The organism is Neobacillus niacini, from assembly GCF_019749295.1.
Classification (GTDB): Bacteria; Bacillota; Bacilli; order Bacillales; family Cytobacillaceae; genus Neobacillus; species Neobacillus niacini_D.
Map to the genome: position 1 here is coordinate 1 of NZ_JACWFG010000004.1, position 57,671 is coordinate 57,671.

At 38.2% G+C, this 57,671-nt stretch carries 49 protein-coding genes (1 of these 49 running past the window's edge); 35 read left to right on the forward strand and 14 right to left on the reverse strand.

The window, feature by feature from the left end:
- Positions 1-250: 250 nt before the first annotated feature.
- Positions 251-3,784 carry a bifunctional 2',3'-cyclic-nucleotide 2'-phosphodiesterase/3'-nucleotidase gene (locus H0184_RS07620; protein WP_260631490.1) on the reverse strand — a complete coding sequence of 1,178 codons (3,534 nt, stop codon included), beginning with the start codon at positions 3,782-3,784 and terminating at the stop codon, positions 251-253.
- Between the two features lie 509 nt (positions 3,785-4,293).
- Between H0184_RS07620 and H0184_RS07625 the strand changes: the two genes are divergently transcribed.
- From H0184_RS07625 to menC, 4 genes are read left to right on the forward strand one after another with little or no spacing between them, the layout of a single operon-like run.
- Complete coding sequence (locus H0184_RS07625) at positions 4,294-5,148, forward strand: MurR/RpiR family transcriptional regulator (protein ID WP_221823126.1); 855 nt, start codon at positions 4,294-4,296, stop codon at positions 5,146-5,148.
- A gap of 40 nt (positions 5,149-5,188) precedes the next feature.
- On the forward strand, positions 5,189-6,571 hold the full coding sequence (locus tag H0184_RS07630; protein WP_221823127.1) for a YjiH family protein: 1,383 nt from the start codon (positions 5,189-5,191) through the stop codon (positions 6,569-6,571).
- A gap of 16 nt (positions 6,572-6,587) precedes the next feature.
- Entirely contained in the window at positions 6,588-7,397 is an 810-nt protein-coding gene (locus H0184_RS07635; RefSeq protein WP_221823128.1) for a GNAT family N-acetyltransferase, read from the forward strand.
- 15 nt (positions 7,398-7,412) lie between these two features.
- Positions 7,413-8,522: an o-succinylbenzoate synthase gene (gene menC, locus H0184_RS07640; RefSeq protein WP_221823129.1), complete on the forward strand. Its 1,110-nt coding sequence runs from the start codon at positions 7,413-7,415 to the stop codon at positions 8,520-8,522.
- Positions 8,523-8,596: 74 nt separating this feature from the next.
- Here menC and H0184_RS07645 read toward each other — a convergent pair whose 3' ends face one another.
- On the reverse strand, positions 8,597-9,274 hold the full coding sequence (locus H0184_RS07645) for a YesL family protein (RefSeq protein WP_221823130.1): 678 nt from the start codon (positions 9,272-9,274) through the stop codon (positions 8,597-8,599).
- Positions 9,275-9,542: 268 nt separating this feature from the next.
- Between H0184_RS07645 and H0184_RS07650 the strand changes: the two genes are divergently transcribed.
- From H0184_RS07650 to yicI, 9 genes are all read left to right on the forward strand, one after another.
- Positions 9,543-12,386, forward strand: a complete 2,844-nt coding sequence (locus tag H0184_RS07650) for a glycoside hydrolase family 3 protein (RefSeq protein WP_221823131.1) — start codon at positions 9,543-9,545, stop codon at positions 12,384-12,386.
- An 80-nt stretch (positions 12,387-12,466) separates the two neighbouring features.
- Entirely contained in the window at positions 12,467-14,803 is a 2,337-nt protein-coding gene (locus H0184_RS07655) for a glycoside hydrolase family 95 protein (protein WP_313771731.1), read from the forward strand.
- Positions 14,804-14,842: 39 nt separating this feature from the next.
- Positions 14,843-16,873 carry a beta-galactosidase gene (locus H0184_RS07660; RefSeq protein WP_221823133.1) on the forward strand — a complete coding sequence of 677 codons (2,031 nt, stop codon included), beginning with the start codon at positions 14,843-14,845 and terminating at the stop codon, positions 16,871-16,873.
- Positions 16,874-17,034: 161 nt separating this feature from the next.
- Positions 17,035-18,822, forward strand: coding sequence for a cache domain-containing sensor histidine kinase (locus H0184_RS07665; RefSeq protein ID WP_221823134.1), 1,788 nt, complete (start codon positions 17,035-17,037; stop codon positions 18,820-18,822).
- Positions 18,815-20,362, forward strand: coding sequence for a response regulator transcription factor (locus H0184_RS07670; RefSeq protein WP_221823135.1), 1,548 nt, complete (start codon positions 18,815-18,817; stop codon positions 20,360-20,362). Before H0184_RS07665 ends, H0184_RS07670 begins: the two co-directional genes overlap by 8 nt.
- A 152-nt stretch (positions 20,363-20,514) precedes the next feature.
- Positions 20,515-21,480: an ABC transporter permease gene (locus tag H0184_RS07675; RefSeq protein WP_313771732.1), complete on the forward strand. Its 966-nt coding sequence runs from the start codon at positions 20,515-20,517 to the stop codon at positions 21,478-21,480.
- A 45-nt stretch (positions 21,481-21,525) separates the two neighbouring features.
- Complete coding sequence (locus H0184_RS07680; protein ID WP_221823491.1) at positions 21,526-22,407, forward strand: carbohydrate ABC transporter permease; 882 nt, start codon at positions 21,526-21,528, stop codon at positions 22,405-22,407.
- Between the two features lie 130 nt (positions 22,408-22,537).
- Positions 22,538-24,199, forward strand: a complete 1,662-nt coding sequence (locus H0184_RS07685; protein ID WP_221823136.1) for an ABC transporter substrate-binding protein — start codon at positions 22,538-22,540, stop codon at positions 24,197-24,199.
- Positions 24,200-24,314: 115 nt separating this feature from the next.
- Positions 24,315-26,642 carry an alpha-xylosidase gene (gene yicI, locus H0184_RS07690; protein ID WP_221823137.1) on the forward strand — a complete coding sequence of 776 codons (2,328 nt, stop codon included), beginning with the start codon at positions 24,315-24,317 and terminating at the stop codon, positions 26,640-26,642.
- Positions 26,643-26,709: 67 nt separating this feature from the next.
- Here the strand turns inward: yicI and H0184_RS07695 are convergent, their stop codons facing one another.
- Entirely contained in the window at positions 26,710-27,387 is a 678-nt protein-coding gene (locus H0184_RS07695) for a spore coat protein (protein WP_396953582.1), read from the reverse strand.
- Between the two features lie 160 nt (positions 27,388-27,547).
- Here H0184_RS07695 and H0184_RS07700 point away from each other — a divergent pair, with 160 nt between their 5' ends.
- The 3 genes from H0184_RS07700 to H0184_RS07710 are packed head-to-tail and all read left to right on the forward strand — an operon-like array spanning position 27,548 to position 29,337.
- A complete protein-coding gene (locus H0184_RS07700) occupies positions 27,548-28,117 on the forward strand; it encodes an IMEF encapsulin system ferritin-like cargo protein (protein WP_221823138.1) in 570 nt (189 codons plus the stop codon).
- A 21-nt stretch (positions 28,118-28,138) separates the two neighbouring features.
- Positions 28,139-28,990, forward strand: coding sequence for a family 1 encapsulin nanocompartment shell protein (locus H0184_RS07705; protein ID WP_221823139.1), 852 nt, complete (start codon positions 28,139-28,141; stop codon positions 28,988-28,990).
- Positions 28,987-29,337: a 2Fe-2S iron-sulfur cluster-binding protein gene (locus H0184_RS07710; RefSeq protein ID WP_221823141.1), complete on the forward strand. Its 351-nt coding sequence runs from the start codon at positions 28,987-28,989 to the stop codon at positions 29,335-29,337. Before H0184_RS07705 ends, H0184_RS07710 begins: the two co-directional genes overlap by 4 nt.
- A 33-nt stretch (positions 29,338-29,370) precedes the next feature.
- On the opposite strand, the gene H0184_RS07715 is transcribed toward H0184_RS07710, so the two are convergent.
- From H0184_RS07715 to H0184_RS07725, 3 genes are all read right to left on the reverse strand, one after another.
- Positions 29,371-29,835: a hypothetical protein gene (locus tag H0184_RS07715; protein WP_221823143.1), complete on the reverse strand. Its 465-nt coding sequence runs from the start codon at positions 29,833-29,835 to the stop codon at positions 29,371-29,373.
- A gap of 140 nt (positions 29,836-29,975) precedes the next feature.
- Positions 29,976-30,617 (reverse strand): DUF2085 domain-containing protein, encoded by a 642-nt coding sequence (locus H0184_RS07720; protein WP_221823145.1) that lies wholly within the window; start codon positions 30,615-30,617, stop codon positions 29,976-29,978.
- A gap of 60 nt (positions 30,618-30,677) precedes the next feature.
- Complete coding sequence (locus H0184_RS07725) at positions 30,678-30,896, reverse strand: hypothetical protein (protein ID WP_221823148.1); 219 nt, start codon at positions 30,894-30,896, stop codon at positions 30,678-30,680.
- Positions 30,897-31,142: 246 nt separating this feature from the next.
- Here H0184_RS07725 and H0184_RS07730 point away from each other — a divergent pair, with 246 nt between their 5' ends.
- Both H0184_RS07730 and H0184_RS07735 read left to right on the forward strand, forming a co-directional pair.
- Entirely contained in the window at positions 31,143-32,144 is a 1,002-nt protein-coding gene (locus H0184_RS07730; RefSeq protein ID WP_221823150.1) for an AI-2E family transporter, read from the forward strand.
- A gap of 89 nt (positions 32,145-32,233) precedes the next feature.
- Positions 32,234-32,467 (forward strand): group-specific protein, encoded by a 234-nt coding sequence (locus H0184_RS07735; RefSeq protein ID WP_221823151.1) that lies wholly within the window; start codon positions 32,234-32,236, stop codon positions 32,465-32,467.
- A gap of 35 nt (positions 32,468-32,502) precedes the next feature.
- Here H0184_RS07735 and H0184_RS07740 read toward each other — a convergent pair whose 3' ends face one another.
- Entirely contained in the window at positions 32,503-33,210 is a 708-nt protein-coding gene (locus tag H0184_RS07740) for a DNA alkylation repair protein (RefSeq protein ID WP_221823152.1), read from the reverse strand.
- Positions 33,211-33,373: 163 nt separating this feature from the next.
- On the opposite strand from H0184_RS07740, the gene H0184_RS07745 reads away from it, so the two are divergent.
- A complete protein-coding gene (locus H0184_RS07745) occupies positions 33,374-34,345 on the forward strand; it encodes a cation diffusion facilitator family transporter (protein WP_221823153.1) in 972 nt (323 codons plus the stop codon).
- 30 nt (positions 34,346-34,375) lie between these two features.
- Here H0184_RS07745 and H0184_RS07750 read toward each other — a convergent pair whose 3' ends face one another.
- The gene (locus H0184_RS07750) at positions 34,376-34,888 is read right to left on the reverse strand and encodes an acyl-CoA thioesterase (protein WP_221823154.1); all 513 of its coding nucleotides are present in this window, start codon (positions 34,886-34,888) and stop codon (positions 34,376-34,378) included.
- Positions 34,889-35,047: 159 nt separating this feature from the next.
- Here H0184_RS07750 and nadE point away from each other — a divergent pair, with 159 nt between their 5' ends.
- From nadE to H0184_RS07800, 10 genes are all read left to right on the forward strand, one after another.
- The gene (gene nadE, locus H0184_RS07755) at positions 35,048-35,863 is read left to right on the forward strand and encodes an ammonia-dependent NAD(+) synthetase (RefSeq protein WP_313771733.1); all 816 of its coding nucleotides are present in this window, start codon (positions 35,048-35,050) and stop codon (positions 35,861-35,863) included.
- 131 nt (positions 35,864-35,994) lie between these two features.
- Positions 35,995-37,194 (forward strand): MASE3 domain-containing protein, encoded by a 1,200-nt coding sequence (locus tag H0184_RS07760; protein WP_221823156.1) that lies wholly within the window; start codon positions 35,995-35,997, stop codon positions 37,192-37,194.
- Between the two features lie 164 nt (positions 37,195-37,358).
- A complete protein-coding gene (locus H0184_RS07765; RefSeq protein WP_221823157.1) occupies positions 37,359-38,786 on the forward strand; it encodes an amino acid permease in 1,428 nt (475 codons plus the stop codon).
- Between the two features lie 120 nt (positions 38,787-38,906).
- Positions 38,907-39,740, forward strand: coding sequence for an amino acid ABC transporter substrate-binding protein (locus H0184_RS07770; RefSeq protein WP_221823158.1), 834 nt, complete (start codon positions 38,907-38,909; stop codon positions 39,738-39,740).
- The gene (locus H0184_RS07775) at positions 39,727-40,422 is read left to right on the forward strand and encodes an amino acid ABC transporter permease (protein WP_221823160.1); all 696 of its coding nucleotides are present in this window, start codon (positions 39,727-39,729) and stop codon (positions 40,420-40,422) included. Before H0184_RS07770 ends, H0184_RS07775 begins: the two co-directional genes overlap by 14 nt.
- A 20-nt stretch (positions 40,423-40,442) precedes the next feature.
- The gene (locus tag H0184_RS07780; protein WP_221823162.1) at positions 40,443-41,177 is read left to right on the forward strand and encodes an amino acid ABC transporter ATP-binding protein; all 735 of its coding nucleotides are present in this window, start codon (positions 40,443-40,445) and stop codon (positions 41,175-41,177) included.
- 121 nt (positions 41,178-41,298) lie between these two features.
- On the forward strand, positions 41,299-41,832 hold the full coding sequence (locus H0184_RS07785) for a hypothetical protein (RefSeq protein ID WP_221823164.1): 534 nt from the start codon (positions 41,299-41,301) through the stop codon (positions 41,830-41,832).
- A 13-nt stretch (positions 41,833-41,845) separates the two neighbouring features.
- Positions 41,846-43,360: a flotillin family protein gene (locus H0184_RS07790; RefSeq protein WP_221823166.1), complete on the forward strand. Its 1,515-nt coding sequence runs from the start codon at positions 41,846-41,848 to the stop codon at positions 43,358-43,360.
- A gap of 927 nt (positions 43,361-44,287) precedes the next feature.
- The gene (locus tag H0184_RS07795) at positions 44,288-44,998 is read left to right on the forward strand and encodes a response regulator transcription factor (RefSeq protein WP_221823168.1); all 711 of its coding nucleotides are present in this window, start codon (positions 44,288-44,290) and stop codon (positions 44,996-44,998) included.
- Positions 44,976-46,352 (forward strand): HAMP domain-containing sensor histidine kinase, encoded by a 1,377-nt coding sequence (locus tag H0184_RS07800; protein ID WP_221823169.1) that lies wholly within the window; start codon positions 44,976-44,978, stop codon positions 46,350-46,352. The genes H0184_RS07795 and H0184_RS07800 overlap by 23 nt, the downstream gene beginning before the upstream one ends.
- Before the next feature lie 12 nt (positions 46,353-46,364).
- Here H0184_RS07800 and H0184_RS07805 read toward each other — a convergent pair whose 3' ends face one another.
- From H0184_RS07805 to H0184_RS07820, 4 genes are read right to left on the reverse strand one after another with little or no spacing between them, the layout of a single operon-like run.
- Positions 46,365-47,138 (reverse strand): ABC transporter ATP-binding protein, encoded by a 774-nt coding sequence (locus H0184_RS07805; protein WP_221823170.1) that lies wholly within the window; start codon positions 47,136-47,138, stop codon positions 46,365-46,367.
- On the reverse strand, positions 47,135-47,833 hold the full coding sequence (locus H0184_RS07810) for an ABC transporter permease (protein WP_221823171.1): 699 nt from the start codon (positions 47,831-47,833) through the stop codon (positions 47,135-47,137). Before H0184_RS07810 ends, H0184_RS07805 begins: the two co-directional genes overlap by 4 nt.
- Before the next feature lie 23 nt (positions 47,834-47,856).
- On the reverse strand, positions 47,857-48,711 hold the full coding sequence (locus H0184_RS07815; protein ID WP_221823172.1) for an ABC transporter substrate-binding protein: 855 nt from the start codon (positions 48,709-48,711) through the stop codon (positions 47,857-47,859).
- Positions 48,705-49,643, reverse strand: a complete 939-nt coding sequence (locus tag H0184_RS07820; protein ID WP_221823173.1) for a substrate-binding domain-containing protein — start codon at positions 49,641-49,643, stop codon at positions 48,705-48,707. Before H0184_RS07820 ends, H0184_RS07815 begins: the two co-directional genes overlap by 7 nt.
- A 239-nt stretch (positions 49,644-49,882) precedes the next feature.
- On the opposite strand from H0184_RS07820, the gene H0184_RS07825 reads away from it, so the two are divergent.
- The gene (locus H0184_RS07825; protein WP_221823175.1) at positions 49,883-50,545 is read left to right on the forward strand and encodes an FMN-dependent NADH-azoreductase; all 663 of its coding nucleotides are present in this window, start codon (positions 49,883-49,885) and stop codon (positions 50,543-50,545) included.
- Positions 50,546-50,588: 43 nt separating this feature from the next.
- Here H0184_RS07825 and H0184_RS07830 read toward each other — a convergent pair whose 3' ends face one another.
- Positions 50,589-51,371: an undecaprenyl-diphosphate phosphatase gene (locus H0184_RS07830; RefSeq protein ID WP_221823177.1), complete on the reverse strand. Its 783-nt coding sequence runs from the start codon at positions 51,369-51,371 to the stop codon at positions 50,589-50,591.
- A 166-nt stretch (positions 51,372-51,537) separates the two neighbouring features.
- Between H0184_RS07830 and H0184_RS07835 the strand changes: the two genes are divergently transcribed.
- Complete coding sequence (locus tag H0184_RS07835) at positions 51,538-52,311, forward strand: DUF4931 domain-containing protein (RefSeq protein WP_221823179.1); 774 nt, start codon at positions 51,538-51,540, stop codon at positions 52,309-52,311.
- 136 nt (positions 52,312-52,447) lie between these two features.
- Positions 52,448-53,617, forward strand: a complete 1,170-nt coding sequence (locus H0184_RS07840; protein ID WP_221823181.1) for an FtsW/RodA/SpoVE family cell cycle protein — start codon at positions 52,448-52,450, stop codon at positions 53,615-53,617.
- 44 nt (positions 53,618-53,661) lie between these two features.
- Here H0184_RS07840 and H0184_RS07845 read toward each other — a convergent pair whose 3' ends face one another.
- Entirely contained in the window at positions 53,662-54,627 is a 966-nt protein-coding gene (locus tag H0184_RS07845; protein WP_221823182.1) for an ABC transporter substrate-binding protein, read from the reverse strand.
- Between the two features lie 257 nt (positions 54,628-54,884).
- On the opposite strand from H0184_RS07845, the gene H0184_RS07850 reads away from it, so the two are divergent.
- The 3 genes in view from H0184_RS07850 to H0184_RS07860 are tightly spaced (at most 13 nt apart) and all read left to right on the forward strand, a layout consistent with a single transcriptional unit that may run on beyond the window.
- Positions 54,885-55,889 carry a FecCD family ABC transporter permease gene (locus H0184_RS07850; protein WP_221823183.1) on the forward strand — a complete coding sequence of 335 codons (1,005 nt, stop codon included), beginning with the start codon at positions 54,885-54,887 and terminating at the stop codon, positions 55,887-55,889.
- The gene (locus tag H0184_RS07855) at positions 55,886-56,941 is read left to right on the forward strand and encodes a FecCD family ABC transporter permease (protein ID WP_221823184.1); all 1,056 of its coding nucleotides are present in this window, start codon (positions 55,886-55,888) and stop codon (positions 56,939-56,941) included. The genes H0184_RS07850 and H0184_RS07855 overlap by 4 nt, the downstream gene beginning before the upstream one ends.
- 13 nt (positions 56,942-56,954) lie before the next feature.
- On the forward strand, positions 56,955-57,671 hold the 5' portion of the coding sequence (locus H0184_RS07860; RefSeq protein ID WP_221823185.1) for an ABC transporter ATP-binding protein. It continues 105 nt past the right edge of the window; the window shows 717 of its 822 coding nt (coding positions 1-717); the start codon lies at positions 56,955-56,957; the stop codon falls past the right edge of the window.

The window sequence follows — 57,671 nt, forward strand, 5'->3', positions numbered from 1 at the left end:
CATATCAGCGGAGATATTCCGCTTAACTGCTTCAAATAAGACAAATTACAAGGATTTAGAAACAATAAGCGGAAAAACTCCGCTTATTATTAAGGAAATATAGGTATTTCCCAATTTAAACGGAAAAACTCCGCTTATTTTTCAAACACAGTAAAATCAAAGCAGAGCCTATTATTAAAAAAGTAGCCAGCAAATAAAAAAAGCCTAACAAAGAGAATTTTCCGCTTTGTTAGGCTGCTTTTAATAACTATTAAGGTGTTACTTTTTTTATACGTCCTTCTGCTTTGTATTCAAATGGTGATGGAAGAGTTTTTACATATTCCACCGTTGCTTCTAAGTCTTCAGTACCTACTTCTAAGCCGGATGCCAAAGCACTAATTCCATAGCCGGCATTACCGTACATATAGTTGTTCATTACAACGGAGTATTCTTTAGCAGGATCAATTTTGCTGCCATCTGGCAAGATGATGTCGACAACCTTACCAGTACCTGTAGCAGCATCGTATGTGTAAGTATACTTAAATCCGGCAATATGGAAATCAAGACCGCGTGCTGTAATCTGATTATTTAACACTACTTCTAAATCAGCACCGCTTAGGTATGTCTCATTTAATACATTCCCAAATGGTTGAATAGCGAATAAATCCCCGAAAGTTACTTCACCAGCGTCAAGCTGTGAACGAACGCCGCCGCCATTCATTAGGGCGAAATCTGAGTCCATAGCTGCTTTCATGCCATCAGCAATTAAATTGCCAAGACCATTGTCAGCAAACTCTCCAGCTGTTGACGGATACCCTTTAGCTAAGGTTGTTGCAGAGTTTCCTACTACTTCTGCTTTCTGTGGAGCAACTAAATCCTCGTACTTTTTCATAATCGCTGAAACTACAGGATCGGGAGTGTAATCGGATTGATATACAGTTACTACTTCAGCTTCTTTTTTGACAATATCTCCTGTTTCAGGGTTAATTACTAAATCCACATCAGAGAATGCTGAACCATAAGAATAAGCTTGAACGATTAACTTGTTATCTACTACTTTATCATTGAAAACATGGTTATGAGCAGCAAAGATAACATCTACTTCATCATCTACTGTTTCAGCAATTCTTGAAGCGTCAAATCCATCAGTGTAGCCGTCTTGACTTGCAGGATTATGCGCTAAAACTACGATTGCTTCAATCCCTTGTGCTTTTAACTCTTCTGTCTGCTTATTAATTGCAGCAGCTTCATCAGTAATTAGAAGATTTTCATTTCCTTTTGTTACTATCATTTCTGGAGTTTCTTGTGTAACGACCCCGATAAATCCGATTTTTTGACCAGCAACTTCTTTAATTTCATATGCTTTACCTGTAATTAATTCACCTGTTGATTTATCAAAAGCATTAGCTGCGATAACGGGGAAATTCATTCCGTCATAGTCTTCAGTAGCTTTTCCAGATGAATGCTCACCACCATTGATCATACGTTGTAATTCGGAAATCCCTTCGTCGAATTCATGATTTCCAAGTGTACCGACATCCATGCCGATTGCTTCCAAGACTTCAACCGTAGGCTCATCCTGGAATAATGCTGACACTAGCGGGCTGCCGCCAATCATGTCACCAGCATGAACTACTAATGTGTTCTCGTTTGTAGCTTCACGCTGCTTGATGGCTGCAGCTGTGTATTCCATGCTGCCAGCCAATACATCTAGTCCATCTCTTTTTACTTTTGTATCCGTATCCAACTGACCGTGTAAATCGTTTAATCCAAGAAGCTGGATATTAACAGGTGTAAAACCAATGTCCAATTTGAAAATTCCAAATCCAGAAGCATCTGTTTGCCCAGTATAAGAAATGTTGCTTCCTTCATTAAGGTACTTTTCAGCTGCTGGTGATGTTGTAAAGGTAACGTTCACATCTCCAGGGATTGGAGCAATGGACCAGTTGTTATCAGCTGTTGGAGTGATTTCCTTCATCTCCGTGATATAGTCCATCAAAATTTGACGGTTTTCATCAGCAGAGTCAACCACTAATTCGCTTCCTTTTACTCCAGGGAAGTTACCGCCTCCGCCAGCACGATAGTTATTGGTAACAACAATAAAATCTTGGTTTGGATCCACAGGCTGACCGTTAAAAGTTAAGTTCACTACACGGTTTGAATCTGGGTTAATAATATTTCCAGCTGGGTCGTACTTAGCCGGAGCAGTAACATCAATTTGATATTGAACTCCGTCAATAACGTCAAAGTTATAAACGGCGAAAGCTGGATTTAATAATGCTTGTTCTTCCGTTTTAGAAGGGTCGATTGTGTTGAACTTCCCAGCGGTCATTTCAATCCACTCTTTTACTACAGAGCCTTTCACCTTAATAGCCTTCAATGTGTTGTCATACAGGTATAAGTCCCCGGCACTGCGGATGGTTAAATCACCTGCTTGGATTTCAGTGTATTCTGCCACTCCGTTACGTCCTGCTTTAAAAGGTGCCCCTACAGAAAGGATTGGCAGGTCCTGATATTCAGGCTTACTTTGGGCAATGTATTTTTCTACATACCATTTTTGTGCATTTGTCACCACTTGGATCGAAGGATCATCTTGTACGAGTGAGAAATAGCTGTGTATGTCGTCAGTTGTCTTACCGATAGGAGTATTTACATACTCCACAGTTGCTTCATGATCTGCCTTAACGGCGTCGACGATAGATTGAACAGGTTTCACGGAAGAAATATCACGTGTTTGAGATTTTGAGCTTACTACTGACCATTTCCCTTTTTCCTTTTTCAAAGAAAGGTCAATAATACCTAAAGAACCGCCGCCGTAACCAGCCTGAACTGCTGGAACTCCGTTAATCGTTCCTTTCTCATTGTCTACACCATCTAGTGGCTGACCGTCAGCTCCCTTGAATAAACCGTCAAGTGATTTAATGTCTTTTGCAGGGAACAGTTTGTGAGTATGCGAGAAGGTAATCGCGTCAATACCATTTACTTCACTTAATGCATAAATGACATCTTCTGAACTGTTTTTATTACCGCTAAATCCAGAGTGAGTCATGGCAACAATAACATCTGCTCCTTCTTCTCTCATTTGCGGAATAAATTTCTTTGCACTTTCAACAATGTCTTTGGTAATTACTTTTCCGTCAAGATTGGCCTTGTCCCACTCGTTAATTTGAGGAGGAACGAACCCGATAAAACCAACTTTAATAACATGTTTTTTTCCTTGTTGGTCCACTACTTTTTTGTTAATGATTTTGTAGGGAGTAAATTTATTCTGGTCATTATCTGGATTCATATCATGGTCATCTACATAAACGTTTGCATTGACGTAAGGGAAATTGGCATCATCATATGCTTCTTCAAGATAATCGAGACCATAGTTAAACTCGTGGTTACCTAATGTAGCAATATCATAGTCCATCTGGTTCATTGCTTTAAATACAGGGTGAACTTCTCCGTCTTCAAGCGGATCAATTTTTGCCTTATACGTTCCTAATGGAGTCCCTTGAATTAAGTCGCCATTATCAACCAATACACTGTTTGCTGCTTCAGCACGGGCAGCTTCTACAAGAGCTGCTGTACTAGCTAAGCCAACTTTCAGGTATTCTGCATTTTTGTAATAGTCATAGTTTAATAGATTTGTATGTATATCTGTAGTTTCCATAAGCCGTAGATCTAAGACAGGACTTTTGTCTGTTTTCGGTGCTGCGTTTACTTGTGTTGCTGAAAAGAATGGAGATGCAAGAAGTGTTATAGCTAGAGATGATGATAATATACTTTTTGCATTACGTAATTTACTCTTTTTCAACATGTTCACTCTCCTAGTAATATAGTATTTATAACTGCAAAAAATAACAGAATCCCCTAGCTATATAAAAAAGAACACGAGCGTAGGTGTGCCTAGTCAGGATATTAAGTACAAACCTTCGTTTTAGTATTATTTTTTTTCTATAATTTTGGGACATTCCTTCCTAATAATAAAAAAGTTCTATCTATTACGTAAGGGGAAGAAGTCTTAGGTCTATAGGTGGTATAAAATATGGAGGTATTCTAATTTAATAGTCTAATTTAATAGTCTAATTTTACCAACTAGCAAGAATGTATAAATATAATATTTTTAGGGTAAAAATACAAATTTATCTTGCCTGTGAAGTATTTTATGCTGTATTATTCTATCTATGAAGTTTTTCATTCGGTTTAGCAATGTGGTTGTTCTAGAACTAAAAATAACTTTTAAATGTGTGAGATATATATAAATTAGTTGCGTATGAAGGAGTTATATATGAAGTTTTTCCTTCTTCGGCATTGTGAGGGGAAACTATGGATGATTTATCATTAAATCAATTAATCAAAGAGAACTTTTCATCCTTATCACCTGGTCAAAAAAAGGCAGCTGAATTTTTTGTTCAGCATGTCAATGAAGCGGCACTAATGACGGCCTTCCAGGTTGGCAGAAAAGTTGGTGTTAGTGAAACCACCGTGATTCGGCTTGCATATGCCCTAGGCTTTAGCGGCTTTTCACAAATGCAGGAGAAACTTCGTAAAGATTGGCTTTTGAGTAAGTATCCAAGTAATGAACAAGGAACGTCCTCAATGGAGGAGGTTTCTGAAAACCAGCTATTTTCCAGAGTGGTAGAACAGGAAAAAAGTATATTGGAGCAGATTCTGCAGCAATTGAACACGAAAGAGGTTTGGAAAGCTGCAGATGAAATCATTAAGGGTGATTGCGTCTATATTGGGGGATTTGGCAGCTCCTACAGTGCTGCCTATTGGTTTTATTACACCCTCAAACAAATGAGAGAAAACGTATGTATATCTACACCATCGGGTTTACTGCTTGAGGATATTTCAGACTTAACTGAACAATCAGTTGTAGTGATGTTTTCTTTTCCGCGTTACAGAAAAGAATCTCTTAAGCTAGTAAAATTTGCGCAGCAACAAGGCGCTAAAATTATAGCAATTACCGACCGCCAGTTATCACCAATTGGCCAGATTGCAAAAATCACCTTAACAACAGAAGAACAGATGGATTCTGATTATCACTCGATTGCGTCTGTTATCACCTTATTAGAGATTTTAATCGCGGCCATTCAACATCAGGACATCGTGAGCATTAGCAGACGCCAGAAAAAGTTGGAACAACTCTATGCAGACCAAGGATTATTTTTAGAATAAATTCACGTTGCATAAAACAAACAAATAAGGGGGAAATCAAATGAGTGGCTTTTCTAAGGAGTTAACAGCAGGGAAAGAAGTACCTGCGAAATCATATTCGGATTATTTAAAGTTTATTATTCCTTCATTAATAGGAGTTATATTGTTTATGATTCCGTTTCAAGCGGAAGATGGTATCACTATCCCAGTCGCATACCTGGCAAGCCAAATTAATGCACTATTGGGTGACACCATTCCGCCCATCACAGTTGCAGTTATTGCTTTATCGGTGATTGGTTCTTTTATTGCTGTAGTATTTAAACCAAATTTTATTATTACAAACCATTTTTTAAATAAACTGCTGAATGTTAATAAGTTTTGGCTGACTGCACGATTTTTGGGTCTAATCTTTGCAGCTATTACACTATTTGGAATAGGACCTGAAATGATTTATTCAGAAAATACGGGGGCACTTTTAATCTACGACTTAATGCCGATCCTATTTACCACCTTTTTATTGGCCGGTTTCTTACTGCCGCTTTTATTAAATTTTGGTTTGCTTGAGTTTTTTGGGGCGTTATTAATAAAAATAATGAGACCTGTATTCAATTTACCAGGCCGTTCATCATTAGACTGTTTAGCTTCATGGGTAGGGGACGGAACAATCGGAGTACTGCTGACAACTAAGCAATATGAAGATGGCTATTACACAAAGCGGGAAGCAGCAGTCGTTGCAACCACTTTCTCTGTTGTATCGATCACGTTTACAATTGTTGTAGCCCAATATTTAAACCTTGGTGAATATTTCATTCATTATTACGCAACGGTTGTCTTTGCAGGGTTAGTGGCAGCAGTAATTATGCCGCGCATCCCGCCGCTTTCTAGAAAATCAGATACTGGATACGATGGTGTAGAATTTAAAGTTGAACAGGCTATTCCTTCTGAATTTTCTCCTGCTCGCTGGGGATTAAACCAAGCTGTAAAGAAAGCACAAACAAACACAAGTGTCTCCCAGGTAATTAAAGAGGGAATTGGCAATGTATTGGATATGTGGATGGGAGTTCTGCCAATCGTTATGGCGATTGGAACAACCGCATTGGTGATTGCGGAATATACACCAGTGTTCACGATTATTGGAAAGCCATTTGAGCCTATTTTAGCATTCATGCAGGTTCCAGAAGCGGCAGAAGCGGCTCAAACAATGGTTGTCGGTTTTGCAGATATGTTCTTGCCTGCTGTAATCGGCAGTGGAATTGAAAGTGAAATGACTCGATTTATTATTGCCTGTGTTTCTGTAACACAGCTCGTTTATATGTCTGAAATGGGCGGCTTGCTTCTTGGTTCTAAGCTTCCGATTTCGTTCAAAGATTTAGTGCTTATTTTCCTGCTGCGTACCATTATTACATTGCCAATCGTAGTACTTATTGCGCATATTATTTTTTAAAAGAGGAGGCATCTTTTTGAAAAAAGAGGATGTATCGTCAACTATAATTAGTACGATTGAAACCATTGAGGGACTTGAAGCTGTACGGAAGCTAGAGGAACTCATCTGGAGTAAGGAAGAAGCTGTACCTGTGAATCAAACGATGGCCGCTGTGAAAAACGGCGGCTTCGTTCTAGGTGCTTTTTTCGAACAACAACTGATTGGATTCCAATATAGTTTTCCAGGTTATGACGGGGAAAATATCTATCTTTGCTCGCATTCCTTAGGCATTCATCCGGAATTTCGAAAGTACGGAATCGGTGAAAGACTGAAGTGGGCGCAAAAGGAAACCGCAGCGGAAATAGGCTACAATCTAATCACATGGACATATGACCCACTTGAAACCGTGAATGGGTATTTAAATTTACATAAGCTTGGTGCGGTCTGTTCTACTTACTTGGAAAATGTTTATGGGGAAATGGATGACAAGCTAAATGCTGGAATTCCGTCTGACCGCTTTTTAGTAGAATGGGTGCTAAACGATTCGAAAAAAAGAAGTAAGTCTGACATCGAAATGGATTATCCAAGGGCAATTTTAACGAGTATAAGGGATGGCTTTTCAATACCAGAGAAAATGGATTTGAATCACAAGAGCCAAACCCTTCTTGTACCTGTACCGGGTAATTTTCAAGAATTGAAAAAGTACAGCTTGTCCCTTGGGATAGCCTGGAGGGAGTACACTCAAGCTGTTTTTAAACATTATTTCAGCATGGGCTGGAGAGCGGTAGACTTAGTAAAAGATTTGGAAAATCCTAATCTTTACAATTATCTCTTACAGAAAAAGTAATGAGGGGATATCAAAATGGAGATTAAAAGCATTGTGTTAAGACATATAAAAATGGATCTATTGAATCCTTTTACAACAAGTGTGGGGACTGAGTATGACAAAGACTTTATTCTGGTAGAAGTTAAATCAAAGAGCGGCTTATCCGGATGGGGTGAGTCAGTTTCCATTATTGAACCCATATACAATGAAGAAACTGTGAAAACAAATTTGCATATTATGAGTGACTTTCTAATTCCGCTTTTACTAAAAGAGCCAATTCAGCATCCAGATGAAGTCTCAGAAAGATTTAAGCCTATCCGTGGGAACTATAATGCAAAAGCTGCCCTGGAATGTGCCGTCTGGGATCTATACGCAAGAGAACAAAACATTCCACTTGCAAAGGCACTTGGCGGTGTAAAAGATAAAATTGAAGTTGGAGTGAGCGTCGGTATCCAGGAATCGGAATACAAGATGCTCCGCCAAATTGAAGGATATCTAAAAGCGGGATATAAAAGAATAAAAGTAAAGATTAAGCCTGATTGGGATATTCATATCCTAAAATCTATTCGTGCACAGTTTCCAGACGTCCCGCTAATGGCAGATGCCAATTGTGCCTATACGCTTGATGATACTGAACATTTAAAACAATTGGATCAGTTCAATCTAATGATGATTGAACAACCCCTGGCATGTGATGATATTATTGACCATTCAAGACTGCAGGCAAGTATGCAAACTCCCATCTGTCTTGATGAAAGCATTCATACAGCAGAAGATGCGAGAAAAGCTATAGAGCTCGGAAGCTGTAAAATAATGAATCTAAAAATTGGGCGTGTTGGCGGATTAACAGAGTCAAAAAAGATTCATGACTTATGTTTGAAAAACGATATTCCGATGTGGTGTGGCGGCATGCTTGAGGCAGGAATAGGCAGAGCTCACAATATTGCGATCACATCGCTGGCTAACTTTACGCTTCCAGGAGATACGGCTCCATCTTCTCACTACTGGAAACAGGATATTATCAATCCTGAAGTTGTCATGAATGACGGATATATTCACGTACCTGATCTCCCAGGGATTGGTTTTGAACCGGCTATTTCTAAAATTGACGATTTAACATTGTGTTCAAAAACGTTTCGCAGCTAAATCCAATAATGAAATAAAAAGAGAAAGAACTGTAGAGTAACCATCTACAATCTTTCTCTTTTTCAATGAAAATATTATTTCTGTACACTTAAAATAGTTGTAAATACTTTTTGATAGCCATAAAAACCAAGTATGGCAATAGAGGGGCCGATAAAGAGAATGATTAGAAAGGGAAGATAGCTAATACTAACAAAGAGAACAATGATGCAAATTACTACAATCCCGAAAGAGAAAATCGGATTTGCGATGGTAATAATCAGAACGTTTTTTAAGCTCTGTGTAAGTTTTGATTCTGTATGTACTGTATCTGAGAAAAAGTACAAAGTATAAAGAAACAAGAAGGCTAAAATAAATAAAACAATGTAATTTACAAAAGATACATCCGATTTGATGTATAAGTAATCAACTACCCCCACTAACCATAGGAAGGATAGGATAAATCCGCCGAAGAGACTCCGTTTATAATTCTCTTTATAAAACTTCCAGAAGGATGGAACAATTTTAATTTCCTCTTTCATGAACCACTTCCTAACAACTCCAAACATAGCCGCAGTGGCAGGAAATAACAAGAATGGTGATAAGACTACAATACTTAGGATGATCATAAGAACCTGACTTGTGTGTTCAACAAGGACAAGAAGCAAGCTTAAATAAGCTATAGGAAAAATAAAAACTAACCATGTTATATTTAAGGCAGCCAAATTCGTAATCCACTCAAAAACGGGCTGGATTCTCCCAAATACATTATTCAATGATTTCCACTCCTCTTCCATTCATCTTTTTTCAATAAACCACATAAATTTAACTTTGTAAATCTATTAATTTATTGGTCCTATTGACCAAATTATTCTTACCTTCTTTTATCTCTAAATTTCAATGGATTATTTCTATAATAATTAGGGTGTTTAGGTACCATGGAAAGGTGCTAGAGTTAAGATAGCGATTACATTTAATGTTTTCACTTTTGTAACCGTTTCCTACACGACATTATTAAAAATAAATAGCGAGGATGAGAAATAGATGGAAAGAATCGAAGAAAAAAAGATATATGAATTTCCCTTTCAAAATCCCGAAATACCATTGGAAACTAGATTAAATGATCTTCTTTCAAGATTAACATTAGAAGAAAAGGTTAATTTAATGTGTCAATATCAACCAGCAATCGACCGACTTGGAATAAAAGCACATAAACAGGGAACGGAAGCAGCCCACGGTATGGCCTGGTTAGGGAAGGCAACCACGTTTCCTCAGACCATAGGATTAGCATGTACGTGGAACCAAGAATTACTGAAGGAAGTTGGGGATGTCATTAGCAGTGAAGCCAGGGCTTTTCATAAGAAAAATCCAGAAGTCAATGGGTTAACATTATGGGCCCCCACTGTTGATATGGAAAGAGACCCAAGGTGGGGAAGAACAGAAGAGGCATATGGTGAGGATCCATATTTAACAGGAAAACTAACCGCCTCCTTAGTAAAAGGCATTCAAGGCGATCATCCGTTTTTCTTCAAAGCTGTTGCGACGCTAAAACATTTTCTAGCTAACAACAATGAGATTGACCGTGGGAGCTGTTCAGCAAGTATTGATCCTAGAAATATGCACGAATATTATCTGAAAGCCTTTGAACTGCCTTTTAAAGAAGGCGGTGCCTACTCCATGATGACGGCATATAACTCCATTAATGGGACACCGGCCATTCTTCATCCTTATGTCAAAGAAATCGTAAAAGAAAAATGGGGAATGAACGGATTCATAGTCAGTGATGCAGCAGATCTATTAGGGGTGGTAAGAGATCATGGCTATTATGATAATCATGCCCAATCGGCTGCTGATGCGATTAAAAATGGAATTGATAGTATGACAGATGATTTTGACGAAACCACAAAGGCAATATTCGAAGCAGTGGAAAGAAATTTAATCAATGAAAATGACTTAGATTGTGCGTTGAGAAATACGTTCAGGGTCCGTTTTCGGTTGGGAGAATTTGACCCAGCTGAAAATAATCCCTATTCAACCATTACTGAATCCATTATTTGTGATCATAAACACGCTGAAATATCGAATCGTGCCGCTAAGGAATCAGTTGTTCTGTTAAAAAATGAAAATAACATCTTACCATTAAGTAAGAATGCTCTTAAAAAGGTATCCGTCATCGGACCGTTAGGAGACATCGTTTATCGAGATTGGTATTCAGGAGATTTCCCTTATTCCACTACCCCTTACGAAGGAATAAAAAACAAGTTAGAAGGAAAACAAGTAACATTCCATAGCGGAAATGATAAGATCATGCTAAAACAGGGAACTGAGTTTATTGCTATAGGAGCAGAAGAAAACAGTCCGCTAATCATTACGAAGCAAGATAATCATGAAGCAGCAGTGTTTGAGCTATCGGATTGGGGATGGGGTAGATATACAGCCCGTTCCTTGGATAATGGTAAGTACGTAACCAGTGCTGACGATAAAAATATTGCGGCCTCTGCTGATGAAATCTATGGATGGTTTGTAAAAGAGGTTCTCCATTTTATTCCTGAAAGTGAAGGCAAGCTTACACTGTCAACTTGGAATAATCATGCTGTCACAGCAGGTGAAACCGGCAAATTACAGGTTTCTGAGGATAAAGAGAGCAGTAAATCACTATTACTGGAAAAAGAAATAATAGAAAATGGTCTGGAAGAAGCGGTTAAAGCAGCAAAAGAATCTGATGTAGCGATTGTATTTGTCGGAAATAATCCTGTTGTTAATGGCAAGGAAGAAATGGACCGGCCGGATATTACTTTAGCATTAGCACAAGAACGATTAATTAAAGAAGTATATAAAGCGAACCCTAACACCATTGTAGTTGTTGTTGGAAGCTACCCTTTTGCCATAAATTGGGTGGATGAAAATATCCCTGCCATCCTTTACACCTCACATGGCGGTCAAGAATTAGGGAATGCCATAAGCGATGTATTATTTGGTGATTATAATCCAGCAGGACGATTAAATATGACATGGTACCATTCTGTCAGTCAATTACCCAATATTTTAGATTACGACATTATTAAGGGTAAGCGCACATATCAGTACTTCGATGGAGATGTACTCTATCCATTTGGCCATGGAAAATCATATTCAAATTTCGAATATAGTAATCTTAGACTAAATGCCAGCGAAATAAATGAGCACGAAGGAGTAACACTAAGTGTTAACGTGAAAAATCAGGGTACCCTTGATGGTGATGAGGTCGTACAATTATACTTCCGTTCACTAGATTCACGATTCCAAAGGCCGCTTAAACAGCTAATTGGTTTTAAAAGAGTTTCAATCAAAGCTGGAGAATCACAGGAAGTACAATTTACCATAAGTGCAAGCGAACTAAGTGTTTGGGATGTTACAAGGGATAAATATTGTGTGGAATCAGGACTATATGAGTTATTGGTTGGTAAATCATCCTCTGATATACAGCTGCAGGAAGTAGTAAAGGTAAATGGAGAAACCATACCTTTACGAAATCTCTACGTGAATACAAGAGCAGAAAACTATGATGATTATAATGAGACTGTCATCGATGAGTGTAAAGAAGGCGGTCATTCCGTCCAGATGAAACCAGGATCTTGGATTATGTTTTCCGATGTAGATGCTAGCAGAGGCTTACAATCGATTGAGGTTCGTGCTGCCAACCAATCGGAAAAAGCTGAGATTGATATTTATCTAGGATCTCCTGAAGGAGAAAAGATTGGCCAGCTGGCGGTCCATAACACAGGAGGTAGTCAAAGCTGGCATACCGTAACAGGACCAGTTGCATTACCTGAAGATGCCGTAAATACCAAGATTTATTTTGTAAGTAATGGTGAGATATTGATTAGTTATTTCCGTTTCATTGCTTAGTTTAGAGACTAGGACTATAAAGGTGAGAAGGTCAGGCAGGCAGTCATGCCTACTGACCTTTTCAAATTAGAGGTGAAATAGTGGAAACCGCCAAAAATAATGATTTGAAATTATGGTATACAACTCCTGCCTCGAAGTGGGAAGAAGCAGTGCCTATTGGAAATGGACGATTAGGATCCATGGTCTTCGGAGGTGCAAAGTATGAAAGAATTCAGATGAATGAAGATACACTGTGGTCGGGGGAACCAGGAGCAAAGATAAATAAAAATGCCCTTCATACATTAGAGAAGGCAAGAGAGCTTATTTTTAAAGGTGAGTATTCCGAGGCTGAGCAGTTAATAGAAGAGAATATGGTTGGAGAAGATTGTGAAGCGTACCAGCCTCTAGGTGATTTAATCATTGAACATATATGTGAAGGAGCTGTAACAAGCTTTCGGCGTGAATTGGACTTACAGACTGCGGTTGCCTTGACTGAATATCAGAATAAGGAGTATACGTATCGCAGAGAAACATTTGTGAGTTACCCTGATCAGGTTCTTGCTATAAGGGTTAGAGCTGAAGGTCCCAGCGGTCCTGCAATACACCTGAGAGTTCAGCTGGACTCATTACACCCTCATGGAATTACAGAAACCCACAACGAGCTCATTCTGAAAGGAAATAGCCCTATTTCCGTGAAAAACCCTGGTGAGATTTTATACGATGAGCATCGAGGTTTAAGGTTACAAATTCATATGCTGGCAGCTAAAGGGAACATATCATTCGCAGATGGAAAAATGGATATTACCGGTGAGAATGAAGTTATATTACTGCTGACTGCTAAAACAAATTTTACAGCCTTTAATGAAATTCCCAGCCATGATTTAAGCATCATTGAAAATAAGTGTGAGACGATTTTAACCACAGCAGCAACAAGAGATTTTGATGCATTAAAATATCGTCATATTGAGGATCATCAAGCCTTATTTAATCGCGTTTCTCTAGTTCTAAATGGAGAGGAACAATATAAAGAATTGCCTACAAACGAAAGACTGGAACGTTATAAAAGTGACCGGAATGATATTTCGCTGGAGGCGTTGTATTTCCAGTATGGACGATATTTGTTGATTACATGTTCTCGACCCGGTACTCAGGCAGCAAATCTCCAAGGAATATGGAACCCATATATCCAACCGCCTTGGAACAGTGACTATACGACCAATATCAATACGGAGATGAACTATTGGCCAGCAGAAGTATGTAATCTAACAGAATGTCATGAACCACTATTTACTATGATTGAAGATTTATGTTTAACAGGAGAAAAAACAGCAAAAGAACTATATGGAGCAAGGGGTTTTGCGGTTCACCACAATGTTGATTTATGGAGGATGTCTACTCCTACATCGGGGCAAGCTTCATGGGCTTTTTGGCCAATGGCAGGGGCTTGGCTGACAAGTCATTTATGGGAACACTTTTTATTCACTAGAGATGAGAAATTCCTTAAGGAAAAAGCCTACCCCTTGATGAAAGGCGCAGCACAGTTTTGCTTAGATTGGTTAATAGAAAGCCCAAATGGATACTTAGTCACAAATCCATCAACATCACCGGAAAATAAATTTCTATCCCATAATGGTAAGCCAACAGCTGTTTCTTATGCCTCAACAATGGATGTAACGTTAATTAGAGAGTTATTTCAAAATTGTCTAAATGCAGGTCATCGATTAAGCATTCAAGATGATTTCACAAACGAGCTCTCCCATGCATTAGAAAAGCTGGTGCCATTCAAGATTAATTCTAATGGACGTTTGCAGGAATGGGTGGAGGATTTTCCTGAGTATGAACCTGGTCATAGACATGTATCCCATTTATATGGATTATACCCAGGCAGCCAGATTAATCATAAAGAAACCCCGAATTTAGTTGAGGCAGCACAAAAATCCTTAGCCTTCCGCTTAGAGAACGGCGGCGGGCATACCGGCTGGAGTTGTGCTTGGCTTATAAATCTATTTGCTCGTCTTCACGATGATAGAAATGCACATTTATATGTACAAACATTATTAGCACGTTCCACACATCCGAACCTTTTCGATGATCATCCTCCCTTCCAGATTGACGGCAACTTTGGCGGGACTGCAGGAATCGCAGAGATGCTCGTCCAAAGCCATTTGGGGGAAATTGAACTTTTACCTGCATTACCCGATGCATGGAGAAATGGTAAAGTCAGCGGCTTAAGAACAAGAGGTGGGTTTGAGGTAAAGATAGAGTGGGCTGAAGGCAGACTAAAAAGAGCAGAAATAACATCAAGTAGTCAAAACCAGCTAAAAGTTTCATACAAGGGCAAAACAATAAAAATGGAAAAAGAAGATGGTACTGTCGTAACAGCTAATGAGCTGACATTAGGGAAGAATGAAAAAATCAAAGTAATGGCACTGGAGTAAAAAGTGGTGCTTGTAAACCTGTAGATGAGGAGTGAAGGTATGATTAGTACAAAAATCTCAAAAATGATTTATGGCGGAGACTACAACCCAGAACAGTATGACCGAGACACCATGTATGAAGATATAAGGATGTTTAAAAAGGCTAACATTGACTTTGTTCGAGTCAATATATTTGCGTGGGCAGCTTCTCAAAAGGACGAGGTTACCTATGACTTTTCCTGGTTAGATGAAGTGATTGACACGTTATATGACAATGGGATTCAAGTTGGGATTGGAACAGGAACAGCCGCCCATCCAGCCTGGATGGCTAAGAAGTACCCTGATATCCTTAGGACTGAATTTGATGGAAAGAAAAGGAAGTTTGGCGGCAGGCATAACTCATGTCCAAACAGTCTTACCTATCGAAAATATGCATCTCTGTTTGTTGAAAAACTAGTTGCACGTTATCAAGATCATCCGGCTGTACTGCTTTGGAATATATCGAACGAATGGGGCGGCGCCTGCTATTGCGAAAATTGTGAGAAGGAATTTCGTGTTTGGCTAAAAAAGAGATACGAAACATTAGATAACGTCAATAAAGCCTGGAATACCAGCTTTTGGGGACATACGTTTTACGATTGGGATGAAATTGTAACACCAAATCTTTTAAGTGAGCACTTCGGTGAAAGGCAAACGATGTTTCAAGGAATTTCATTAGATTATGTCCGGTTTAATTCTGATAGTATGTTAGAATGCCATAAAATGGAATACGAGATCATAAAAAAAGCTGTACCGGAAACAATTGTAACTACAAATATTATGGGAGCTTATAAACCTTTAGATTACCAGAAATGGGCCCCTTATATGGATGTAATCGCTTGGGATAATTACCCATCAATGGATACACCCGTCAGTTATACACCCATGATGCATGATTTAATGAGAGGGTTAAAGAATGGAGAACCCTTTATGTTAATGGAACAAACACCAAGCCAGCAAAATTGGCAGCCCTATAACTCTTTAAAACGTCCAGGAGTGATGCGCTTATGGAGTTATCAGGCAGTTGCTCATGGGTCTGATTCCGTTCTATTTTTCCAAATGAGACGTTCAAGGGGAGCCTGTGAAAAATTTCATGGCGCTGTGATTGAACATGCTGGACACGAAAATACGAGAGTTTTCCGTGAAGTAGCAGAACTCGGGAATGAACTTGTTCAATTAAGTGATAGGTTATTAGATTCAAGAGTTATTGCTAAAGCAGCGATTGTATTTGACTGGGAAAACTGGTGGGCGGTTGAATATTCAAGTGGTCCGTCCATAGCATTGAAATATGTAGATGAAGTTCATAAATACTACAAAGCATTGTTTGATATGAATATTCAAGTTGATTTGGTAAGTGTAGAAGCAGATTTAACTCCATACAAAGTTGTCATCGCACCCGTTTTGTATATGGTAAAGCATGGTTATGCTAAAAAGATAGAGGAATTTGTAGAAAATGGCGGAGCATTTTTAACAACCTTCTTCAGTGGAATCGTAGACGAAAATGATCTTGTCGTGCTAGGGGGTTACCCTGGTGAACTTCGTAAGGTATTAGGAATATGGTCAGAAGAAATTGATGCACTTCCTCCCGAACATAGTAATAAGATTGTGATGGAGAAGGAATATGGAAATTTAAAGGGGACCTACGCGTGCAATCTGTTATTTGATCTTATTCATTCTGAAGGTGCGGAGATAATAGCTTCGTACGGGGAAGATTTCTATCAGGGCAGACCAGCGGTAACAATGAATAAGTTCGGCAAAGGGCAGGCATGGTATATTGCCTCAAGCCCTGATCAAGCATTTTTAGCAGACTTAATGGATGGAATTGCCGAAGAGAAGGGAATAAAAAATGAAATTGCAGCAAACAAACTTGGGATAGAAATAACAAAACGAAAAAAGGGAGATAAAGTTTTTATTTTTGTATTAAATCATACTAATGATTCTGTAAGTGTTGAACTGCCAGGTATTAGAGGTGTCAATCTATTAACCCAAAGCAATGTAGTGGAATCTATTGAACTAGGTTCATTTGACGCAGCTATTATTGAACAAGAGTAAGGGGAAAAACGGAGGGGCTATTTAACTAGCCTCTTTGGGTAGAGGAGTTTTTTTATCACCAAAATAATTGCTAATCTTATAAACTACTATAGAATAAAAAATATACTTGATAGGTTAAGAATTAAAGCGCTTACGCGTAATTGTTTTGGTGGTGCAATTTTATGAGGAAAATTAAAAACTATTTTAATAATATGAAGCTCCATTCTAAGCTAGTATTTTCATTTATCATCGCTGTTTTCATTCCACTGCTCATTGTTGGTTCTTTTTTAACGCACGAATTAAGATCGAATGCTCTCTCTGAGACAAAAGAACAAGTGTCTTCAGATTTAGAAAGGGTTAAAAAGCGGACGGCTGAGACATTAGAAAAGGCGATTTATGTATCCAACAATTTAACCTTAGATAGTGAGCTAAAGGAATTAGTTAATACACAATATCACACCATTCATGAGGTCGTTTCAGCCTATAATCAGTATCGTAAATTTGAAGAATACCTTAAAACGTATCAAGAAATTTCAAATATACGTGTTTATACAAAGAATGAAACGATGTTAAATAACTGGAGGTTTATGCCGGAATACACGATTAATAGAGAATTTTGGTATCAATCAGCTAAAGAGGCTCATGGATTAATAGGTTGGTATTATATTCCTGATGAGACGAAAAAGAATCGGAAATACTTAAGTTTGGTTCGTAATATAAACTACCACGATTATGATACAAATGCGGTGCTTGTGATCAATGTGAACAATAATCATCTGTCGGATATACTCAGCCAAGAACGAACGCCAGTGATGATTCTAGATGACAATGACTATATTGTAGTATCTAACCGAAATAAATTTATCGGAAAAAAGATTGATGAAGTAGTTAAGATCGATATCCCCCCTAGTGAATGGTCGGGTACATTTACTGGAGAAGTGGATGGAGAAGAATCTGAGGTAATCGTCGATAATTTATTACCAGAGATTAGTTCTAATAAGGTAAGGTTCGTTTCCGTCATACCTAAGAAGATTATTATGGGTGATGCCAATCGATTTCTCCTGTTGGGCTTTGTTGTAATCGGATTCAGTTTAGTTATTGCTGTTATGTTAATCTACTTCTTCTCAAAACTTCTAGCCAACAGGTTCCTAAGACTCGGAGAACAAATCGATACGATTTCAGATGGTAATTTGACCGTTGATATCCATGTGGATGGGGAGGATGAGATAGGGCTATTATCAAATCAGATAAATCATATGGTAGGTAATATTAAAGAGCTAATAGACGAAGTGGAGAAAGCTCATATCAAAAACAACATTTTAGAGAAGCGTCAACAGGAAATTAAACTGAAGATGATGGCAAGTCAAATCAACCCTCACTTCCTTTTCAATGCCCTGGAATCGATTAGGATGAAAGCTCATATGAAAGGTGAAAAGGAAATTGCAGGGGTAGTCAAGCTGCTCGGAAAATTAATGAGAAAAAGCATATCTGTTACAGGTGAAATGGTACCGTTACAAAGTGAAATAGACTTAGTTAAGTGTTACCTGGATATTCAGAAGTTCCGTTATGATGATCGATTATCCTATTCATTAAATATTGACCCCTTAACAGAAAATATTTTAATACATCCTCTTATCATACAGCCTCTTGTAGAGAATGCAGTACTTCACGGTTTAGAAGACCAATCGCATGGGGGAACGGTAGAAATTACAACAACGATGATAGAAGAGGAATTACATGTAATGGTTTCAGATAATGGCAAAGGTATCAGTGATGATCAATTGTTATCAATTAACAAGATACTAGAAAAAACAGAGGATAATAGAGGAAATAGAATTGGCTTAGTGAATGTGCATCAAAGGCTTACACTTACATTTGGAGACAGAAGCGGTCTATCCATTAAGAGCAATCCTAATAGTGGGACGAAGGTGTCATTTGTCTTACCAGTAAGGGGGAATAATCATGTATAACGTGTTAATAGTTGATGACGAGCCGATAATCCGAGAAGGTATGAAAACACTTATACCGTGGGAAGAGTATGGTTTCCAAGTAATCGAAACAGCAAGAGATGGGAAAGAGGCTTTAGAAATATTCAGGGTAAATGAAATACACCTAATCATCGCCGATATACGGATGCCAAGGATGAGCGGTATAGAACTGATTGAAACAATTAGAAAAGAGGATGTAAAGGTACAGATTATTATTTTGAGTGGATATGCCGATTTTGAATATGCCCAAAAGGCTATAAGAGAAAATGTAGCAGGTTATTTATTAAAACCTGTTGAGGAAGAGGATTTGATTGGCTTTATTCAACGAATTAAGCTGAATTTTGACAAAGATCAATCAGAGAAACAGGTAAGGACAGTCAGTTTACAGGAAGTCAGACACACTTTATTACAGACAATTATTGACGGTAATGAACAGGTGCCTATTGAGGAAGTATATGGGGATATCTCTGAACTTGGATTGGATGGAAGATTTTATCAACTGGTGATGATAAGACTGTTTCACAATACGAACTTAGAACTTGAGGATTTTAAGCAGCTATTAGCACAAGAGCTTGAAGAGAATTGGGGCTATTTATTTATTAAAGATCAATATCTTTGTATCTTGCTAAAGAACATGAGACCAAGCCTAAAATCTTATAACGAACTCTATGAAATAGTGATAAGTTATCTTAAAAACTCATCGATTGGGATGTGCCTAAGTGAAGTCTTTAATGAGGTTAGCTCTTTAGGGACAGAGTATAGGAGTACAAAGAATAGACTGGATTTTCAATTTTTTTATAAAGAGACAAAATTTCTTAGAAGTGACTCAGAACTAGTTTTTCAACCTAATAAGGATTACCTGCAAGATATGACGTCAAACGAATTTCCAGTGCATTCCTTTGCAGAAAAGTTATATTTTGCCCTTGATGCGTTAAATGAAAAAGCAATGAAAGATGAAATTATAAATGCTGCTCAAAGTATGATCAATAACAATCATAGTGAAGAGAAAATAAAAATTAATTATGTACGCTTATTATCTCTAGTTTTTAGTAAATGTTCGGTAAATAAGCCCGAGCTTGGCGAGACATTATCTGATGTAAATGCTGAACTGCACAAAATAAATAGACAACCTACCATCAATTCATTACTAGAGTTTATTTATCATTTATTAAATAAAGTGATTGCTAGTCTAAATGTTGGCGATTATGAAGACCAGCTAAAAAAACTTGTGGATTTCATCCATCGTAACTATCAAGAAAATCTAAAGCTTGAAAGTTTAGCTAAGGTATTCGATTATAATAGTGCCTACTTGGGTAAGATTTTCAAAAACCATACCGGGGAATATTTTAATACCTATCTAGATCTAGTTAGAATGGAAAATGCAAAGAAATTATTATCATGTGGTATGAAGGTATATCAGGTAGCAGAAAAGGTTGGTTACTCTAATGTAGATTATTTCCATAATAAATTTAAAAAATATATTGGAATGTCTCCGAGTAATTTTAGAAAGGAAAAGCTGTAACGTACACGTTTCTATCGGTGTACGTTCTTTTTTTATGAATGTTTGGCAGACTTATATCAAAATTTTATATGATTTTTGTTTCAATTTGTTAGGTATTATGACAACTATGAATGCGTTATCATTGGTATATAAGTAAGAAGGAGGTCTAATGGGTGAAAGCGGTTACTAGCAATGAGAGAACAATGACTATTATTCAAAAACCGAAGAAAAAGAGCTTCTGGAAAACATTTGTACAGCAAAAGTATTTATATTTAATGTCTGTCCCTTTTGTCCTTTTAGTTATTGTTTTTAATTATTTTCCTTTGTGGGGCTGGTCAATGGCCTTTCAAAATTATAAGCCAGCTCTATCTCTTTTCCAGCAAGAATGGGTTGGGTTCGAACATTTTATAGAACTGTTTTCAGACGAACGGTTTTATCGGGCACTTAGAAATACACTTGGTATGAGCCTGCTTGGTTTAACGGTTGGTTTTGTAATGCCGATTATCTTTGCGGTCCTGTTAAATGAAGTACGGTTGTCCGTATTTAAACGGACAGTCCAGACCATTACTTATTTGCCTCACTTCGTATCCTGGGTGGTTGTTGCGGGTATCGTGACCAAAATGCTCTCTACGGATGGCGGCGTGATTAATGAAATGTTAATAAGCTTAGGCATTCTCGATAAACCTGCCCAATTTATGGCAGAAGGTACGTATTTTTGGAGTATTGTCGTAGCTTCTGATATTTGGAAAGAGATGGGATGGAATGCGATCATTTTCCTAGCTGCAATCTCAGGAATTGACTCCCAGTTATATGAGGCAGCAAAGGTAGACGGTGCAGGACGGTTGAGACAAATTTGGCATGTAACGCTTCCAGGTATTAGGCCAACGATACTCGTTTTATTAATTCTAAATATCGGCCATTTGACAAGTATTGGGTTTGAGAAACAAATGCTGTTAGGGAATAACTTAGTCGTTGATTATGCAGAAGTACTAGACTTGTATGCATTGAATTATGGAATCGGGTTAGGCCGGTTCTCATATGGGACTGCGATTGGCATATTTAACTCTGTTATCAGTATTATTCTATTATTTGTGGCCAATGGAATTTTCAAGAAATACTCAAACTCCAGTGTAATGTAAGGAGGAACAATATTGAGAAGACATACTACACTTAGCAAAACAGTAATGAAAGATCGTTTGTTTGATAGTTTTATATATATCTATCTGCTCTTTATTTCGGTAATCACTCTATATCCTTTTTTAAACGTATTAGCCATTTCCCTGAATGAGTCACTAGATACTGTTCGAGGCGGTATTCATATATGGCCAAGATCGTTTACATTGGACAATTATAAAGAAATATTCCAATACGATAATTTGATTACAGGATTTATAAACTCAGCTTCTCGTACTATTATTGGGACAATCCTAGGAGTGCTTTCTTCTGCTATGGTTGCATACACACTAAGCCGTGCAGACTTTCAAGGCAGGAAATGGTTCTCAACCATTATTGTCCTGACGATGTATTTCTCAGGCGGGCTGATTCCCGGTTACATGTTAATCAGGGATTTAGGATTAATTAATAGTTATTGGGTTTACATTATCCCTGGTATTGTAAATGCCTTTAATATTATCATAGTTCGGTCCTTTATTGATGGACTTCCCTATGCTTTGCAGGAATCAGCAAAGATTGATGGGGCAAATGACTTTACAATCTTCTGGAAAATTATCATGCCATTGTGTAAGCCTGTTTTGGCAACGGTTGCATTATTCGTTGCAGTTGGGCATTGGAACTCCTGGTTTGATACGTATTTATACAACAGCATGAATGAGAATTTAACTACCTTACAGTACGAATTAATGAAAATCTTACAAAACACGTCAATGGGAAGTACAGATCCGAATTCGATGAAAGGGATGACAGCGGATCAATTAAAAACATTTGTTTCTCCTGAATCAATAAAAATGGCCATTTCCATTGTTACGATTGTACCTATCTTAATCATCTATCCTTTTGTTCAAAAGTATTTTGTGCAAGGAATGACGATTGGCGCAGTAAAAAGTTAGGGTGATAGTAAGGATACCTTGTTACTAAAACGTAACTGCAGGGGGTGATTGGAGAAAGGAAGGTAAGAGTATAGGTGATATAACGATTCGTCGATGTAAAATCCAATAAGAGACTATAGGGGGATATAACATGAAAAAGCGTATGAGCAAAATTACTTTGTTATTAGCTGCTTGCTTTGTACTAATTGTTTCTGGCTGTACAAGTAAGTCTAATAGTGAAGGTGAGAAAAATAAAGAAGGGCTAACAGAGTTCACATTATTCAGTGCTGATCCACATTCCCAATGGGATGATATGGGCAGCCCTGTCAGTAAAGTAGTAAAAGAAAAAACAGGAGTAACATTAAAACCTGAATTTGACGTAAATGGCGGAGACCAAAAAATTGCCTTAATGGTTGCAAGCGGCGAATACCCAGACTTAATCACTCCCAAAGGCGGAGCAGGAACATTAGTTGAAGCAGGTGCACTTATCGATCTTACTGACCTTATAGAAGAGCATGCTCCAAACTTGAAAAAAATCTATGGCGATTACATGAACCGTTTAAAATGGAGCAGTAAAGACGAATCAATCTATATTTTGCCAACCACTCCAGTAGATACACAATATTTTAGTCCAGGCCATGGTGTTGGACTACAGCACTCAGTAGTAAAGGAATTAGGATTTCCTGAGATCAAAACGCTAAAGGATTATGAAAACGCGATTAAACAATATAAAGAAAAGTACCCAGAAGTAAACGGGCAGCCTACAATTGGATTATCATTACTCGCAGATGATTGGCGTATTATGATTTCTACCACTAATCCAGCTTTCTGGACAACAGGAGTATCAGATGATGGTGAATTCTATGTTGATCCTAAAACATATGAAGCCATCTTCCATTACAAACGTCCGGAGGAAAAAGAGTATTTCCGCTGGTTAAACCACATGAATGCTGAAGGATTATTAGACCCTGAAAGCTTTGTTCAAAAATACGATCAATACTTAGCAAAATTATCTTCCGGCCGTGTATTAGGGATCATTGATGATGATTGGCAATTTGCTGAGGCACAGCGCTCATTACGTGAACAGGGGTTACATGACAAAATGTATGGACTATACCCTGCAACGTTAAACGAGGACATGAAACACGCAAATTTCCAAGATGCTGGCTACCTGGCAGGATGGGGTATTGGTATTACTGTTGATTGTAAAGATCCAGTAGCAGCGATTAAGTTCCTTGATTATCTTGCTTCAGAAGAAGGTCAAATGCTTCAAAACTGGGGTATTGAAGGGGAACACTACACAATCGAAGATGGTAAAAGAGTCATTTCTGACGAAGAAATGGATAAAAGAAATAACAATGCTAACTATGTAAAAGAAACGGGAATTGGTGTTCTTAAAGGATTTGCACCGTCATATGGCGATGGAGTTCTTGACTCCAATGGACAGACCTATACTATCGCTTCTCCAGAGCAAGTAAAAGATTCTTATACGGATGTAGAAAAAGAGGTGCTTTCTAACCTTGGCGTTGAAATGTGGAGAGATTTATATCCGCAAAAAGATGAATTCCCTGTAAAACCTTGGGGGGTTGCTTTTAATATCCAAGTTCCAAGTGATTCAGATCTAGCACTAATCGAACAAAAAGTACTAGATATCGTGAAGAAACGTATTCCAGAGGCCATTCTAGCAAAGCCTGCTGACTTTGATAAAATCTATGACAGCTTCTTAAAAGAAATTGATAAGGCTGGTGCAAAAGAAGCAGAAGCAATGCGTACAGAATTAATTAAGGAAAGAGTAGAGCTTTGGAATAACTAAAAACGGACTAGGAAAATAAGAAACAAAATAAGAGACCCGAGTTATTCTGGGTCTCTTTTAAATAAAATGCTTTTTTAATAGCTTGAATGGATTGAATAAATTAAGAGGTGAAATCATGAAATTTACAGATGGTTATTGGTTGATTCGAGAAGGACTCGAGCTGATTTCTGGGGTACAGTTTTTTAAAGCAATTCAAACCGGAAACACATTAAAAGTACTAGTTGCGCCGAAGGATCTCTCCGACCGTGGTTTCCAGCTAGATACAGCATTATTGACAGTTGAATTCTCAGCTCCAATCGAAGATGCAATTCGGGTAAAGATCATCCACCATAAAGGAAAAGTAAAGCGTGGACCAGAATTCAATTTAATTGAAAAGCAAGTTCCTGTTTCAATAGAGGAAAATGAAGACCAAATTCGTTTTACGAGCGGGAAATGTAGTGCAGTTATCAATAAAACAGGACCATGGGAAGTCCAATACTTTTATAATGGCAAAAAAATGACTGCCAGCGGTTACAAGGCAATGACACATGTTACCGAAAGTGCTGATAAAACAACCTATGTAAGAGAAGAATTGAATTTAGGTGTTGGGGAAAATATTTACGGTCTAGGAGAACGATTCACATCTTTTGTAAAAAATGGCCAGGTGGTTGAATTGTGGAATCAGGATGGCGGCACGGCATCACAGCAATCTTATAAAAATATCCCTTTTTATCTATCCAATAAAGGATATGGAGTATTTATTAACCATCCAGAAAATGTTTCCTTAGAAATTGCTTCAGAAAAGGTTTCTAAAGTCCAATTCAGCGTGAAAGGTGAATCATTAGAATACGTTATTTTTGGCGGGGAAACCTTGAAAAGTGTAATATCCAATTACACATCCTTAACAGGGAAACCTGCATTGCCGCCTGCCTGGTCATTTGGACTATGGTTATCTACCTCTTTTACGACAAACTATGATGAAGAAACCGTTAAAAGTTTCGTAGAAGGAATGCGGGAAAGAGATATTCCATTATCTGTTTTCCATTATGATTGTTTCTGGATGGAGGCGTTAAACTGGACCGACTTTGAATGGGATCAGAAAATGTTCCCTGACCCAGATGGAATGTTAAAGCGGATGAAAGAAAAAAATCTAAAAATTTGTGTGTGGATTAACCCTTATATTGCACAAGAATCAAAATTATTCGATGAAGCTGCTGCTAACGGCTACCTTATTAAACGGCCTAATGGAGATGTGTGGCAGTGGGATCGATGGCAGCCAGGCATGGGAATTGTTGATTTCACAAATCCAGCTGCTTGTGAATGGTATGCGGGCCATCTAAGAAGATTAGTAGATATGGGTGTTGACTCTTTTAAGACTGATTTTGGTGAAAGAATACCTGTGGATGTTGTTTACTATGATGGTTCCGACCCTGATAAAATGCACAATTATTATACGTTTTTATATAACAAAGTAGTATTTGATGTGTTAAAAGATAAGCTTGGAGACGGAGAGGTAACCTTATTTGCCAGGTCAGCCACTGCGGGTGGTCAACAGTTCCCTGTCCACTGGGGCGGTGATTGCGATGCTACCTATGAATCGATGGCTGAAAGTATCCGGGGAGGATTGTCACTTGGACTGACAGGCTTTGGATTCTGGAGTCATGATATTGGCGGATTTGAAAGCACGGCACCTGCTGATTTATTTAAGCGCTGGGTAGCTTTTGGTTTATTATCTAGTCATAGCCGATTACACGGAAGTAAGTCATACCGTGTACCTTGGGCATACGATGAAGAAGCAGTAGAAGTAACAAAATTCTTTACGAAATTAAAGGCAAAATTAATGCCGTATATTTTTAATTCAGCGAATGAATCGTCAACATTGGGACTTCCAATGATGAGAGCGATGCTTCTTGAATTCCAAGATGATTTAGCTGCTGAAACACTTGATAGGCAATATATGTTTGGGGATTCCCTGCTTGTTGCGCCAGTTCTAAATGAAGAAGGAGATGCCTCCTTTTATCTTCCGAAAGGAAAATGGACCCATCTATTAACGAATGAAATTGTGGATGGCGGAACATGGTTCCATGAGAATCACGATTATTTAAGCCTTCCATTATATGCACGTCCAAACTCTATCATCGCAATAGGTAATGATGAAAATAATGCTGATTATGATTATGCACAAAATGTAGAACTGCATCTCTTCCAACTTGAAGATGGTAAAACGACAAGTGTTACTGTCCGTAACACAAAATCAGAAGTAGAATTAGCCGTTACAGCCACTCGTTTTGGAAATGAGCTTGTTGTAAATGCTGCTGAAACAACAGGAAAACCATGGAGCCTAATAGTAAGAGGCATTTCAGAAATAAGCAAGGCTGATAATGTAACAGTTGAAGCAACTGAACTGGGTATGAAACTAATACCAGAACTAGGAAGCGAAAGTTTTACCGTTGGTCTAATATAAAGGGAAAACACCCATGAATGTTGTCAATTCAACATTCATGGGTGTTTTTGTTTAACTATTTTTGATATTAATGCGGCATATTGTTGTTCATGTTATTTGGCATTTGACCCATTGGCTGCTGCCCCATCGCTTGTCCTTGTGCAGGAGCGAAGGTATTTCTGTAGTTATTCATATCTGTCTCTGCAAGCTGCGGCACTTGATAGTAATGATGTTTATTTTGGTAAATAGACAGTTCATAACCCATCTCAATACAATTTGGAATCGAATCGGCCAGCACACGGCGAACCACTGGATTGGTTGTTTCAAGTGCTGCCATCGTTTTCATAGAAGCACTCGATTTGCAGGAAGCGAGCATACAGCTTGAAATGTATTCATCATTAATTTCTGTTACCGATTGCCAAGGTTTCTTTGGCTGAGCGGGCTTCATACCGTAGATGAAGTCGTTCCCTTGGTTCATCATATATTTTGAAGTAGGATGAGAAGGATTTTGTCCGGTTTTAAAACATTCCACCGTGATGTTGTATTCATCCTGCATAAATTTATATTGGCGATCTAGAATATCCAGCAATTCAGGATCCTGTACATGCTGGCGTAATAACATGTACGAATTCATAGCTCCAATAGCGGCTCCTAAAACCTCATTTAAGTCAATTACCTCATGGCCTCCATGGTTTAGTTGTGGAGGGACATTCCCTGTATGCATATTTTGGTGCATTTGTCCTTGTTGACCTTGGTTTTGCATCATATTTTTCTCCTCCTAAGTGATGATAATAGCCATAGTTATTATGTATCAATCGACCAGACTTATTCACGTAACTAATTTGTTCAAAAGATTGTAACGTAATGTTTTAGGAAATGAATTCAACGTCAATAATGATTGTTATGAGTAGTAGGAGGTGGAGGCAGTGCAAGAAGAATTAAAGATTTTTTATCATATATTTACCACAACCAAAGATGCGATAGAAAAATTTATGAATATGCTCGATCCAGTTATTCAAAATGCCACTGATGAACATGAAAGATTATATTATCACCATATTTATGAAGAAGAAGAACAGCGTTTATCCCGTCTAGTTGTACTAATCCCGCTTATAAGTAAATTTCAACAAGTAAAGGACGAGAAAGAATTTTCTCCAGCCAACAATGAATTTAATCGACTTTTACAAGAGCTTAATCTTGAAAAGTTCGGATTACATAACTTCGTCGAACACCTTGATTTAGCTCTGTTTCGCTTTACCGACGTCGAGAGAAGCAGTCTATTAAACGGTTTAAGAGAAGTATCGTATAAGGATTATCAGCAGGTAAAACAAATATTGAACGAAATTAATAGTCGTTTTGATACCAATTATGTAGACCCGCATGCCCATCATGACGAAGATCATGACCATTTGGACCGGTCAGCAGCTGCAAAAGCTGTATATCATGCTCCTCAGTCTAAACAGAGAAAGGGCTTTACGGTGGGAAGCCTAATTTAAGGAATAAGAGAGGATAGAACAATGAATAAAACGCAATTATACCCAGAATCACCGTTATCAAACCAAGAATTTACACAATTAGATCAAACTGTCATTGAAGCAGCAAGAAGGCAATTGGTTGGCCGCAGGTTTATTGAATTGTACGGTCCTCTTGGCAGAGGAGTACAAAGTATCTTTAATGACATTTTCTCGGAAAATTTAGAAGCAAAGATGGATTTTCAGGGATCCTTTGATTCTGATATTGAGTCGAGTAAGAGAGTAAACTATACGATTCCATTATTATATAAAGACTTCGTATTATATTGGCGTGATCTTGAGCAGGCAAAGGTATTAGATATTCCGATTGATTTTTCGCCGGCAGCAAACGCAGCTCGTGATGTAGCGATTCTAGAGGACCAGATGATTTTTCATGGTGCCAAGGAATTTGATATCCCTGGTTTAATGAATGTACCCGGAAGAATCACCCATTTGATTGGTGAATGGTATGAGTCTGGAAACGCCTTTCAAGACATTGTTGACGCTAGAAATAAGCTGCTTGAAATGAACCACAATGGACCATTTGCACTTGTATTATCACCACAGCTGTACTCACTTATACATCGAGTTCATCGTGATACAAATGTATTAGAAATTGAACATATTCGTGAATTAGTTACCGACGGGGTTTTCCAATCTCCTGTTTTAAAAGGAAAATCAGGTGTGCTGGTTAATACAGGGCGGAATAATTTAGATTTGGCGGTTTCAGAGGATTTTGAAACGGCGTACTTGGGTGAGGAAGGATTGAACCATCCGTTTCGGGTTTTTGAAACAGTAGTTTTACGAATCAAGCGGCCTTCAGCCATTTGTACATTGGAAGCTATGGGAGACGAATGAATAATCGCATTTTTACAGTCGGTTCTCTCATTCCAGGCAGGCTCATTGTAAAACAACAAGCCCCAGTTCCGACCGAAATCCCTAAACCCAAAACAGAAGAAATGATTATCGAGCAAAACGGCAATAAGATTTTGATCCAGCCTGTAAAAGGAAACCTATTAGACGCAGCACTGAATCAAGGTAAGCCAATCAATTACAAATGCCGCAAAGGAACATGCGGTCAGTGCACAGTTAGAGTAGTAAAATCACCTGGGTTATCAGTCCCAAACACGCTCGAACAGAAAAAGCTAATAAAGGAACAACTGTCAAACGGGTATCGATTGGCTTGTCAGACAGAAATCCTATAAAAAAACGAGGTCCATATTCAGGACCTCGTTTTACTATGCTAATTTAACAATTTTATCTTCAACTGGGAAGGGAAGAGAGACATTGTGTTTCTTTAATTCATTTACACTAATATCCTGAACCAGTCTGAGTGCTTCTTTTTTAAAGGTTTTTGTTACAAACCCAGCATTAACCTCACATAGCTTTTGCAGGTATTGTAAAGTATCCCTGACTAACATTTGTTTAATATATGTGTTATTTAGCTGACAGATTAATTTATGCTCTAATCCTTTTATGACACCGATTTGATCCACATGGGCAATGATATTCTGTCCTTCTTCATCAATAAATCCAATCGATACATACTGTCCTTTTGAGAAATCAACATTCGTAAACACGGGGTTTAAGTAGGTTTCACCAGAAGAGAGAGTGATTGAATCTGCTTCTGCGGCACCGCCAATTTTTCGTTGGTTTGCAATAACCGTGTGAATATCCTTTAACCCAAATAGCATGTTAAACATAATGATGATCCCCCATTTCCGAAGTTGTTTATAAGGATGATTCTATAGATAATGAGAATCATTGTCAATAGAAATTAAGGTTAGTTTTTTGTCCATAATATGAAATCTATTTTTTGGAAAACTCCCATATTATATTGGTTTCAATGGGAGAATGATAGAATCCAACCATGTCCTAATGAGAGAAGTGAAAGGAAGGATAAACTGACAAGAAATGAAAAAGTCAGCCTTAAACCCACTCGACGTATGAAAGGAAATAGCAAGGAGGCCAATAGACTAAACCATCCTATCACTGTAACAATAATTAAACTATCCAGTACTAAATGTGATGGCAGTCCTAAGTAAAATAGAACTCCAATAGAAATAGCTGCCATCAGAGGGATGAATAAATCCCTGCTACTTTTTACAACTGGGTCGCTTTCCCTATCTAAAGAACTCTTAGAAAGTAAAGGATAGATAAAATAAGGCAAAACATAACCAAAGGAAATACCCGTTATTAATCTTCGAGGATTATTCGATTCAAAAAGGTTTGAATAAGATCCTATTCCATCGATAATTAGTGGAACAAGGAACAAAAGAAGTATAAAGCTTTTTTTAATAGAAGGAATTGTAATACTTTTCCCGCTCTTGGAGAAATGTAAATAAATAAGGGTAGAAAATATTCCTATATAAATCCCAGTATCTCTTGCGCACACCGCAAGTGCTTCCCCAGAAACGTGGAGGGATCTTTCTTCTAATTGATGACAAATAGCCCTTCCAAAAAAATGTAAAATTTCATGAAGCAAATAAAATCACTCCTACAAGTAAGAACCCAATTCAACATTATGAACTGGGTTCCCATCAGATTAGTATGTCATAAAGGCAGGGATAATGGAAAGTGCTGAAGCAGCAAACCAGCAAATACAGCTAAGGACAATAGCGACAATACCCACAATTAAACAAGTTTTCCCAATTGCTTTCTTTTCAATATCTTGATCATTCATCCATACAATCCCTAAAATGATTCCAACAACAGGTATGAAAAAAGACAAAATATATAAAAGTGCTCGTTGACCTCCAGACAAATTCATCCCTCCATTTAATATTCATTCTCCATTCATGTAACTACACACTCTTAGAAAATGTATGAGACGGGAAAGGATAATTTGCCTGTCTATCTGCTAGAAATTTCTTTATCGTTTCTTGGGACTTAAGAATGAATCTTTTTATTAAAGAATTCATTCTTAAAAGTAACAATTATCTACTTATTTGTTATAATAAAATTAATACATAGTAAATCAGGACATAAAAATGGGGTTTGGTAAATTAATATGATAAATAATCTAATTAAAAGCAGTGGTTTTAAAAGAATTTCTATTTTTGTCTTACTGGCGTTAGTTCTTTATGGACTAAAAGATATGATCAATTTGATTTTATTTACGTTTATTTTTACCTTTCTAATGGACCGATTAGTAATCTTCTTGAACAGAAAAATACCACTTAACCGAAAAATACTTGTGGTTGCATCCTATTCCACCATTGTAGGTCTACTTACCTACGGTATTGTGAAATACTTACCAATGATTATTGGTGAAATAACCGCATTAATTAAACAAATAACCGCCTTCTACACGCAAGAGCATGACAATATCATCTTAAATTATTTGGTTAGCCGACTTGAGGAAATTCAAATTTCTAATTATTTGGAGAGAGGCTTTACCTTCTTAATCACTTATTTTACGGATATTAGTACCTTTGGTTTGCAAATACTTATTGCTCTTTTGATGAGTTTATTCTACTTATTAGAAAAACCTCGTTTAATTGAATTTACTAAAAAATTTAAAACCAGTAAGATTGCTTCTATTTATGCAGAAATCGAATTCTTCTCATTAAAATTCGTCGGAACCTTTGGAAAGGTAATCGAAGCACAATTAATCATTGCGGTCGTTAACTGTATTCTGACAACCATCGCATTATGGATTTTTGGTTTCCCGCAATTAGGCGGACTTTCCATTATGATTTTATTCTTGGGTTTAATCCCCGTTGCCGGAGTAATTATTTCTCTTATTCCACTCGTCATCATTGGTTATAGTATTGGCGGAATCATGACGGTTCTTTATGTGTTTATTGCGATTATGATTATCCACGCAATCGAAGCGTATATATTAAATCCAAATTTAATGTCTTCCAAAACAAATTTACCTGTTTTCTATACATTCCTAGTTTTAATATTTTCTGAACACTTTTTTGGTGTTTGGGGTTTAATCATTGGTATTCCAGTCTTTGTTTTCATCCTGGATGTCTTAGAAGTAACAGACAATAAAAAAGTGTAACGTGCAGCCCATTCTAATAATAGAATGGGTTTGTTTTTAAATAATGTTCTGATATTCTAAAATTAACAAATCGTGGAAGGTGGATGAGAATGAGCGAATGCAAACTAGACCATATAAAGGAAGATGTAAAAAATAAATATGAATCACAAGCAGCATTTCTTCCGGAAGATATAAAGCCTTTATTTAATCAATTTTTTGCCCAGGAACATACCCAGGACCTATTAAATGAAGTGTTTCATCTTTTGAAAAAATACGATCTAGCCTCAGAAGAAGAAAGAAATGCGAGAAATAACAGATTGCTTTTAGTATTGAAAAACGTATAAATGTCAAAACCCCCACGTCGATGGGGGTTTTCTTTCTAGCAAATTGCCGTTTTCTTCTTTATACCTATTTTATCTCTCTGGGCAATTTTATTAATATATTGTGTTGCTACTGGTACTTTACATGCAGTGTTCCCAACATTGACATGAACCTTACCAATCTTGTCTGCAACGAACATTGCTTCTTCGTGCAACTCTTTCACATAGGCTCCAACACTAATAACAAATGTATTCATAGCATATCGGACTCGGTTTCGCTCCTGATGAATCGTTGATTCTACTTGATTTAGTCTGCTGCGAATTTCTTCGATGTCCAATTCTTCATCTGGCTTAATAGAGAGAAAGTTTGTATATGTATTCCAGCCGCATACAGCGGTCATTTCTTCAGGTGAATCCATCCATTCTCGTGCAAGTTCAAGTGCATATTTACTTTCAGCTGCAACACCTGCAACTGTATATTCAGCGAGCATATACCAATAGGCCTTTTTAACCCAATCCTGCAGAGTTTCTTTTGTAATCAATTTTGGGTCCACAGAAAGTCCAGCTAAGTACATCGCATCATGATTACCCGTATTATAGAGTGCCAATGCAAGTTCATGGTCCTTTTTCACATACTTTACGAGCTTCTTTAAGTCACCTACTTTAACTCCAAAGAAAGGTTCCTTTACCCCGTGGTTCATATAAATTTTTTTCGTTTGCTCTGATCCCAGTTCCTCAAGCTTACTCATAACTTCTTCTAATTTCATTCCCATTCCTCCCAATAATCAGTGAAGCCGTTTATACTCCTTATTCTACCAGCAATTTTACCTATTGGAAAAAATTCACTAAATAGGAAGGGAGCTATTTTCATGAAATGGTCTTTTTTTGAAAATAGTAAAGATATCTATTGCAGGAGAAAGTAGGGGTATAATGGGAGAATTATTTAGATTATTAAGAAAGGGCAATAAGTCTGCCTTAATTGCAGGAATTGTCAACACCATCATTTCCATCGCTAAAGGTGTTGCTTATATGTTTACTGGCAACGTCGCAATGTTTGCAGAAACGATGCATAGTCTAGGGGATGCAGCTAACCAGTTTTTCGTATTTATTGGATCTGCCTTAAGTAAAAAGTCTCCTACTGACCGTTTTCCAAATGGCTTTGGTCGACTGGTCAACCTAGTCTTATTGGGAGCGGTATTAATCGTTGGAATTATGGCGTTTGAGACCATCCAAGAAGGGTATCACCATATTCTGCATCCAGCAAAATCAGAAGGGTTCCTAATTAATGTAGGTGTACTGGCATTTGCCCTTATCCTTGAAATGTACGTTCTTTATAAAGCAATGAAGGAAGTCATGCATGAAGTCGGTGAACCAGCAAGCGGCCCAAGTGTTATTTTCAGAAGTTTTGCCCATCTAGGCAGAGCAAAGCCTGCAACAAAGCTAGTTTTCATGGAGGATTTAGTCGCAACAAGCGGTGGCTTACTGGCAATACTTGCTGTTATTATATCCCACTTTACCGGTGTCCTTTGGATTGAGGGAGCAGCTTCTATTCTCATCGGTTTAATGATGTTCTTCGTCGTCGGCCGAGTCTTTTTGGATAATGCTGCGGGGGTTCTTGGAAGGGCAGATGAGGAGATGGAAGAGAAGATTGGTCAATTAGTGATGTCTGATCCTGATGTGAAAGATATCCAAGATCTTGCGGTAATTAAAGAAGGAGAAGATTTACATGTGGAATTGGAAATCGAGATTGACCCTAGTCTTACAATCGCCGCTGCAGATGATATTAAAGATCGTTTACAGGAGAAAATCATGGCAGAAAAAGGCGTCGTCGATGTCACAATTGAGTTTGATGAAGAAGATGGTGTAATGACTTGGAACGGTGATTCTTTGGTGAAAAAATAAAGATAGGCTAGCTAAAATAGCAGCCTATCTTTATTCCCAAGGTTTTTCTGTTGTGAAATAACTAGCTAGTTCTTTACTGTTTTTACGATGCTCTTTACGTTTTTCAGCTCTCGCTTTTCCTGTTTCAAATAGCTTTTTCTCCTCTGGCGTTTCAGGGATAATTGCAGGTACCTTCGATGGTTTTCCTTCTTCATCCAAAGCAACAAAAGTTAAAAAAGCGGTAGCAGCAATTTTTCGATTACCTGTTAGTAAATTCTCTGCAATTACTTTGACGAAAACTTCCATAGAACTGGTTCCAGTCCAGGTAACGAAAGATTCAATACATACAGAGTCCTGCGGGGTAATCGGACTTAAAAAATCAACAGAGTCTGTTGAGGCTGTAACAACCTCTTTTCTAGCGTGCCGCACAGCCGAAATGGAGGCAATCATGTCCATGTCGCTCATTAACTTGCCTCCAAATAAGGTATTATGATTGTTTACATCATTTGGAAAGATCCTGCCCGTCCTGACTACTCTTGATTCATTACATGTTTTTGGGTTCATTTTAGTCCTCCATCATTTATGATAACCTTATCTTTAGCTGAAAACTAATTCTATAATCATATCATTTGTTGAGGTATGAGATAAGATTTTAGGTAAATGTTAAACAATTATGATAAATTTACAGATAAGCATATATGAAGAATGGAGGTAAATACAAACATGCAAAGTGAAATTATGCAAAACTTACAAGTAAAACCTGAAATTGATCCTAAGGAAGAGATAAGAAACCGGATTAACTTCTTAAAGAACTATTTAATAAAAACAAAAGCAAAAGGATATGTATTAGGAATTAGCGGCGGGCAAGATTCAACACTAGCGGGGCGTCTGGTCCAATTGGCAGTGGAAGAACTTCGTAATGAAGGAAAAGAAGCTTTATTTATTGCGATCCGTCTGCCTTATGGGACTCAGCAGGATGAAGAGGATGCAGTTCGTGCTATGAAGTTCATATCCCCAGACCGTGAGTATACCTTTAATATCCAAGGAGCAGTAGATGCTGTTCAATCAGAGTATAATGCTGTATCCACCTCCGAGCCATTAAGTGATTATCATAAAGGAAATGTGAAGGCGAGACTAAGAATGATTGCTCAGTATGCGTTTGGAGGGATGGAAGGTTTGCTCGTCATTGGCACAGACCATGCAGCCGAAGCGGTTACCGGATTCTATACGAAGTATGGTGACGGCGGAGCGGACGTCCTTCCTTTAAGCGGATTGACGAAACGTCAGGGCAAAGCACTATTAAAAGAACTGGGAGCAGAGGAAAGACTCTATTTGAAGGTGCCGACTGCTGATTTACTCGATCAGAAGCCAGGACAAGCCGATGAGACAGAACTAGGAATTACTTATGACGACATTGATGATTACTTAGAAGGAAAACAGGTAACACAAGAAATTGCGGAAAAAATTGAGCAGCGTTATCTGATTACAGAACATAAACGACAGCTTCCAGCAACCATGTTTGACCAATGGTGGAAGTAATGGAGGGGGATATTCCTCTCCTTTTTTGTTTTAAAGATTCATAAAACTGATATATTTCCTTCGTTCATTTTTACTAACAGGTTTTATAATTATAGTAACCTATGATTGGCTAAATAAAGGATGTGGGAAATATGAAATCGAGGATGACAGAAACTAAATTCCTGCTATATACCGTAAGTGCTATTTTTTTATTAATGATCGTGCGTATTTTCCTCACTGAAATTAATAATATATACAACCCCGATAACTATGTAGCCATTCACTCCTTTTTAGAGATTATCTGTATAGCTATTTCAGTAACCATTTTCCTTTACGGCATAAAAAAGTATAGTACAACAAGGTCTACCAGATTGTTGCTTTTGGCTTTTACATTTCTAATAGTAGGAATTATTGATTTATTTCACACCCTTTCCTTTAAGGGCATGCCGTTCTTTATTACAGCTAGCTCGGTGCAGAAAGCTACGTGGTTTTGGGTGTCTGCGAGAGTTATTCAATCCCTTTTAATGCTCACCCTTATACTCCTGCCAGATCGGAAACTAAAGAGAGATTATCGTCTTGTAACATTCGCTTTTGGGATAATCTTAACGGGCATTGTAGGATATAGTATCATTTCCTTTGAAAAAAGCCTCCCAATGCTTGTAATCGAAGGTAAAGGAACTACTTTATTAAAAAATGGGATTGAATATGGGGTAAGTTTTATTTTATTTATCTCATTGGTCGTCGCCTTATATCAATACTATCTCGATAGAAAAGAAGACAAATTATTTTTCGCTTTAGCATTTGTCTTTTTACTGCTTACCGAATTGATTTTTACCATCTATCAAAGTGTTTTTGATGTAGATAACTTCTTAGGTCACATTTTTAAAGTCTTTGGCTTTTATTTTATCTTAAAAGGCTTTTATTTTTCTGAATATTATAACGTCCAGGATTTAAAAGAACAAAATTCAATGTCAGAGTATCCGGGATTATTTTTCAGGTTAAGGAAAGTTGGAAAACAGTTTGTTTGTACAAATATTGGTGGTGAGCTAGTTAAGGAAATATCTTATTCTCAGGAAGAAGTTATTGGAGTTTCGATCTCGAAGATCCTCCCAGCACCTGAGGCATCCATTAATAAGTACTGCCGCTTTTCTATGGAACTTCAAGAAAGTTTCACCTTTGAAATGGTATGTCAAGATAGATTAATGTTAATTTCCATAAAACCAGATGTTGACGAATTTGGTCAAGATGTTATACTAGGAACGGCCATGGACATGTCGGAGGTTTTTCCTCGCAGGTTCAATTCAAAGCAGAATATGCAAGAAAATAATACAAATGTAAAAATAGTAATGTAATTCTTTCAAGAGATTATCTTACTATTTTTTTTGTCTAAAATAACTTTGTGTGATAAATTTTCCATTGACTGTGATGATAGAGGCTCGTATTATTATTACGTTACTATAATAATTATTCATTCGCTATGATTAATAACTGTGTAAATCGATTGGAGGTTTATTACTTGGGTAATTCAAATAAATTAGGCTTTTGGGTATTGACGGCGCTAGTCGTTGGAAATATGGTTGGCTCAGGTATATTTATGCTGCCGCGTTCATTATCTGAAGCAGCAAGCCCTGGCGGAGTTATGTTAGCTTGGCTTTTTACTGGAGTAGGTGTTTTGATGATTGCCCTGGTATTCGGTAATTTAGCCATCCGAAAACCAAATTTAACGGGCGGACCGCAAATTTATGCGAAAGAGCTATTTAAACCGGAATCCGGTGCCTCCATACTATCTGGATTTATGGCGTCATGGGGTTATTGGATTGGAAATGTGGCCGGAAATGTCGCGATTATTACTACGTTTGCTGGGTATTTATCAACCTTCTTCCCTATTCTAACAAGTCAGGCTGAGTGGTTTACAATTGGCAATTATACGCTAAAAGTTGGTAATGGATTAACGTTTATTGTTTGCAGTGTCCTCTTGTGGGGAACACATTTTATCATATTACAAGGTTTAGAAAGTGCCGGTAAGCTAAATTTTGCAGCAACTGCTGCTAAGGTAACTGGGTTTTTACTTTTTATCCTTGTTGGACTTTTTGCCTTTGACAAGACCAACATGTTGCCAATAGTTGAAACAAGATTGAGTGATTCAGGACAAACATTTGGCTTAATGTCACAGATTAATAATGCAGCACTCGTTACATTATGGGCATTCTGTGGGTTAGAGTCTGCAGTTGTCTTTGCTTCTCGTGCTAAAAGGAAAATTGATGTAAAACGTGCAACGATTGTTGGGTTATTTATTGCATTGGGTATTTATATTGGGATTAGCACACTTGTAATGGGGATGCTGGACCAAAATACTCTTATCTCTTCAGAAAAGCCATTGATTGATGCGATTCAAACTGTCTTAGGACCAGTTGGCGGGAAAGTATTAGCGGCTATTGGTTTAGTCAGCTTATTTGGTTCGACAATTGGCTGGGTCATGCTTAGTGCTGAAGTGCCATATCAAGCAGCAAAGCAAGGATTATTTCTTCCTGCTTTCTTAAAAGAAAACAAAAAAGGACTTCCGATATTTTCCTTAGTTTTAACAAACGGAATTGCGCAAATCTTTATTTTCTCAACCGTATCTAAATCAATTTCAGGTGCATTTGACTTTATTATTGTCATTGCTACGTTAGCCTATTTAGTACCTTATTTTATCGCTTCTGTTTATCAGTTGAAATTAGTGATTAAGGGCGAATCCTACATGACTTTAAAATCGCGTATTCTAGACGGAGTCATTGCAACAGTTGCAACACTCTACTCTGTTTGGGTTATTATCTCAGGAACCTCTGATTTAAAGACCTTTATATTAGGGATTGTTCTTTTATCTAGCGGGATCTTCTTTTACGGATCGCTTAAGAAGAGTCATAGGATGGAGAAAGAACGAGAAGAATTACTATCTGCATAATCATTACCCTCACACCTGACAGTTTTTTTCTGTCAGGTGTTTTACATTTTAATGAGAGAAATGGGAAGTATAACCTTATGTAGTTTTGGAATGTCTACAACTCATGAGGAGGTTACTGAATTGAAGAAATTAATGTTTGTTTTTGCACTCCTACTCAGCATTCTTATAGTCTTGTCAGCATGCGGTAAAGACGAGAAAGCAAAAGAGGATAAAAAAGAAGATAATAAGACCACAGAAAAGGCAGATGATCAAGATTTACTAGCAAAGGTTAAGGATGATGGAAAACTGCTAATAGGGACAGAGGGTACATATGCTCCTTTTACTTTCCATGATGAAAGTGGAAATCTTACTGGATTTGATGTCGAAATATCGACCGAGGTTGCTAAACGTTTAGGGGTAGAACCTGAATTTAAGGAAACACAATGGGATGCCTTATTTGCCGGCCTGGACGCAAAGCGCTTTGATATGATAGCCAACCAAGTTGGAATCCGCCCGGATCGTCAAGAAAAATACGACTTCTCTGATCCATACATTACTTCTGCGGCTGTCTTAATTGCACACAAGGATAATAATGAAGTAAAGGCTTTTGAAGATATAAAAGGGTTGAATGCTGCACAGTCATTGACTAGTAATTATGGAGATATGGCTAAAAAGTTTGGTGCCAGCCTAGTAAGTGTGGAAGGCTTCACTCAAGCGGTTGAACTTCTTGCTTCCAAACGGGTCGATGTAACGATAAACGACCGAATTTCGTACTTAGATTATACAAAACAAAGACCTGATGCCCCCATAAAAGTTGTTGATACTAGCGAAGAAGCATCTGCGAGCGGGCTCATGTTCAGAAAAAAGAGTGATACCCTTGTAGAGGCAGTCAACAAGGCATTAACGGAAATGATTGATGACGGAACTTATAAAAAAATCTCAGAGAAATGGTTTGGTGAAGATGTACTTAAGTAGTATTTTTGCTGACCCAGAGAGAACGGCCCGTTTAATTGATATTGCTCAAAGTTCCTTTCTGCCCCTTTTGAAAGGGGCTATTTTTTATACGATACCGCTAACCATTATTACTTTTATTGTGGGTTTGGTATTAGCCATTTTAACTGCCTTGGCTCGTATTTCCCATGTAAGAATCTTTCAGATGATTGCGAGGGTATATGTTTCAGCAATCCGCGGTACTCCGCTAATCGTACAGTTATTCATTATCTTTTATGGACTTCCCAACATCGGAATTATTATTGATTCCTATACAGCGGCAGTGATTGGATTTTCTCTGAGTGTTGGAGCATACACCTCTGAAATCATTCGAGCTGCAATTCTTTCGACACCCAAGGGACAGTGGGAGGCGGGCTATTCGATTGGAATGAGCTACTCACAGGTGTTAAGAAGGATTATCCTGCCTCAGGCAGCAAGAGTTTCAATTCCGCCGTTATCTAACTCTTTTATTAGTCTGGTGAAAGATACTTCCCTTGCATCGCTCGTGCTAGTTTCTGAGATGTTCCGTAAAGCGCAGGAAATTGCAGCGAGTAATTATGAATTTTTATTGGTTTATTCTGAAGCTGCTCTGATCTATTGGGTAATATGCTTTATCCTCTCCATTATCCAGCAAGTTTTAGAAAAGAAACTAGATCGTTACGTGTAATAGAAGGGAGAGTGAATACGGTGATTTCGATACAAGGATTATATAAGCAATTCGGTAAGTTAGAGGTTCTTAAAGGAATTGACATAGAGGTAGAAAAGGGAAATGTAGTAGTGGTAATTGGACCATCAGGCTCAGGAAAAACAACCATGCTGCGGTGCCTAAATGTATTAGAAACACCAACGAAAGGTGTTATTTCCATTGAGGGCAACACACTTGATTTCTCGGGTAATGTACCGAAGAAAAATATTGCCGCCTTTAGGCGATTAACGGGTATGGTGTTTCAAAGCTATAACTTATTCCCACATAAAACAGCTCTTGAAAATGTGATGGAGGGGCCAGTAATTGTAAAAAATGAGAATAAGGAATCCGCTCGAAAAAAGGCGCAAACTTTATTAGAAAAGGTAGGGCTGGGGGATAAAGTGGATTATTATCCTGCACAGCTCTCAGGGGGACAGCAGCAAAGGGTTGGAATTGCCAGAGCATTGGCAATGGAACCAAAGGTTATGCTGTTTGATGAACCGACTTCAGCTTTAGATCCTGAACTAGTCGGTGAAGTTTTAAAAGTAATGAAGGACCTAGCGACTGAAGGGATGACGATGATTGTTGTTACACATGAAATGCGCTTCGCCCGAGAGGCTGCTGATGAGGTTATCTTTATGGATCAAGGTGTCGTTGTGGAGAGGGATAAACCTGAAAATATCTTTACCAATCCAAAAGAAGAACGGACCAAGAAATTTTTAAATATGATTCAGTAAGTACTATGGCAAATGTCATAGTACTTTTTTAATTATTTAGGTAAAATTTAGTTAGAAAAGTGAAACTTTTCCAATTTTTAACCGTATTAAAGTTACATAGATAAGGAAGGGAGTGGTGCCAATGGAGGTATTCAATCTGCCATTAGAAACCATCTATTTATATGGATTAATTGGTTCAGGTATTTTAACTATTTTGTATGTATTCTTTGCAGACGTTGTCCACTTTGATGGGCCAGATTTTCTTAATCCAGTGATTATCTTAGCTTTTGTAACCCTTTTTTCAGCAAGCGGATATTTATTAGAAAAGCTTACCGGTATTCATTATTTTGGAATCATAGGAATATCAGCCATTATAGCCTTTATCCTGGTTACTTTTTTAAATGTTTTTATCCTTCTCCCATTGTCGAATGCTGAAGAGTCACTTGTATATAAAGAAAGTGACTTAAGAGGCAGGATTGGAACCGTTATTACAGCGATTCCGGCAGATGGGTATGGGGAAGTAATGATTGAGAGTATTAGCGGAAGAATTGCAAAACCAGCAACAAGCTTTGATTCTGTCCAGATTGACAATGGAACGAATGTGCTTGTGGTTGATATAAAAGATGGAGTGCTTCAAGTAAGTTCCCATCAAGAAGTAGAGACATATTTATTATAGGGAGGTTGGTTAGATGGATTTAGGTTTTTGGATTGTTATTGGGATTGTCGCATTTATTTTGATTGCATTAATTGGTGTTTTTATTACGAAGTATCGAACAGCAGGGCCAGATGAGGCGCTGATTGTTACAGGTAGTTTCTTAGGAAATGGAAATGTTCATGTAGATGAATCAGGGAATAAAATCAAAATCATCCGCGGTGGAGGAAGCTTCATTTTACCAGTATTTCAACAAGCAAAGCCGCTTAGCTTGCTTTCAAGTAAGCTTGAAGTAACGACACCAGAAGTGTATACGGAGCAAGGGGTACCGGTCATGGCGGATGGTGTAGCAATCATCAAAATTGGCGGCTCCATTAGTGAAATTGCGACCGCTGCTGAACAGTTCCTTGGTAAAGCGAAGGATGACCGTGAAAATGAAGCAAAAGAAGTTCTTGAAGGGCACTTACGATCAATCCTTGGTTCTATGACAGTGGAAGAAATTTATAAGAACCGTGATAAGTTCTCTCAAGAGGTGCAGCGAGTCGCTTCACAGGATTTAGCAAAAATGGGCTTAGTGATTGTTTCTTTTACAATTAGAGATGTTCGCGATAAGAATGGTTACCTAGATTCACTTGGAAAACCGCGTATTGCCCAAGTGAAACGTGATGCTGATATCGCGACAGCGGAAGCGGATAAAGAAACGAGAATTAAAAAAGCAGAGGCAGCAAAAGAAGCTAAGCGTTCTGAATTAGAACGGGCAACTGAAATCGCTGAGGCAGAAAAAGTGAATCAACTAAAGGTTGCTGAGTTCCGCCGTGAACAAGATAGTGCAAAAGCACGGGCTGACATGGCGTATGAATTGGAAAGTGCAAGAGCAAAGCAAGAAGTAACCGAACAAGAGATGCAAGTTAAAATTATCGAAAGACAAAAGCAGATTGAATTGGAAGAAAAAGAAATTCTGCGCCGTGAACGTCAATACGATTCTGAAGTGAAGAAAAAAGCCGATGCGGACCGCTACTCCGTTGAGCAGGCTGCAGCAGCGGATAAGGCAAAACAAATTGCTGAAGCAGAAGCGAATAAGTATCGTATCGAAGCAATGGCAAAGGCGGAAGCAGAACGAGTTCGACTCGATGGTTTATCCAAAGCGGAGGCTCAAAAGGCACAAGGTACAGCAGAGGCTGAAATTATTCGCTTGAAAGGTTTGGCTGAAGCAGAAGCAAAAGAAAAGATTGCAGAAGCATTCGAACAGTTCGGTCAAGCGGCCATTTTAGATATGATCATCAAAATGCTTCCTGAATATGCGAAGCAGGTAGCAAGCCCGCTTTCTAATATTGATAAGATTACCGTGGTAGACACAGGTGGTTCCGGAGAAAATGGCGGCGCCAACAAGATTACCGGTTATGCAACAAACCTAATGGCAACACTTCAAGAGTCATTAAAAGCATCTAGCGGAATCGACGTAAAAGAACTAATCGAGAACTACTCAGGAAAAGGAAATGTAAAAAGCAGTATCCAAGAACTAACAGACACCATTAAAAAAACAGAAGATTAAACATTGATGGACCTTATCGGAAAATGATAAGGTTCTTTTTTATACAAAATGCTGCTAAAGGTCTTTGCCAACCGCTCTCTTCATAAACTTTGTTCCCTTTTTGTGTTAGTCAGTAAGGTTACTTGAGACATAGTTTTGGTGAATATAAAGGCAACTATGTCCTTATGAATAGTTCATTCGTGTGAGTATTCCTCAAGATCTCGATTAAAGTTGGCGGCTCGTGGGATTAGTCCTCAATACCCTGTATTAAGGACAAATCTTTCTGACGGTACGTGAGATTAGTCCTTAATCTCCTGTATTAAGGACAAATCTTCCTGGCGGTACGTGAGATTAGTCCCCAATCCCCTGTATTAAGGACAAATCTTCCTGGCGGCTCGTGAGATTAGTCCTCAATGCCCTGTATTAAGGACAAATCTTCCTGGCGGCTCGTGAGATTAGTCCTCAATCCCCTGTATTAAGGACAAATCTTCCTGTCGATTCGTGAGATTAGTCCTCAATCCCCTGTATTAAGGACAAATCTTCCTGTCGGTACGTGAGATTAGTCCTCAATCCCCTGTATTAAGGACAAATCTTCCTGTCGGTACGTGAGATTAGTCCTTAATCCCCTGTATTAAGGACAAATCTTCCTGACGGCTCCGTGGGATTAGTCCTCAATCCTCTGAAGCGCAATTCAATAGGCAACCTTAATATAGTTATGCAAAAAAAATAAGGCTTCCTCACGTTGAGGAAACCCTTATGTAAAAAAGAGAGATTAAAATTGGGAAGCAAGAAGATTCATTACCTTAGGAGAAGAGTAACTCTTTCATTGCTACAGGTACATCTTATCGAGAAATATTGTAGATGTTATGAAGAACTTGTGATGAATTTGTGAAGATGAAAACACCCATCCCTTAACATGATATATTGTAGTTAAGGGGAGTGAGAACGATGAAGATATTACTAGTTGATGATGAGAAAAGAATCCTAGAAGTCCTCGAAGCCTATCTAGAAAGAGAAGGCTATGAAATTCATTGTGCTGATAATGGAATAGATGCCTTAAAAAAGGCGAAAAACATAAATCCTGATTTAATTATTTTAGATTTAATGCTTCCTGATATCTCTGGAGAAGAGGTATGTCGTTTAGTAAGAAAAGAATCAGATGTCCCCATTCTCATGCTGACCGCTAAGTCTGCGGAAGATGACCGCATTAACGGGATTGTTATGGGGGCGGATGATTATTTAACGAAGCCATTTAGCCCTAGGGAAGTAGTGGTACGGGTACAAGCAATACTCAGAAGGGTCAAGAAAACAGAGAAAGTGGAACGAATTGAATTCAATAACAAGCAACTGGCAATTGACCTAAGCAAAAAAGAAGTGACTGTTAAAGGGCAGGATGTTATTTTGACCCCAATTGAATATAAATTGCTCACCAATATGGCACTCAATCCTGGCAGAGTATACAGCCGGATGGATCTACTTGAAAAGATTCAGGATGAAGGTATGTATTACGAAGGCTATGAGCGAAGTGTCGATACGCATATTAAAAACCTTCGGAAAAAAATTGAATTGGATTCCAGGCAGCCTTCGTTTATCCTCACCGTATTCGGGATGGGTTATAAATTTGGAGGGGTGCTGGATGTTTCAAACGCTGCGGTCTAGAATTCTCTTTTATTTACTACTCAGCTCGATGATTGGAATTCTCTTTGTCAGCTTTTTTATGCAATGGGGATTTGAAGAGAGCTTTAAGAATTATCTGGATCGTAACCGAGAAAAGAAGATTGATAGAATCATTACGGAGATTGAAAAGGGCTATCAGAAGAATGGCCATTTCACTAGGGACCCGGTTTTTGGTTTCCTCCATGAACATGCGATGACTGATCAGCTTTATTTCGATTTATATGATAACCGTAGTCAATTGCAAATGGGGACCTCTAATATTGTGGGGTATTTGAACAGCCTGGGATTGACCGAGCCCGAACCGAATGATGAGGAGTGGCATTCTGCCTCTTATACTCTGAGAGCCGACAATAAAGTGATTGGTAAACTTGTAGCTATTTACCCAATCGGCTTAATTGATGATGAGTATAATTTTTTACAAACGATTCAGTTATACATTTATGCCGCCGTATGTTTAACGATACTGTTATCCATTCTACTAAGTATGTTGTTCTCAAAAAAAATAACATCTAGCTTAAATAAGGTATCCTTTGCAGCAAATGAGCTCCAGCAGCATAATCTCTCAATCCGAATTCCTCTGGCTGGATTACCAACTGAGGTTAAACAGCTGGCGATTTCCTTTAATAATCTAGCAGAATCATTGGCAAAGGGTGAAATGTTAAGAAAACAATTTACGGGCGATTTAGCCCATGAACTAAGGACACCGCTTGCCACATTAAGGAGTCAAATTGAAGCCTACCAGGATGGGATTTGGGAGCCTACACCGGCACGACTGCAATCAAGTCATGAAGAGCTTATGAGATTAGTAAGGTTGGTTAACGAACTTGAGAAGCTGCTGGCTGCCGAGAATCCACAAATTAAATTGGAAAAAGTAGAAGTAGAAGCTGGTAATGTGCTGGCTGCATTATGGGAAATGTTTGTACCATTATTTAAGCAAAAGGGTGTGCTCCTTCATATAGAAGAGCCTAGTCATGAATTTCTTTTCCTGGCAGATAAGGACCGTTTAATGCAAATCCTTTCTAATGTCTTGAACAATGCCCTAAAGTATACTCCAGAAGGTAAGAATGTAACCATATCGGTACAAACTGAAAAAGAAGGATATGTAGGCTTCAAGATTGAAGATGAAGGCGCTGGGATGGCTGAGGAAGATATTCCTCATATATTTGAGCGCTTTTACCGCGGTGATAAATCACGCGATCGAAAAACAGGAGGTGCAGGAATTGGTCTTTCCATCGTAAAGGCATTAATGGAAGCACATAAAGGAGTCATTAAAGTTAAAAGTCGAAAAAACAAGGGGACTAGCATTATCTTATGGTTTCCAGAAGAAGAAGATTGAATAAAAAAGCCGCTATCTCATGAGGGATAGCGGCTTTTGATTATTAGAGTGTAAGGGATAAAATTTCTTCCATTCATTTAAGAAAGGAGAAGTCGCTGAATTGGGGTGTTCAAGGACTCTCTGGGTAGATCCATATTGCATGATTTCTCCGTTGACGATAATCGCAAGCGTACTGGTCAAATAATTGATTTCCATCAAATCATGACTAACAAAGGCGGTTGTCGTTCCTGAACCTTCGATAATTCCTTTAAAGTCATCCATCAATTTTATTTTCGTTGGAAAGTCTAATGCAGAAAAAGGTTCATCAAGAAACAGAATTTCTGGCTCCACTATCATTGCTCTTGCAAGGTTAACACGCTGCGCTTCTCCGCCTGAAAGGAAATGTGCATTTTTTTTTGAAAGATGACTGATTTGAAACTGATCCAGCCACAACGTGACCTTTTCTTCTATTGTTGCTTTAGGAACCTTTCTTAGCTTAAGGCCAATCGCCACATTTTGAAAAACAGTTCCTTCTAATAACAACGATTGCTGCAGTGCCACTGAGAATTTCCTGCGCAGATCAAGTGAGGGAGTTCCATTTGGAACAGCTTGCCCACGGTAAAGAATTTCACCGCCGCTAATACTGTCAAGCATGGCCAATACTTTCAGCAAGGTGCTTTTACCGGCACCATTCGGTCCCATGATTCCAAGAAATTCTCCCTCTTGAATCTGAAAATGAGGGATGTCTAGAATACTTTTTTGATTTGCACGATAGCTTATGTTTTTAAGCTCAATCAATGGATTCATGATACTCGCTTCCTTTGCTGTAACAGTGTTAAAGCTGCTGTGATCAATAATGCGACCGTTAATAATATGAAGGATATCGCTAGAGCTACATCAAAGTTCCCTTTTGATACTTCCATGACAATAGAGGTAGTAAGAATTCGTGTGTCTCCTTGGATATTCCCGCCTACCATCATTGCAGCCCCTACCTCAGCTATTACTCGGCCAAAGCCTGCCATAATCGCTGCCACGATAGCAATTTTTGTTTGTTTTAGCAGCAGTGCAATACTCTGAATTTTCGTAGCTCCGAGTGCTTTTATTTGTAAAAGCATTTTTTCGTTAATTTGTTGAAAGGCGGAGCTTGTTAATCCGGTTATAATCGGTAAGGAAACTAACACCTGTGCCATGACAATAGCTGTTGGGGAATAGAGTAATTGTAAATGTCCCAAGGGACCAGAACGCCATAATAGCATGGTAATCCATAATCCCGCAACGACGGGGGGTAAGCCCATACCGATATTAATGAGCACGAGAATTATTTTTCTTCCCTTAAATCTTGTTAAGCCAAGAAACATGCCAAGCGGCAGGCCAATGATAGAACTAATGATGATGGCCATCAAGCAAACTCTTAACGTCAGCCAGGTGATTTCGAGAATTTCTCGATCACCGGTAAGAATCATTTCTACCGCTTTTTTCAGCCCATCGAAAATTAGTTCCATCCTGCCTTACATCCTTTCTGCCTCTACTCTGTGTATTTAAAGAATAATGATTGTCCGTAATCTTCCTTACCAAAGCTTTCGATTACATCTTGCGTCTCACTGCTGACCATAAACTCAACAAACTTTTCTGCGTCTTTGCTGTTAACCATATCGTGCTTTTCAGGATTTACCTGCATAACATGGTAAATATTCATTAAATCTTTGCCGCCTTCAACAACAATTTGAAGGTTTGTTAAATTTTTCTCTTGCGCTAACCATGTAGCGCGGTCAGTTAAAATATATCCGTTTTTCTCGTTGGCAATTTGTAAAGAAGCACCCATACCTTGACCTGTTGAGATATATGTATCACCAGCAGGCTCGATATTAACTGCTGTCCAAATTCCTAGTTCTTTTTTATGCGTACCTGAGTCATCACCGCGAGTTACAAAATTAGCTTTACCGTCTGAAATTGATTTGAAGGCCGCTAAAATGTCGTCCCCGCTTACATCCGCTGTATTATCTTTCGGTCCAGCTAAAATGAAATCGTTATACATCACACGTTTGCGATTAACTGCATCGCCGGTTGTTACGAGTTCTTCCTCGGATTTAGGAGCATGAACTAAAAGGACATCTGCTTCACCTTTTGCACCCATTTCTAATGCTTGTCCGGTTCCGACTGCAATGGTTTTTACTTTTACATTGTTTTCTTTTTCAAAGATGGGCAGCAATTCGTCTAATAAACCGCTATCTTGAGTACTGGTGGTTGTAGCAAGGATGAGTTCAGCAGGTTCGGGTTTTTCCTCCTTTGCGTTAGCTTGATCACTTTCGCTGTTGCCGCAAGCTGATAAAATGAGGAGCATGAATACAAATAGTGTAGCAAAAAAACGATTTTTTAACATGACGTTTCCTCCACTTTACTAGTTTGATAGATTAAAGTTCCTATTTCTTCAATTCCATAGCCCTCTAAATCTGTTAAACTGCTTTTGAATTCAGATGACTGCAGATAGTGTATTAAGTTAGTGAGCTCTTGCTTATTTTCATTTGTATAGCGAAAAACCAGGTCAAACTGTTCCTTGGCAACCGGGATGAAATCAAGACCTAGATGACTTGCAGCAGATTGAATCCCAAAAGTAACATCTGCCATGCCTCTGCTAATATGAGAAGCGGTAGAAAGATGGTTCCATTCTTCATTACCATAACCATTGATTTTTGCAGGATCAATTCCATTTTTGGATAACAAGGAATCTAATAGAAATCTTGTTCCAGCGCCTTTTTGGCGATTTACAAATTGAACATCTTTTCTGGTGAGATCGTTAAAGTCTGTTATACCTTTTGGATTGTCTTTTGCGATGATAAATCCCTGTTCTCTAGAAACAAAGCGAACGACTGCTATAGATTCATAAACAAAGAGTTGATGAATAAAAGGTAAGTTGTATTCTTGAGAGGCAGGATCTAATAGGTGTATGGCTGCGATATCGGATTGACCCCGATACAGCATCATTAGCCCTTCAAGGCTGCCTATGTAAGTTGGCTGTATTTGAACTTGTAAGTCTTTAGATGTTTGTTTTACAAAATGTTCTACTAAAAAGTCATGACTCCCAGAAAGGCGTATTGGTAAAGAAGCATGAATATCTGGTTGTTCCATCTGAGCTTTTTTAGCTGGTGCTTTTGTACTTTCCTTGTATCGTTCAATCTCGGAGTGTTCAATTCTCATTTTGTTTCCAACCTTAAATGCCTGTAACTCACCTCGCTTAATAAGTTCATAAACGGTATGTTTTGAGATTTGGAATAGCTGAGCCACCTCATCGGGTGTATATGCCTTTCCTTCCATCTTCGTGCCCCCTACTAATTTGTAGTTACAATATAAGGTAATTATATAATGTAGAAGGTAGTTTTTGTTAAGTTTTGTTATGTTTCATTAAGTTTTATTTGAAAATGTCATGTTTTGTTCACTGATAATCGAAAAAGTTCACACTTTGTACAAAAACGTCACGGATTGTTCATCAGTGAACAAGGATGTTTGTTGTACTATATTAATAGATGAAAAATTATAAAAGGGATGGGGATCAGATGTCTAAACTTCTTTATATTACTGTTAACCCAAAAAATGATATAAAGCTTTCGAAGGGTATGCAGCTTGGTGAGGCTTTTCTTGAAGAGTTTAAGAAACAAAAGCCTGAAGTAGAAATTGAACATATGCATTTATATGATATGGATATCCCGCAAATTGATATGGATTTGTTATATGCTCGTGCTAAATTATCTTTCATGGGTAAAACCTTTGATGAGCTTACAGAGGGGGAACAAAAACAAATTACGGCTATGCATGCCTTAGCAGACCGTTTTATTGCTGCTGATTATTACGTGTTTGTTACTCCAATTTGGAATTTTGGGTCACCAGCTATATTAAAGGCTTTCCTTGATAATTTATTTATCGTAAACAAAACTTTTGTGAATACACATGAAGGTGCCAAAGGATTACTTACAAATCGTAAAGCACTTCATATTCAAACCCGCGGCGGAATTTATTCCACTGGGCCAATGGTTGAATTTGAATTCGGCGATCGTTTCCTAACCAAGGTACTCAGCTTCTTAGGAATGGACGTATTGCCTACCGTTTTTGCTGAGGGAATGGATCACTTTCCAAAACAAGTACCAGAAATTATGGCAAAAGCAAAAGAACAAGTTGTTGAAGCCGCAAATGAAATGGCTAAAGAAACCATTACAGTATAAAAACAAACAAAAATGCGACTCGGATATCGAGCCGCATTTTTTATTAGAATTGTCCAGTGAACTGGAAAAATAATACCGCAAAACCTAAAATCCAGACGTAAATGGCAAAGGGCTTTAATGAATGCTTCTTTAAGAAGCCAATCATCCACTTAACGGCAAAATAGCCAAATAGGGCAGAGGAAAGGATACCAATCACCAAGGCAGATAGTGAGATTTCTTCGCCTGTACCGCTAAATAGATCGAGAGATTGAAGAATTACTGCTCCCACGATAGCGGGCGTAGATAACAGAAAGGAGAAATAAGCAGCTGTTTCACGGTCTAATTTTCTCCACAAAGCAGCGACAATTGTAAAGCCGGAGCGCGAAATGGCTGGTAAAATAGCGGCAGCTTGAAAGGAGCCAATGATGAAAGCATCGGTATAACTAATATCATCCATTTTTTTATAGCCATTTTTTGCCGAATCAGCTATCCATAGAAATAAGCCGGTAACTAAAAACTCCCACCCAATCGTAACCCCTGTCTTTGAAATCTCCTCAAAGTAGTCTTTGAAAAGCAGACCAATCACTACAGCGGGGATGGTTCCTACTATTAATAGGAAGGTGAGTTTACTAAAGGGATTTTTAATAATCTTAACAAACTCGTCCTTATAGAAAACAAAAACAGCAAGCAAGGTACCTACATGAAGCATGGTATCTAATAATAAACCAGCTTCCTGCAACCCAAATAAATTTCTGCCTAAATACAAATGACCAGTAGAGCTAATGGGTAAAAATTCCGTTAATCCTTGAATAATTCCTAATATGAGTGCTTCCAATTTTCCTAACATATCCAAACCTCTCTTTCTGCACCATAGAGCCTGTACATAGTATAGATATGCGCGTTCCTCTGCAAATAACCAAGAAATTTTTAATTATTACCAAGGCAAAAATAGTGCAATTGAAGCAGTTACTCCCATAAAATAGAAGTAAGTATTTTGGAGAGGAGCGCTACATTTGAAAAATAGCCATCTACATTTCAATACATCAATTGGTGTTAAGAAACCAGAAAATATTAGAAATAAACAGCAGCCATGCCCTTTTTGTGTACGGGAAGAATTGACAGATCTCATTGAAGTGGATGGACCTATCATACTTTTGAAAAATAAGTATCCTGTCCTAGAAAATGCCTACCAAACCGTTTTAATCGAAACTGATGATTGCCATGGTGAATTATCTACCTATGAGCTTCCATATCTACATAGACTGCTGCAGTTTGCGATTAGGCATTGGCTGGAGATGGATAAAACAGGGAAATATGAATCGGTGATTTTTTTCAAGAATCATGGTCCATTATCGGGCGGAACCTTAGCGCATCCACATATGCAAATTATAGGATTAAATGATATAAACTATAAGGAAAACGTAACGGAGGATGTGTTTGAGGGTATTCTAATAGAAGAAAAGGATGGAGTTAGATTTACGTTATCGACAAAACCGAAGGTCGGTTTCTATGAGTTTAATATTGATATGGATGATTCCAGCTATCAAGAAACCTTTGGCGTCAATCTTCAAAAAGCAGTGCATTATATCCTGTATAACTTCCCTTTTAAGGCGAGCAGCTATAATCTTTTCTTTCATCATTATAATCGAAGGATTTATGTGAAAATTGTCCCCCGGTTCGTGACGACCCCGCTTTATATCGGCTATGGTATTCCGCAGGTCCCAAATAATTTACATTGGATGGCAGACGACATTAAAAGTAAATATTACACAAATGGAAGCGCCTAATAGCAGGGGCTTTCATTTTTTTGTATATGTAAATTAACCCAATCTTAGGTTATAAGTTGTGCTTTGTTCTATTAAAAAATATAATGAGATAATGTACAAGTTCCTTTTTGAGACCTTGCATAAAGGAGTGTGAACAATGACATCAACTAAAAATACAACTTCCAAACTTGATTATAGCCTTGTTTTCATTTTAATGTTAATGTTTCTAGCAAGTTGCGTATCTATATACAGTGCTCAGGCTAGTGGTCAATATGACAGTAACTTCTTAATTAAGCAAATTATTTTTTATGGAATCGGTTGTGGAATTATTGCAGCAGTTATTAGGCTTGATTCTGACCAGCTAAAAAAATTAACTTGGTATGCTTACGGAGCAGGAATATTTCTTCTTGTTTTTTTAATCATAGCACCAGAAAGTATCGCACCTGTAATCAATGGAGCAAAAAACTGGTTTAAGGTTCCTGGAATTGGGTCACTTCAGCCCTCAGAGTTTGTCAAAATCTTTATTATTTTAACACTAGCAAAAGTGATTGATGAACATCATCAAAAGAACCCAGTCAAAACGATTTCATCCGATTTCTGGTTGTTAATTAAGCTGGGTGTTATAACAATGGTCCCCTTGATACTTATTATTAAGCAGGATTTAGGGACTTCATTGGTGTTTTTGGCTATCCTGCTTGGGATGATTTTTATTTCAGGTATTACTTGGAAGATACTGGTTCCAATATTTACAATTGGAACTGGTCTGATTTCAGTCATTTTTTATTTTGTTTTAATAAAACCCGAAATTCTTGAAAAGTATTTAGGTGTAAGGCAGTATCAATTCAGCCGAATTTATTCCTGGTTAGATCCCTATAATTTCCAAAGCTCAGCAGGCTATCAGTTAACAAGGTCTCTGCTGGCGATTGGATCAGGGCAAACGGGCGGTAAAGGTTATGGAAATAGGGAAGTCTACTTACCGGAAAGCCATACGGATTTTATCTTTAGTGTCGTTGGGGAAGAATTTGGTTTTATTGGTGCTAGTGTTCTCGTTAGTTTGTTTTTCTTATTGATTTACCATATTACAAAGGTTGGTATGGAAACGAAGAATAACTTTTATACGTACATTTGCGTGGGGATCATTAGTATGATAACTTTCCATGTGTTTCAAAATATCGGAATGACGATTGGTGTGCTTCCGATTACAGGGATTCCATTACCGTTTATTAGTTATGGAGGCAGTTCTCTGATGGGGAATATGCTGGGGATAGGATTAATCTTTTCAATTCGTTACCACTATAAAAAATACATGTTTTCAACAACTGACTAAACTAGTAAAAAAAACGCGGAGATTAAATCCCCGCGTTTTGTTTTTTACTTTAAAAAGAATTCCTCAATATCATCCAGCATTAGGTTTGCTGCGAGCACGCCGCCAGCTGTATTCCAAATGGTATCACTAACCTTGTGGACTTCACCTTTTTTCGCTACTTCTAGATTCTTGAAAAGTGGGTCAGCAATCCATTCCTTTTCTAGCTCAGAGCCTTTTCCATCACCTGTTTCGTAAGTGAAGTAGAAAAGAATATCACCTTCCATGGCCGGAATTCTTTCTTTTGTGACGTTTCTTTCCGCGAAATCATCAACATTCTGACTCTCAGGACGAGCAAATCCCAGGTCTCCTAAAATAACTCCAGAAAATGTATCCTTATGGTAAATACGAACTTCCCCAGCCATAAAGCGAACCATGGAAACCTTCATATTCAATTTATCGCCAAGCTTTTCTTTTAACTCAGCAATTCGTGAATCATACTTTTCAAGTACTTCTTTGCCTTTCTCTTCCTTGTTTAAAGCTTTTGCATAAAGTTCAAAGTTTACTTTCCAGTCACCGCGAAGTGTTTCGGCAAAAACAGTTGGTGCGATTGCTTTTAATTGATCATAGATTTTTTCTTGGCGCATTTTATTACCGATAATTAAGTCAGGTTTTAAAGCAGCAATTGCTTCTACATTGACTTCACTTTCTACACCAACCACTTGGGTATCTTTTAATTGGTCAGCAATATGATCATACCAAGGATCACCAGTAAAAGATTTTACTGCACCAACAGGAGTAACACCCATTGCCAGCAAAGCCTCTGTACCTTCGTTTGTTAGGATGACAACTCGTTTGGGAGTGCCTTTGATCGTTGTAGATCCCATAGAGTGTTCAACCGTATAGCTTGTTTCTTCTGTCGTCTTTGTTGTATCCTCTTTTTCAGTAGTTTTCTCTTCCGTACCACCGCAAGCAGCTAGCAAAAAAAGTGCGATGATAGAAAAAAGTGTAAATAGTGGATTAAGTCGTTTCATTTTTGTATGTATCCCCCTTGTTTTAATTGTAAATGATAATCATTTTCAATGACAACCTTATAATAAAATGGATATTCCTTAATGTCAACGCTTTATTTGAAATTCTAGTTTTATATCATTGACATTTTTTTAGACTTATGTCCAATTAGTTGAAAATGGTTATCAGCCTCATTGACAATCATTATCAATTGGATATAAACTTAAGGTAAGTAAAGCGCATTTATACAAGAAATATGTTTAGAAAGGTTTTAAAACAAATGCTTTTAAAAAATAGTGCATTAAGATGGGCGGGATTACTAACCTCCGTACTTTTGCTGTTGTTTTTCATGTGTGCCAGTGTCATTTTTGGGTATACAGAAACTTCATTACGTACGGCTATTGATGCCTTTACCCATTATAATGGCTCAAATGAACATATTATTATTCAAACCGTGCGACTTCCGAGAGCACTTATTGCAGCTGCAGTAGGTGCGAGCTTAGCGATTTCTGGAGTGTTAATGCAAACATTAACCAAAAATCCGCTGGCCTCACCAGGAATATTTGGTATAAATGCAGGGGCAGGATTTGCAGTAGTAGCAGCAGTAACCCTTTTCTCCGTCTCAAGTTTGCAGGCATTTAGTGGACTCGCCTTTTTAGGAGCTGCCATTGCGGCTATTAGTGTTTATACGATTGGGTCTGTCGGCCGGGAGGGCTTAACACCGATGAAGCTGACATTAGCAGGTGCAGCTATTGCGGCAATGTTTTCATCTTTTACCCAAGGATTATTGGTTATCGATGAGGCGGCACTTGAGCAGGTACTATTTTGGCTGGCTGGTTCTGTATCGGGACGGAAGTTAGAGACACTTGTTTCTGTTTTACCCTATTTGGGAATTGGCTGGATTGCCTCGATTATCATTGCTGGGAAAATGAATATTCTCTCAATGGGTGAAGACGTGGCAAAGGGACTGGGTTTAAAAACAGGACTTGTAAAAGTTTCAGTTGGTATAATTGTTATTCTGCTGGCAGGCGGAGCTGTATCCGTTGCCGGTCCAATTGGTTTTGTAGGCATTGTGATTCCACATATTACTAGAACAATCATTGGAATCGATCATCGATGGGTTATTCCTTTGTCAGGTATATTAGGTGCGATTTTATTGGTAGCAGCAGATATTTCTGCTAGATATGTACTGATGCCGTCCGAGGTGCCGGTCGGAGTCATGACAGCTATCATCGGAACTCCATTCTTTATTTACATAGCTAGAAAGGGGTTCAACGCACGATGAGCAAATATAAAAATATTCGCTTCTTCAACGGGAAGTTATCCTTTCTATTAGACCGCAATGCAACAATTACATTTGTTGTGTTAATGATAGTTGCTTTCATCGTGTTTGTGGTCAGTACAGCGATTGGTGAAATGAAAATAAATCCACTGACTGTTTTAAAAGTATTTGCAGGCAGCGGTCCTGAAATGGAAACGCTAATCATAACATCCTTTCGTTTGCCTAGAATTATTATTGCCCTGATTGTCGGTATTTCATTAGCTGTTGCTGGTGGAATTTTACAAGGGATGATTCGAAACCCACTTGCGTCACCTGACGTTCTCGGTATTACAGGTGGAGCAAGTGCAGCGGTGGTAGGCTTTCTGGCCTTATTCTCGGATGAAAGCAATGCGCTGACTGTGAGTATTAATTGGCTCCCATTAGCGGCCTTCTTAGGTGCTGGTGTCGTAGCATTTTTAGTTTATTTATTGGCATGGAAGAATGGGGTTTCACCCATTAGACTAGTACTAATTGGTATTGGGATATCAACCTTGATGCAAGCGTTGACAACGTTAATGATGATTATGGGTCCTATTTATCAAGCAAGTCAGGCTAATATTTGGATAACAGGTACAGTTTATGGTTCCAACTGGAATAATGTTGGTACATTACTTCCTTGGAGTGTTGTATTTCTAATTATTGCGTTTGCTGCTGCTAGAACGATAAATATTCAAGAACTTGGCGATGAAGTTGCCACAGGCCTAGGCGGTAAGATACAGGGGCAAAGATTCTTTTTATTAATGATTAGTACAGCTTTAATCGGCGGCTCGGTGGCCTTTGCAGGAGGAATTGGTTTTGTTGGGTTAATGGCGCCGCATATGGCTAGAAGACTGGTCGGATCCTCGTTTGGAGCCTTATTGCCAGTTTCAGCATTAATTGGCGGAATTCTCGTCATGCTCGCTGATTTAATTGGAAGAACGATGTTTTCACCGCTGGAAATTCCTGCAGGAGTTTTTACAGCAGGAATCGGTGCACCATATTTTATATATTTACTTTTTAAAACAAGAAATGCTTAAAGGGGCGAAGAAGATGAAGAGTGCAATCGAAACGAAGAATCTGTCACTTTCCTACGGGGAAACTCTGATAATAGACGAGTTGGATTTGAAAATTCCAAAAGGTGAAATTTCTGTTTTTATTGGGGCGAATGGATGTGGAAAGTCAACTCTTCTTCGTTCCATTGCCCGTCTTCTTAAACCAAAGTCTGGCTCTGTTATACTGGAGGGGGAGGCGATTGCAAAGCTTTCTACGAAGGAAGTGGCAAAGAAAATGGCCATTTTGCCGCAGTCACCCACAGCCCCAGAAGGGTTGACGGTCCTGCAGCTGGTGAAACAAGGGCGCTATCCACATCAATCATGGTTAAAACAATGGTCAGAAGAAGATGAGAAAAAAGTCAATGATGCCTTAAAGGCTACAAGGCTCGAGGATTTAAAGGAAAGGCCTGTTGACTCTCTTTCAGGCGGTCAGAGGCAGCGTGCCTGGATTGCAATGACATTGGCGCAGGATACGGACGTTATTCTTTTAGATGAGCCAACAACATACTTAGATATGACACACCAAATTGAAATACTTGACCTTCTTTTTGAACTGAATGAAAAGAGAAAAAGAACAGTTGTGATGGTCCTTCATGACCTGAATCTTGCCTGCCGCTATGCACACAATATCGTTGCCCTAAAGGATCAGAAGGTATATGATCAAGGAAAGCCTGAGTACGTGATAAATCGCAGTCTTGTCAAAAATGTTTTTGGC

Bases quoted from the DNA above. Each gene is read 5' to 3' on its own strand.
- H0184_RS07815 (WP_221823172.1), bottom strand. From the start codon at position 48,711: ATGTTAAAAAATCGTTTTTTTGCTACACTATTTGTATTCATGCTCCTC.
- H0184_RS07810 (WP_221823171.1), bottom strand. From the start codon at position 47,833: ATGGAACTAATTTTCGATGGGCTGAAAAAAGCGGTAGAAATGATTCTT.
- H0184_RS07855 (WP_221823184.1), top strand. From the start codon at position 55,886: ATGAGCAAATATAAAAATATTCGCTTCTTCAACGGGAAGTTATCCTTT.
- nadE (WP_313771733.1), top strand. From the start codon at position 35,048: ATGCAAAGTGAAATTATGCAAAACTTACAAGTAAAACCTGAAATTGAT.
- menC (WP_221823129.1), top strand. From the start codon at position 7,413: ATGGAGATTAAAAGCATTGTGTTAAGACATATAAAAATGGATCTATTG.
- H0184_RS07715 (WP_221823143.1), bottom strand. From the start codon at position 29,835: ATGTTTAACATGCTATTTGGGTTAAAGGATATTCACACGGTTATTGCA.
- H0184_RS07850 (WP_221823183.1), top strand. From the start codon at position 54,885: ATGCTTTTAAAAAATAGTGCATTAAGATGGGCGGGATTACTAACCTCC.
- H0184_RS07800 (WP_221823169.1), top strand. From the start codon at position 44,976: ATGTTTCAAACGCTGCGGTCTAGAATTCTCTTTTATTTACTACTCAGC.
- H0184_RS07775 (WP_221823160.1), top strand. From the start codon at position 39,727: ATGTACTTAAGTAGTATTTTTGCTGACCCAGAGAGAACGGCCCGTTTA.
- H0184_RS07790 (WP_221823166.1), top strand. From the start codon at position 41,846: ATGGATTTAGGTTTTTGGATTGTTATTGGGATTGTCGCATTTATTTTG.
- H0184_RS07805 (WP_221823170.1), bottom strand. From the start codon at position 47,138: ATGAATCCATTGATTGAGCTTAAAAACATAAGCTATCGTGCAAATCAA.
- H0184_RS07660 (WP_221823133.1), top strand. From the start codon at position 14,843: ATGATTAGTACAAAAATCTCAAAAATGATTTATGGCGGAGACTACAAC.
- H0184_RS07630 (WP_221823127.1), top strand. From the start codon at position 5,189: ATGAGTGGCTTTTCTAAGGAGTTAACAGCAGGGAAAGAAGTACCTGCG.
- H0184_RS07705 (WP_221823139.1), top strand. From the start codon at position 28,139: ATGAATAAAACGCAATTATACCCAGAATCACCGTTATCAAACCAAGAA.
- H0184_RS07685 (WP_221823136.1), top strand. From the start codon at position 22,538: ATGAAAAAGCGTATGAGCAAAATTACTTTGTTATTAGCTGCTTGCTTT.
- H0184_RS07620 (WP_260631490.1), bottom strand. From the start codon at position 3,784: ATGTTGAAAAAGAGTAAATTACGTAATGCAAAAAGTATATTATCATCA.
- H0184_RS07760 (WP_221823156.1), top strand. From the start codon at position 35,995: ATGAAATCGAGGATGACAGAAACTAAATTCCTGCTATATACCGTAAGT.
- H0184_RS07730 (WP_221823150.1), top strand. From the start codon at position 31,143: ATGATAAATAATCTAATTAAAAGCAGTGGTTTTAAAAGAATTTCTATT.
- H0184_RS07670 (WP_221823135.1), top strand. From the start codon at position 18,815: ATGTATAACGTGTTAATAGTTGATGACGAGCCGATAATCCGAGAAGGT.
- H0184_RS07820 (WP_221823173.1), bottom strand. From the start codon at position 49,643: ATGGAAGGAAAGGCATATACACCCGATGAGGTGGCTCAGCTATTCCAA.
- H0184_RS07680 (WP_221823491.1), top strand. From the start codon at position 21,526: ATGAAAGATCGTTTGTTTGATAGTTTTATATATATCTATCTGCTCTTT.
- yicI (WP_221823137.1), top strand. From the start codon at position 24,315: ATGAAATTTACAGATGGTTATTGGTTGATTCGAGAAGGACTCGAGCTG.
- H0184_RS07840 (WP_221823181.1), top strand. From the start codon at position 52,448: ATGACATCAACTAAAAATACAACTTCCAAACTTGATTATAGCCTTGTT.
- H0184_RS07650 (WP_221823131.1), top strand. From the start codon at position 9,543: ATGGAAAGAATCGAAGAAAAAAAGATATATGAATTTCCCTTTCAAAAT.
- H0184_RS07740 (WP_221823152.1), bottom strand. From the start codon at position 33,210: ATGAAATTAGAAGAAGTTATGAGTAAGCTTGAGGAACTGGGATCAGAG.
- H0184_RS07665 (WP_221823134.1), top strand. From the start codon at position 17,035: ATGAGGAAAATTAAAAACTATTTTAATAATATGAAGCTCCATTCTAAG.
- H0184_RS07795 (WP_221823168.1), top strand. From the start codon at position 44,288: ATGAAGATATTACTAGTTGATGATGAGAAAAGAATCCTAGAAGTCCTC.
- H0184_RS07745 (WP_221823153.1), top strand. From the start codon at position 33,374: ATGGGAGAATTATTTAGATTATTAAGAAAGGGCAATAAGTCTGCCTTA.
- H0184_RS07845 (WP_221823182.1), bottom strand. From the start codon at position 54,627: ATGAAACGACTTAATCCACTATTTACACTTTTTTCTATCATCGCACTT.
- H0184_RS07785 (WP_221823164.1), top strand. From the start codon at position 41,299: ATGGAGGTATTCAATCTGCCATTAGAAACCATCTATTTATATGGATTA.
- H0184_RS07830 (WP_221823177.1), bottom strand. From the start codon at position 51,371: ATGTTAGGAAAATTGGAAGCACTCATATTAGGAATTATTCAAGGATTA.
- H0184_RS07735 (WP_221823151.1), top strand. From the start codon at position 32,234: ATGAGCGAATGCAAACTAGACCATATAAAGGAAGATGTAAAAAATAAA.
- H0184_RS07695 (WP_396953582.1), bottom strand. From the start codon at position 27,387: ATGATGCAAAACCAAGGTCAACAAGGACAAATGCACCAAAATATGCAT.
- H0184_RS07625 (WP_221823126.1), top strand. From the start codon at position 4,294: ATGGATGATTTATCATTAAATCAATTAATCAAAGAGAACTTTTCATCC.
- H0184_RS07750 (WP_221823154.1), bottom strand. From the start codon at position 34,888: ATGAACCCAAAAACATGTAATGAATCAAGAGTAGTCAGGACGGGCAGG.
- H0184_RS07825 (WP_221823175.1), top strand. From the start codon at position 49,883: ATGTCTAAACTTCTTTATATTACTGTTAACCCAAAAAATGATATAAAG.
- H0184_RS07710 (WP_221823141.1), top strand. From the start codon at position 28,987: ATGAATAATCGCATTTTTACAGTCGGTTCTCTCATTCCAGGCAGGCTC.